The sequence below is a fragment of the Candidatus Clostridium helianthi genome (assembly GCF_045310795.1).
GTDB lineage: Bacteria > Bacillota > Clostridia > Clostridiales > Clostridiaceae > Clostridium > Clostridium helianthi.
Genome location: NZ_JBJIAB010000003.1, coordinates 57,672 through 115,342 on the forward strand (window position 1 = coordinate 57,672; position 57,671 = coordinate 115,342).

49 protein-coding genes and 1 riboswitch (2 of these 50 cut by a window edge) are annotated in these 57,671 nt (G+C 30.3%); of the genes, 8 read left to right on the forward strand and 41 right to left on the reverse strand.

Going from position 1 to position 57,671, the window contains the following annotated elements:
* The 4 genes from ACJDTP_RS03375 to ACJDTP_RS03390 form a co-directional block, all read right to left on the reverse strand.
* Positions 1-2,306 carry the 5' portion of a glycyl radical protein gene (locus tag ACJDTP_RS03375; RefSeq protein ID WP_077845079.1) on the reverse strand. The gene continues 229 nt to the left of window position 1, outside the view, so 2,306 of the gene's 2,535 nt are visible here — the first part of the coding sequence; its start codon is at positions 2,304-2,306; its stop codon lies off the left edge, out of view.
* A 521-nt stretch (positions 2,307-2,827) separates the two neighbouring features.
* Positions 2,828-3,403 (reverse strand): DJ-1/PfpI family protein, encoded by a 576-nt coding sequence (locus ACJDTP_RS03380; protein WP_077845078.1) that lies wholly within the window; start codon positions 3,401-3,403, stop codon positions 2,828-2,830.
* Between the two features lie 72 nt (positions 3,404-3,475).
* Complete coding sequence (locus ACJDTP_RS03385; protein WP_077845077.1) at positions 3,476-3,928, reverse strand: EutP/PduV family microcompartment system protein; 453 nt, start codon at positions 3,926-3,928, stop codon at positions 3,476-3,478.
* Between the two features lie 8 nt (positions 3,929-3,936).
* Complete coding sequence (locus ACJDTP_RS03390) at positions 3,937-4,317, reverse strand: BMC domain-containing protein (RefSeq protein WP_077845076.1); 381 nt, start codon at positions 4,315-4,317, stop codon at positions 3,937-3,939.
* 254 nt (positions 4,318-4,571) lie between these two features.
* Between ACJDTP_RS03390 and ACJDTP_RS03395 the strand changes: the two genes are divergently transcribed.
* Complete coding sequence (locus ACJDTP_RS03395) at positions 4,572-5,024, forward strand: GlcG/HbpS family heme-binding protein (protein WP_406760503.1); 453 nt, start codon at positions 4,572-4,574, stop codon at positions 5,022-5,024.
* 48 nt (positions 5,025-5,072) lie between these two features.
* Positions 5,073-5,696 (forward strand): cytidylate kinase-like family protein, encoded by a 624-nt coding sequence (locus ACJDTP_RS03400; RefSeq protein ID WP_017209051.1) that lies wholly within the window; start codon positions 5,073-5,075, stop codon positions 5,694-5,696.
* Positions 5,697-5,876: 180 nt separating this feature from the next.
* Here the strand turns inward: ACJDTP_RS03400 and ACJDTP_RS03405 are convergent, their stop codons facing one another.
* From ACJDTP_RS03405 to mntR, 3 genes are all read right to left on the reverse strand, one after another.
* Positions 5,877-7,169: an NCS2 family permease gene (locus tag ACJDTP_RS03405; RefSeq protein ID WP_103698590.1), complete on the reverse strand. Its 1,293-nt coding sequence runs from the start codon at positions 7,167-7,169 to the stop codon at positions 5,877-5,879.
* A gap of 222 nt (positions 7,170-7,391) precedes the next feature.
* A riboswitch (purine riboswitch) is annotated at positions 7,392-7,493 on the reverse strand.
* 463 nt (positions 7,494-7,956) lie between these two features.
* A complete protein-coding gene (locus tag ACJDTP_RS03410; RefSeq protein WP_077845073.1) occupies positions 7,957-8,712 on the reverse strand; it encodes an AIM24 family protein in 756 nt (251 codons plus the stop codon).
* Between the two features lie 373 nt (positions 8,713-9,085).
* Positions 9,086-9,556: a transcriptional regulator MntR gene (gene mntR / locus ACJDTP_RS03415; protein WP_077837428.1), complete on the reverse strand. Its 471-nt coding sequence runs from the start codon at positions 9,554-9,556 to the stop codon at positions 9,086-9,088.
* 220 nt (positions 9,557-9,776) lie between these two features.
* Between mntR and ACJDTP_RS03420 the strand changes: the two genes are divergently transcribed.
* Both ACJDTP_RS03420 and ACJDTP_RS03425 read left to right on the forward strand, forming a co-directional pair.
* Positions 9,777-11,075, forward strand: a complete 1,299-nt coding sequence (locus ACJDTP_RS03420; protein ID WP_077845072.1) for an Nramp family divalent metal transporter — start codon at positions 9,777-9,779, stop codon at positions 11,073-11,075.
* A 280-nt stretch (positions 11,076-11,355) separates the two neighbouring features.
* Positions 11,356-11,970, forward strand: coding sequence for an MntP/YtaF family protein (locus ACJDTP_RS03425; protein WP_406760504.1), 615 nt, complete (start codon positions 11,356-11,358; stop codon positions 11,968-11,970).
* Positions 11,971-12,127: 157 nt separating this feature from the next.
* Here the strand turns inward: ACJDTP_RS03425 and ACJDTP_RS03430 are convergent, their stop codons facing one another.
* From ACJDTP_RS03430 to ACJDTP_RS03490, 13 genes are all read right to left on the reverse strand, one after another.
* A complete protein-coding gene (locus ACJDTP_RS03430) occupies positions 12,128-13,078 on the reverse strand; it encodes an L-lactate dehydrogenase (RefSeq protein WP_077837425.1) in 951 nt (316 codons plus the stop codon).
* Positions 13,079-13,168: 90 nt separating this feature from the next.
* On the reverse strand, positions 13,169-13,939 hold the full coding sequence (locus tag ACJDTP_RS03435) for a DUF2087 domain-containing protein (RefSeq protein ID WP_077845070.1): 771 nt from the start codon (positions 13,937-13,939) through the stop codon (positions 13,169-13,171).
* Positions 13,940-14,227: 288 nt separating this feature from the next.
* Positions 14,228-14,434 (reverse strand): hypothetical protein, encoded by a 207-nt coding sequence (locus ACJDTP_RS03440; protein ID WP_241394300.1) that lies wholly within the window; start codon positions 14,432-14,434, stop codon positions 14,228-14,230.
* 479 nt (positions 14,435-14,913) lie between these two features.
* Positions 14,914-15,831, reverse strand: a complete 918-nt coding sequence (rbsK, locus tag ACJDTP_RS03445; RefSeq protein ID WP_406760505.1) for a ribokinase — start codon at positions 15,829-15,831, stop codon at positions 14,914-14,916.
* Positions 15,832-15,996: 165 nt separating this feature from the next.
* Positions 15,997-17,694 carry a methyl-accepting chemotaxis protein gene (locus ACJDTP_RS03450; RefSeq protein WP_406760506.1) on the reverse strand — a complete coding sequence of 566 codons (1,698 nt, stop codon included), beginning with the start codon at positions 17,692-17,694 and terminating at the stop codon, positions 15,997-15,999.
* 82 nt (positions 17,695-17,776) lie between these two features.
* Entirely contained in the window at positions 17,777-19,240 is a 1,464-nt protein-coding gene (locus ACJDTP_RS03455) for a sugar ABC transporter substrate-binding protein (RefSeq protein WP_077837421.1), read from the reverse strand.
* A 587-nt stretch (positions 19,241-19,827) separates the two neighbouring features.
* Positions 19,828-20,385, reverse strand: a complete 558-nt coding sequence (locus ACJDTP_RS03460; protein WP_077837420.1) for a class I SAM-dependent methyltransferase — start codon at positions 20,383-20,385, stop codon at positions 19,828-19,830.
* Between the two features lie 893 nt (positions 20,386-21,278).
* Positions 21,279-21,701, reverse strand: coding sequence for an HIT family protein (locus ACJDTP_RS03465; RefSeq protein ID WP_077837419.1), 423 nt, complete (start codon positions 21,699-21,701; stop codon positions 21,279-21,281).
* Between the two features lie 285 nt (positions 21,702-21,986).
* Positions 21,987-23,492, reverse strand: a complete 1,506-nt coding sequence (locus tag ACJDTP_RS03470; RefSeq protein ID WP_077845066.1) for an MFS transporter — start codon at positions 23,490-23,492, stop codon at positions 21,987-21,989.
* A 38-nt stretch (positions 23,493-23,530) separates the two neighbouring features.
* Positions 23,531-24,943, reverse strand: coding sequence for a glucuronate isomerase (uxaC, locus tag ACJDTP_RS03475; protein ID WP_406760507.1), 1,413 nt, complete (start codon positions 24,941-24,943; stop codon positions 23,531-23,533).
* Between the two features lie 418 nt (positions 24,944-25,361).
* Positions 25,362-26,975: a mannitol dehydrogenase family protein gene (locus ACJDTP_RS03480; protein ID WP_406760508.1), complete on the reverse strand. Its 1,614-nt coding sequence runs from the start codon at positions 26,973-26,975 to the stop codon at positions 25,362-25,364.
* A gap of 98 nt (positions 26,976-27,073) precedes the next feature.
* On the reverse strand, positions 27,074-28,135 hold the full coding sequence (uxuA, locus tag ACJDTP_RS03485) for a mannonate dehydratase (protein WP_406760509.1): 1,062 nt from the start codon (positions 28,133-28,135) through the stop codon (positions 27,074-27,076).
* Between the two features lie 168 nt (positions 28,136-28,303).
* Complete coding sequence (locus tag ACJDTP_RS03490; protein WP_017209065.1) at positions 28,304-28,978, reverse strand: GntR family transcriptional regulator; 675 nt, start codon at positions 28,976-28,978, stop codon at positions 28,304-28,306.
* Between the two features lie 346 nt (positions 28,979-29,324).
* On the opposite strand from ACJDTP_RS03490, the gene ACJDTP_RS03495 reads away from it, so the two are divergent.
* Together ACJDTP_RS03495 and ACJDTP_RS03500 are read left to right on the forward strand one after the other, a co-directional pair.
* A complete protein-coding gene (locus ACJDTP_RS03495; RefSeq protein ID WP_406760510.1) occupies positions 29,325-31,004 on the forward strand; it encodes a methyl-accepting chemotaxis protein in 1,680 nt (559 codons plus the stop codon).
* Between the two features lie 81 nt (positions 31,005-31,085).
* Positions 31,086-32,261: an ABC transporter substrate-binding protein gene (locus ACJDTP_RS03500; RefSeq protein ID WP_406760511.1), complete on the forward strand. Its 1,176-nt coding sequence runs from the start codon at positions 31,086-31,088 to the stop codon at positions 32,259-32,261.
* Between the two features lie 79 nt (positions 32,262-32,340).
* Here the strand turns inward: ACJDTP_RS03500 and ACJDTP_RS03505 are convergent, their stop codons facing one another.
* Entirely contained in the window at positions 32,341-34,203 is a 1,863-nt protein-coding gene (locus ACJDTP_RS03505; RefSeq protein ID WP_406760512.1) for an APC family permease, read from the reverse strand.
* Between the two features lie 568 nt (positions 34,204-34,771).
* Here ACJDTP_RS03505 and ACJDTP_RS03510 point away from each other — a divergent pair.
* Positions 34,772-35,068, forward strand: a complete 297-nt coding sequence (locus ACJDTP_RS03510) for an HNH endonuclease (protein ID WP_077837412.1) — start codon at positions 34,772-34,774, stop codon at positions 35,066-35,068.
* Between the two features lie 137 nt (positions 35,069-35,205).
* Here ACJDTP_RS03510 and ACJDTP_RS03515 read toward each other — a convergent pair whose 3' ends face one another.
* The 19 genes from ACJDTP_RS03515 to ACJDTP_RS03605 form a co-directional block, all read right to left on the reverse strand.
* Complete coding sequence (locus ACJDTP_RS03515; protein WP_406760513.1) at positions 35,206-35,649, reverse strand: GNAT family N-acetyltransferase; 444 nt, start codon at positions 35,647-35,649, stop codon at positions 35,206-35,208.
* 288 nt (positions 35,650-35,937) lie between these two features.
* Positions 35,938-36,093, reverse strand: coding sequence for a hypothetical protein (locus ACJDTP_RS03520; protein WP_406760514.1), 156 nt, complete (start codon positions 36,091-36,093; stop codon positions 35,938-35,940).
* A gap of 152 nt (positions 36,094-36,245) precedes the next feature.
* A complete protein-coding gene (locus ACJDTP_RS03525; RefSeq protein ID WP_406760515.1) occupies positions 36,246-37,307 on the reverse strand; it encodes an iron-containing alcohol dehydrogenase family protein in 1,062 nt (353 codons plus the stop codon).
* Between the two features lie 95 nt (positions 37,308-37,402).
* Complete coding sequence (locus ACJDTP_RS03530; RefSeq protein WP_012060250.1) at positions 37,403-37,714, reverse strand: hypothetical protein; 312 nt, start codon at positions 37,712-37,714, stop codon at positions 37,403-37,405.
* Positions 37,715-37,800: 86 nt separating this feature from the next.
* Entirely contained in the window at positions 37,801-37,989 is a 189-nt protein-coding gene (locus ACJDTP_RS03535) for a PspC domain-containing protein (RefSeq protein WP_077837409.1), read from the reverse strand.
* Between the two features lie 407 nt (positions 37,990-38,396).
* Positions 38,397-40,112, reverse strand: a complete 1,716-nt coding sequence (gene ilvD, locus ACJDTP_RS03540) for a dihydroxy-acid dehydratase (protein WP_406760516.1) — start codon at positions 40,110-40,112, stop codon at positions 38,397-38,399.
* Between the two features lie 231 nt (positions 40,113-40,343).
* Positions 40,344-41,072, reverse strand: a complete 729-nt coding sequence (locus ACJDTP_RS03545; protein ID WP_171772435.1) for a FadR/GntR family transcriptional regulator — start codon at positions 41,070-41,072, stop codon at positions 40,344-40,346.
* A 560-nt stretch (positions 41,073-41,632) separates the two neighbouring features.
* Positions 41,633-43,036 carry an APC family permease gene (locus ACJDTP_RS03550; protein WP_271809224.1) on the reverse strand — a complete coding sequence of 468 codons (1,404 nt, stop codon included), beginning with the start codon at positions 43,034-43,036 and terminating at the stop codon, positions 41,633-41,635.
* Between the two features lie 416 nt (positions 43,037-43,452).
* Entirely contained in the window at positions 43,453-43,932 is a 480-nt protein-coding gene (locus tag ACJDTP_RS03555; RefSeq protein WP_017209077.1) for a MarR family winged helix-turn-helix transcriptional regulator, read from the reverse strand.
* Positions 43,898-45,490, reverse strand: coding sequence for a DHA2 family efflux MFS transporter permease subunit (locus ACJDTP_RS03560; protein ID WP_078114671.1), 1,593 nt, complete (start codon positions 45,488-45,490; stop codon positions 43,898-43,900). Before ACJDTP_RS03560 ends, ACJDTP_RS03555 begins: the two co-directional genes overlap by 35 nt.
* Before the next feature lie 12 nt (positions 45,491-45,502).
* A complete protein-coding gene (locus ACJDTP_RS03565) occupies positions 45,503-46,156 on the reverse strand; it encodes an HlyD family secretion protein (RefSeq protein WP_077837404.1) in 654 nt (217 codons plus the stop codon).
* A 19-nt stretch (positions 46,157-46,175) separates the two neighbouring features.
* On the reverse strand, positions 46,176-47,159 hold the full coding sequence (locus ACJDTP_RS03570; protein ID WP_077837403.1) for an HlyD family secretion protein: 984 nt from the start codon (positions 47,157-47,159) through the stop codon (positions 46,176-46,178).
* Between the two features lie 268 nt (positions 47,160-47,427).
* Complete coding sequence (locus ACJDTP_RS03575) at positions 47,428-48,834, reverse strand: HAMP domain-containing sensor histidine kinase (protein WP_406760517.1); 1,407 nt, start codon at positions 48,832-48,834, stop codon at positions 47,428-47,430.
* Positions 48,821-49,507, reverse strand: a complete 687-nt coding sequence (locus ACJDTP_RS03580; protein ID WP_406760518.1) for a response regulator transcription factor — start codon at positions 49,505-49,507, stop codon at positions 48,821-48,823. The genes ACJDTP_RS03575 and ACJDTP_RS03580 overlap by 14 nt, the downstream gene beginning before the upstream one ends.
* Before the next feature lie 146 nt (positions 49,508-49,653).
* Positions 49,654-51,045 carry a L,D-transpeptidase family protein gene (locus ACJDTP_RS03585; RefSeq protein ID WP_078114668.1) on the reverse strand — a complete coding sequence of 464 codons (1,392 nt, stop codon included), beginning with the start codon at positions 51,043-51,045 and terminating at the stop codon, positions 49,654-49,656.
* Positions 51,046-51,163: 118 nt separating this feature from the next.
* Complete coding sequence (locus ACJDTP_RS03590; protein WP_406760519.1) at positions 51,164-52,897, reverse strand: flavin monoamine oxidase family protein; 1,734 nt, start codon at positions 52,895-52,897, stop codon at positions 51,164-51,166.
* Positions 52,898-53,029: 132 nt separating this feature from the next.
* Complete coding sequence (locus tag ACJDTP_RS03595) at positions 53,030-54,415, reverse strand: L,D-transpeptidase family protein (RefSeq protein ID WP_406760520.1); 1,386 nt, start codon at positions 54,413-54,415, stop codon at positions 53,030-53,032.
* A gap of 205 nt (positions 54,416-54,620) precedes the next feature.
* Entirely contained in the window at positions 54,621-55,094 is a 474-nt protein-coding gene (locus ACJDTP_RS03600) for a metal-dependent transcriptional regulator (protein ID WP_078114665.1), read from the reverse strand.
* A gap of 343 nt (positions 55,095-55,437) precedes the next feature.
* Positions 55,438-55,788, reverse strand: coding sequence for a winged helix-turn-helix transcriptional regulator (locus ACJDTP_RS03605; RefSeq protein ID WP_406760521.1), 351 nt, complete (start codon positions 55,786-55,788; stop codon positions 55,438-55,440).
* 126 nt (positions 55,789-55,914) lie between these two features.
* Here ACJDTP_RS03605 and ACJDTP_RS03610 point away from each other — a divergent pair, with 126 nt between their 5' ends.
* Positions 55,915-56,310, forward strand: a complete 396-nt coding sequence (locus ACJDTP_RS03610) for a pyridoxamine 5'-phosphate oxidase family protein (RefSeq protein ID WP_406760522.1) — start codon at positions 55,915-55,917, stop codon at positions 56,308-56,310.
* Between the two features lie 156 nt (positions 56,311-56,466).
* On the opposite strand, the gene ACJDTP_RS03615 is transcribed toward ACJDTP_RS03610, so the two are convergent.
* Positions 56,467-57,671, reverse strand: the 3' portion of a protein-coding gene (locus ACJDTP_RS03615) for a [FeFe] hydrogenase, group A (protein ID WP_406760523.1). Its footprint extends 499 nt past the window's final position; only the last 1,205 of its 1,704 coding nucleotides appear in the window; its start codon lies beyond the right edge, outside the window — the gene reads right to left on this strand; it ends in the stop codon at positions 56,467-56,469.

Here is a 57,671-nt window from a genome sequence, read left to right on the forward strand (position 1 = left end):
CCAGCAACTGCAGATGGTAAGAATTTTTGATTATAAAGTGTACCATTTGATGCTACAAAGTGATCTAGCTTAGCAACAGAATTTGCTGCTGCAGTTGGACCTGCACAATCTTTACCTGCTCTAGGAGATACACCATCAGCAAGAGGAGTCTTAGCTAATCTACCATCTGGTAATGCCCCAACATCTTTACCAAATAATACATTTGCAGATACTGGGTAAACTCCAGCTTGGAATTGTCCTCCACGTGGGTTAGTATATTTTTCAACTTCGAAGCAGTATATTTGTGCACATTTACGAGCAACCATATCAACTTCATCTATATCATTACCAAAGCAAGGAGTACTTTCAAGAAGTCTTCTTATATTATCAATATCTCCTGAAACTGTTGTTTTAGGTGAAGTAAATTCTGAAGAGATTCTGCTTTGAATTTCAGATATATCAATTGATCCAGAATTACTTAATATTCTCTTAACTGCTTCATATATCTGCATTTCAGTAACATCAGCATTGTTATTGCTTGTACTAACTGCATTAACGCCAGTATGTCCAAAGTTTGCATCTAATGCTGCTTTTAATTGATCCATTGCAATAGTTTTATCTTCAAATACATGTTTTTGAATTGCATATACGGAATCTCCTGTATCTGCTATACCAAAAGCTTGTGGTCCTGTAAAGTTATAAATTGCTCCACCTTCTTGAACTGATTTACCTCTTCCTATACAATCATCAACCATTGCTGATAAGAATGGTAATGGCGCTCTTTCAGCATGAGCATAATCAACACAGTTATCTGCTTCAACAAGATAGTAAACAAAGTATTCCATTTGCTTCTTAAATGCTGCATAGAAATCATCTATATTCTTAAATGTTGTTATATCCCCTGTGATAGGACCTAATTGCTTGTTGCCTACTTTACCATTATTTAATGTAATTTCTAATACCTTAGCTACATTAAAGAATGCTGCATCATGCCAGCCTTCTGTCTTGTTTGGACATTGAGGTTCAACACAGCCGATAATACAATAGTTACGTGCATCTCTAAGAGTAACACCTCTATTAACTAATGCAGGAATTATAACTTCATCATTGTACATAGCAGGTACACCAAGGCCTAATCTTGCGACTTCGCAAGCTCTTAACAAGAATTCATCTGGAGTCCCTTGCCATACACGGATAGAGAATGAAGGTGCTGGTAATTTAACATGAGCTGTTGCTTCCATACACATGTAAGATACTTCATTTGTGGCATCAAGCCCTTCTTCATTTTGTCCACCAACACATAGGTTTTGGAACACAGCATAACCTGCAAAAGCTTGAGCTGAAATTTCATCACGAGTTTTATTAATATCATTTAGTTTAATCCAAATACAATCAACTAACTCTTGAGCAAATTCTTTTGAGATGTTTTTATCTTCTTTAAGGTAAGGATACATATATTGATCAAAACGTCCTGGTGAAATTGAGTGTCCATTAGATTCAATTTGAACCATTATTTGAATGAACCAGAATGATTGGCAAGCTTCATAGAAGTTTGTTGCACCATTTTCAGGTACTCTTTCACAGTTAGCAGCTATTTGTAACAATTCTGCTTTTCTAGTAGGGTTTAATTCTATAGCCGCCATATCTCTAGCTTTTTGAGCATATCTATGTGCAAAATTTATTGCTGCGCTATAAGAAATTACTACAGCATTATAAAATTGTTGTTTCTTTATATAATCAGGGTCCTTCTTGTCCATTTTACTCATTGCTTCAATAACTTCAGCAATAATGCCTTTAAACCCTTTTCTTAAAATCTTTCCGTAATCAACACAAATGTGACCAACTCCACCATAGAAATAATTTCCTACAGTAAATACTCCATTTGCCATACAGTCTTTTGCTTCTTGAGACATGTAAGAATCAGCAAGTGCACTTGTGGTCTTACCTTCCCAATATTTAAATGCTTCACTTAATTCTGCCGCTGTTTCCTTTGGAATTTGGAATGGATCTGCAATTCTTGTTCCCATTGTGTCAAATTCTTTAGCTACCCAATCATAAGAAAATTCTGGACAAATTTCAGTAGAACGTGGATTTTTAGTAATTGCACCAACTACTAATTCATCTTCACGAATAGTAATAGGTAAATTGTTAAATATTTTTTCTACGGCTTTAGCACGTCTTAATATAGGAGATAGACCTTCTGTTTCCTTATATGATTCTGTTACAAGAACCGCTCTTTCTGATTCTACATACGGAATTGCATCCACAATCATTCTTTTTAATCTTTCAACCCTCTCAGTTGGTTTTGAAAACCCTTTAGATATCATTTATAATTCCCTCCTCAAAAAATCGTAAAAATTTATTTCGTGCAAGTTCATTATATATTAGAGGTATGAAATCGTTGTAATACAATTCAAACTAAAATATTGTAAAATTAAAACTATCTCAAAATTCATATAAATAACTAGCATGTAAATTTGACTTATATGATAAATCAAACGAAAGAGAAGGTGCTCTGTTACTCAGTTGCTAGAAAAAATAATTGTAGACATCTACCAGTAAAAGTTGCATTCATCCCCGCATGTTCCCGAGACAATCAAGTATGGAATAACTTTTACTAAAGAAATTCTTGTAATTATTTTTTCAATGCAACACTGCGTAAAAGGCACCTTCTCTTTCTAATGTGGCATATCTATCCTTCAAATCATAAACATTTTTGTAGCCACAAGGGTCATAATATGCAACCTAGCATTTATAACCTTTCAGCAAAATTCTCATAGTTCTGAGAAACAACAATATTTTTAATTTAGATAAGTTGTAACATAATTCTAAATTACATGCTTTTTATCTATAATTGAATTTTTACATTAAGAATATTTAAAAAATCTTTCAAGATAGCCGTATTTCCTGGCCAGGCTGGTGAAGTTATTAAGTTACCATCTACCACTGTTTCATCTGGATTTTTATCTATAAAGATTCCTCTAGCCATAACTACTTCTGGCTTAACAGCAGGATAGCCAGTTAACTTTCTTCCTTTAATTATATCAGCCGCTGTTAATATTTGAATTCCATGGCATATAGCAGCTACTGGTTTTTTTAATTCCATAAAGTATTTTACAATATCAATAACCCGTGTATTAAGTCTAAGGTATTCTGGTGCTCTTCCCCCTGTTATATATAATCCATCATATTCTTCTAATTTTAAATAATCAAAAGACATATTTAATAGAAAGTTATGTCCAAGCTTTTCAGTATAAGTTTGATGTCCTTCAAAATCATGTATTGAAGTCTTTATATATTCCCCGGCATTCTTTTCTGGACAAACTACATTAACTTTAAAACCTAACATTTCCAAGGCTTGATATGGTACCATGACTTCATAATCTTCAGTAAAATCGCCAGCTAACATCAAAATTTTTCTCATATTCGAATCTCTCCTTAAATAAAATTTGCACTTTTTAAACCCTTACATGTAATTTTAAGACCTCTTTCATAGCTACTTTTCCCAAGGCAGTATATCGTCATCTTCTTTTAAATAATCCAAAAGATTGGGTATTCCTTCTCCTGTATATGAACTTATATGAAATATTTTTTTACAACCGGCAAGACTGAGCCATGCTTCTGCTAAATCTGCTCTTGCATTCTTATTATCTATCTGAGTCACAATTCCAACTACTTCTCTAGTCGCTCCTGCTGCAATATTAGGACTATAAAGAGAATATTCTTCAAGTGAACTCATTAAAAGTCCAACTACATCGGCTTCATAGGAGTATAGTATTAACGCTCGTGCTAGTTTTTTATTTTCAGCATATTCGCCAGGAGTATCTATAATAACATCAAAATTATTTACATATTGGGTTTTATGATATGTAATCTCTTTTCCCTTTAAAGCTTGAGTTAAAGTAGTTTTACCACAGCCTGTCCTTCCAACTAATATAATCTTTCTCATAAAACCACCTATGCCTTTGTTAAATTACAAACATTAAATCCTAGTGTATTTTTTGCATAATTTAAGATAGAATCTAAAGCAATTACCACATCTGAAATTGTTCCTGTAATAATCAAAGTTCCGCTAAATCTATCAATAAAACCAATCTCTATTGCTGACGCTTTTATTGCTATATCTGCCGCTATTATAGAAGTTTCACTTGGGGTAACAGTCAGAATACCAATAGCTGCCCTGTTATAATCAATTTTAGGGTCTAATCCTAGCTTCTTATAAATAATAGAGTCTGGGCTCGCAATCACATGAGCCATTGTAATTTGTTTTCCTGGAACGGTTTCTTGAATTATTCTCATTAAATCAGTTTTATTTATCTGCAAATCATTTAACTTCATTCTTTTTCACCTCTCGAAAAAATTGTAATTTTAAATACATTTTTTTGATACCACTCTGTTTATAATCGTAGCATATTTCTAAGGACCATTAGTAATAATTTTGTAACTAAAAATAAGTAAATTTAAGTATAGTCTGAACTTTACTTATTATACAATTGTAAATTACCTGTAGCAAAATTAGTTAAATTATATAATATTATTGGAGTAATTTAACTTAAATACATTATATAAATAATATTTATAGGAGCGATTATATGATAAATGAAGATTTAATAAAAAAGTTATCGAGTGATCTAATTAGTTCTATAAAGACGCCTAAGCTAACACTAAAAATGACAAAAGAAATTCTTGAAAAAGCAGAAAGAAAAGCTGAGTCAATAAATGTTCCAGTAGTTATAGCATTAGTTGATGATGGTGGAAATCTTATCGCCCAGCATAGAATGGATAATTCAATCTTAATAAGTATTAAAGTTTCATTTAATAAAGCATATACTGCACTTGCTTTAAAAATGTCTACTGAAAGACTTAATGATCTAGTACTTCCTGGCAAACCTCTTTATGGCCTAGAAAATACTGGACATGGCGAACTTTGTATTCTAGGTGGAGGAATACCAATAGTTAGTAACGGAAATATCATTGGTGCTATTGGTGTTAGTGGCGGAAGCATTGATGAAGATATTCAGATAGCTCAAGCAGCACTTAAATAATTTAATAAAATGTGGTATAATTTCTATATAGGGAAGGAGTGAGATTATATGGATAAGTTTGTAATTGCAATAACAAGAACTTGTGGAAGCGGTGGGACAACAATAGGAAAAATGTTATCTAAAGATTTGGGTATAAATATGTATGATCGTGAATTATTACGTTTGGCTTCAGATGACAGTGGTATAAATGAAGCTCTATTTGCTAATGCAGATGAAGGTGTAAAAAATAGTTTGCTTTATAAGGTTTCAAAGAAAGTATATAACGGTGAATTAATCCCACCTGAAAGTAATGATTTTACTTCAAATGACAATTTGTTCAATTATCAGGCTAAGGTGTTACGTGAATTAGCCGATAAAGAATCTTATGTTGTGATAGGGCGTTGTGCTGATTATATCTTAAAGGATAAACCAAATATATTTAAAATTTTTATTCATGCATCAGAGGATTACTGTATTAAGCATGAAATGGATATCCTTGGCGCTTCTGAAAAAGAAGCAATTAAGGAAATTAAGAAATTAAATAAATATAGAAGTGACTACTACTATTACCATACTGGCAATAAGTGGGAGGACGTAAAAAACTATGATCTGTCTCTAGATACCAGTAAGCTCGGCTTCGAGAAATGCGTAAAATATATTAAGAAGTATGTAAAGTTACGTATGGAATTATAAATCTTCCGACGTCCTTAAAAACATCTTCAATATAAAATCAAAATTGCCAACTAAATAATAAGTCAAAGCACTATTATCATTATTTTTTAACAAATAACATAGAAAATTAATAGTTAGTAATTAATTTATAAAAGCCCCATGGTGAATTTTCTTACACCATGAGGCTCTTCTTATCTATTATTACATAAGCGCGAATAATCCTACAAATGCTAAGGCAATAAAATACATTGGTACAGGAATATCTTTTGATTTACCTGTAAATAATTTTATTAATACATAAGAAACAAATCCAAATGCTAACCCATCTGTAATTGAATATGTTAAAAGAGTTAATATCAATGTTAAGAATACAGGCATTCCTTCAGTGAAATCTGAGAAATTAACCTTTGATATTGGTTCCATCATTACTGCACCTAAAACTATTAGAACAGGCGCTGTAGCAAAACCTGGTATAGCAGTTAAAATTGGTGAAAAGAATAATGACAAGAAGAATAATCCAGCTATTGTAAGACCAGCAAGTCCTGTTCTTCCGCCTTCAGCAATACCAGCTGCTGACTCAACAAACGCTACAGGTGTAGATGTTCCTAAACATGCACCTACTACAGATCCAATAGCATCAGCTGTTAAAACTTTATCTGCATTTTTAACATTACCTTTTTCGTCTAAGTATCCAGCTTTTGAAGCTAAACCAATTAGAGTTCCTATACTATCGAAAACATCTATAAATAACATAGAAAGAATTGCTGGTATTATACCAATTACCATTGCACTCTTAAAATCAAATTGCATAAATATTGGAGCAACTGATGGTGGCATAGATATTATTCCTGTAGGTACCTTAGCAACTCCAAAAATCATTCCTAATACATATACAGAAAACATTCCAATAATGAATGAACCTTTTACATTTTTATAATATAATATTGATATTATAATAACACCTAGACCAGCTAAAAGTACTGTTGGATCTTTTAAATTTCCTATTCCAACTAATGTAGCTTGATTAGCAACAATCATCTTAGCATCTTGAAGACCTATAAATGTTATAAAGAAACCAATCCCAATACTAATTGCATATTTTAATGTTGGCGGAACACTATCAATAATTACTTGTCTAATTTTAAATATGTTAAGCGCCATAAATATAAATCCTTCGATTAATGAAGCTGCCAAAGCTGTTTGCCAAGAGAACTTCATTCCCAAACAAATTGTGAATGTGAAAAGAGCATTTAACCCCATACCTGGTGCCATACCAAATGGATAATTAGCTATAAGTGCCATAATTACAGTACCAATAAAAGAAGCCAATGCAGTTGCAGTAAATACAGCTGATACATCCATACCTGATTGACTTAAGATACTAGGATTTACTACTAAGATATACGCCATAGTTAAAAAGGTTGTTAACCCCGCTAACATTTCTGTCTTAACAGTTGTTTTATTTTTTGATAAGTGAAATATTTTTTCTAACATACCGTTCTCCTCCGTTGTTTTTACCGATTTTTTTAATACATTGTCCAATATAGATTCCTCCTATTTTTGAGCTACACAAATTAACACTGCTACTCCAAAATAATACATCTGTTAGTAGGATGCACTAACATTGAAAAAAATATAAAAGATAATAACAAGAATTTAAAGATTTCTTGTAAAATATAAGCCCCTTTGTTTTTTTACAAAGGGGCTTATAAGTAACAAGTACCTATAAACACCCATAGTCAGACAATTTACGGTAGTCCGGTAGAAACGCTTGAACCTTATTTTCAAGCATATACGGGTAAAATTTCATTATTTATATATGACATACTAATAAATTACTTTTTGAATTTCCATACAATCATCGAATGTTAAAGCATAGAATAAATAAAATGTAATATATTCAGTGCGTAATATATAGCTCTTTATTTTACATACTTAATGCTACAATACTTTGGACTATAAATCAATAGTAAATTAATTTTTTTATGTATTTTTTTTATTTTTATTTATCTAATGTTCGTGTTTTTATATGTTTTGGGCAAAAAAAATCTAATAATATAGCTATAATTCCTCGTATGTAAAATTATTCCGAATATTAGTTTTTAAGCAATCTTAATATTTATATTTATTATTCTATTAACTTTTTATATTCTCCTGTTTACTATTAATCCCAAATAAACATTATTTTTGACTTACCTTTTAAATTCTTAATAGTAAAAGGATTAGCAATTATAGTATTTATTACCAATCCTTCTACAATTAAATATTCACATCCGTATTTCTATGATATTGGAGCCATAAGTATTTTTCCTGTTCCCCTATATACGTTAACTAATCCCTCTCCTGAGACTGCTGATCCAATTAAACTTTTACTAGACTTTTCAACTCTAAACTCTAAAGAATTAGACCAAGCAATTGCAAAATTTCCATCAATCCGTACCTCATCATTATCTAATATAAATTCTATCAATTCGCTTCTTGGAACAGGACTTTCTAACACGGCTATCCCTTCACCTTTTAGACACAAATTAAATAGGCCTTCATTCCCAAGCATTGCCGAAGAAATGTTTGTCCTCGCAACTATCTTTTGCTGAACCTTAGATTCACACGCTAAGAAAAGTCCATCATCTAAAACTATCCCTCCCCATTCCGAAACTTCCTCAAGCAAAATATGCCTATATGTTGGTTCTAACATTAATAAGCCATTTCCTTGATATTTTGGTTTAATAGCAGACTCTTTTGTTACCTTTGATGATATAGCTTTTCCAAAAAAATCACCAATTCCCTTAATATCAGCAGCCATACTCACAGATCCTGCTGTCCACTGCATTACCCCGGAACTTATTGTGTAAGCATTACCATTCAACTCGATTAAAACCTGTCTTTTTCTAACATTCATCTCTGAAGCAAAATACGCAGACATTGCAGTTGCAGTACTTACACTCAAATCCTTTTTGTATTCAAGAACCTTAACGCCTCCTCTTGATTCTACAACTTCAATATTTTTATTTTCAAAAAGATTCTTACACTTTACCATCACAAACTCTCTCCTTTATTCTTTGACTATATATTTATTATATAGTCTATGTTAATTAATTACATTATTATGTATACAGGTAATAATATAGATTTTTACATAGGCATCAAACAATTAATTAAGCTTCTTCCACTTATAAAACGTAATATTCAAAAATACAGTTTGTAGCTTACTTTTTTGAATATAATGCAATTTCAACAAGCACCTTTATTTAGAAAATACTAAAAACTATATTTACTATTTAATTATATTTACTCAAACTCAAATAAAAGCAACATAAATAAATCAGATAATAAATTAAGCCTTATAATTAAGATTTAACTTGCTATCTGATTTATCTTTATTACTGTTTAAATAAACAATCTCCATTTTTCTATTTTATAGACTCTCTATACTCCTTAAAAGCCTTAGCTATACTAGGGTTACTTTCTATAAATTGTACAAAATCCTGAAAGCATTTTGATGTTTCTTTACTTACAGTATGTTCTATCTTTTCTGTTTCATCTAATATTTCTTTATCAGGAATATCGAGTATCCTTAGAAAATTCTCAATAATATGATGCCTGTTAAGAAGTGCGGCGCCGAGTTTTTTACCACTTTCTTCAAGTATTATAATTCCATATTTTTCATACTTTACAAGTCTTTCCTCAGATAATTTCTGCACCATCCTTGTGGCAGAAGGAGGTTGAACATTAAGTGCATTTGAAAGTTCATTAATTCTTAAATACCCTTTATTCAATGACAATCTATATATCATCTCAAGGTAATCTTCCATGGACGCAGTTAGCTTGCTGTCTTCTTTCTTCATATATTCGTTAAAAGTATAGAAATCATTTTTAGCCATATACTTACTCGCTCCCCGTAATAATCTACTTAATAAATTATATGCTTTGATGGCGAAAAAGTTACTTTACTGTAACATTTAGAATATTATTGCATAACTTATAATATAAAATAATTTAGACTAGGCTAAGAAAGTTAACTGATAATAACTATCTTAATTACATATAAGATTAAAAAAATTAGACACATAAAAAATAAAGTAAGAAAGGTGATGTATTTTCTTGGAGAACGAAAGAGGTTTAAGAAGCACTGATGTATCTGTTACTGGATTTGTTCCATTTAAAAAAGACAGGAGTGCTCGTATTGGTAAGTTTAGTCAATTATTAAAATATTTAGGTCCAGCTTTTATTGTAAGTGTAGCATATATAGATCCTGGCAACTTTGCAACTAATATTAGTGGAGGATCGGAATTTGGTTATGCGTTAATTTGGGTAATTTTATTTAGTAACTTAATGGCTATCTTTTTACAGATAATGTCTGCAAAATTAGGAATAGCTACAGGCCACAACCTTCCAGAAATGTGTGCTAAAGTATTTTCTAAAAAAACCAATTGGGTATTTTGGATTGTTGCAGAAATAGGTGCAATGGCAACTGACTTAGCAGAATTTCTAGGTGGAACTTTGGGATTATATTTATTGTTCCATATACCAATGATATATGCTGGATTTATTACAGGAATAATAACATTCTTCATTTGTTATATGGAAAAGTATGGTCAAAAAACTATAGAAATAATAATATCAGTTCTTGTTGCAATAATCTGTATTGCATATACAATAGAATTATTTCTTGCCAAACCTGATTGGTTTCAAGTAGGCATTCATACAATAATTCCATCACTGCCAAATAGTCAGGCATTATTAATCGCAGTAGGAATGCTTGGTGCAACAGTTATGCCTCACGTAATATACCTCCATTCACATTTGGTTCAGCATAGAGGAACTGATACATCCATTGAAGGAAAACTAAGACATTTAAAAATGGAAAAAATTGATGTAACAATAGCTATGAATATTGCCTTTATAGTGAATGCTGCAATGGTTATTGTATCTGCTGCTGTATTCAATAAAAATGGATTAATTGTTGATACAATGGAGCAAGCCCATACATCATTACAACCTTTACTAGGTTCATTATCTAGCGGAGCTTTTGGGATAGCGTTACTTGCCTCAGGTTTGTCATCATCTGCTGTGGGTACTATGGCAGGTCAAACAATTATGAAGGGTTTTGTTAATTTAAGTATACCAATTAATATTAGAAGACTTATAACTATGATGCCCGCATTGGCTATAATTGCACTTGGAATAAATCCAATGAATGCCCTTGTTTTAAGCCAAGTGGCACTTAGCTTCATATTGCCATTTCCGATAATACAAATGCTAACTATAGCTAGGCGTAAGGATTTAATGGGTATTATGGCAAATCGCAATTGGGTAAGAATTTTAGGTATTATCATCGCGGCTATAATCATATCACTAAATATGGTTCTCTTATATTTAACATTTACTGGCCAAGCTTAATAGTAATATTTTAGGAGTGTTTTGTGATTAAGTCTATTAACATGTTAAAAGATAAAAACTCTTCTTTTCGGTATTCCAGAGCCTTAGAAGAGTTTTCCTCCCACTATTAATTTAATCCACACATTTTTGCATGGACATCTTGTAAAATACAACTTAAATATCTTTATGTATTTAATAGATGTTAGTAATTAAACGTAATTTCGCTTAAAAATTCTTAATCACCACACAAATTCACAACCATATATTAAATATAAGTAATAATTAAGAAGGAATGACATCTATGATATTAATTTTATCTGCTTTATTATTTAGTTTATCTTCTAACTTATATAATTTAGTTATAGGTATTGCATATGGAATAAAAAAAATAAGAATAGACACAACTGCAAATCTTATAGTAGCACTTGTAACTTCTACTGGAACATTTTTATCTATGTTACTTGGAATATATGTATCTAAATTTTTACCAAGCTTTTTATCAAATAGCTTAGGTGCTGGAATTATTATAATTCTAGGATTATACTTTGTAATTCAAAGTATTTTTAAACTTATAAATAATAAAAAAATAAAAGAGCTCGCTTTAAAGAATACTAATGATATGATTGAATATGCAGAAAAATCAGATTTAGATAAGTCAGGAGATATAGATAAAAAAGAAGCCTTTTTGGTAGCTTTTGCATTAACATTTAATAACTTTGGTACAGGAGTTGCTGCAAGCGTGACAGGCGTTAATATAGAACTTACAGTCATATTAACATTTATATTAAGTATTTGTACACTTAAACTTGGCAAAAGAGCTGGAAACCATATCTTAGGCGAATTTTTAGGTAAATTTGCTCCGTTAATTTCAGGACTCTTACTTATAAGCCTCGGAGTCATAGAATTATTTAACTAATAGATTTAGGTTAATATGGTTTACTAAAATCGTAACATAATAAATTGAAGAACAATTATAAATTTTAGGAATGAAAGTATTTCTATAAACAGAAATGCTTTCATTCTCAATTTGTTATATAAAAAATCACTTATAAAAAAATATTAAATATCATATTTTATAATTTAAGTCTTTTATTGTAGTCTTTAATAATTCCAATAGATTTTTTTAATTCTGCCTTTTCACTTTCAATTAAGTGATATTCAACAAGTTCCTTCACTCCTTGATTATTTAAAACCGCTGGAACACCTGCATATGTGTCGCTTTCACCATACTCTCCATTAAGCATAGCCGATACAGGAATAACTTTATTTTCATCACGTAATATTGCTTTTACAATCTGAACAGTAGTTGCTGCAATACCAAAAGTAGTTGCACCTTTAGCATTTACAATACGATATGCTATTTTCTTAATATCTTCCGTTACTGAATTTAAATTAAAGCCTTTTAATCTCATTTTATTGTCATTGATTATATCTAAAAACTTTTTACCCCCAACTGTAATTTGACTCCATGGAATTATCTGCGAATCTCCATGTTCTCCCATGCACAAAGCATGAACACTTTGTGGATCAACACTCATAACATCAGCTAAATGATATTTCAAACGTGCTGAATCTAGAGCTGTTCCTGTTCCAATGACTTTGCTTGCTGGTAAACCTGAAAGTTTATGCACATAGTATGACATAACATCTACAGGATTTGTTATCACAACTATTATGCCTGAAAATCCACTTTTCATGATGTTCGGCACTATATTATTCATTATTCCTGCAGCTTTTTCTAACATATCTAATCTTGTTTGACCTGTAATATAAGGTAACGCAGCTGCAATCACAACTATATCTGCATCAGTACATTCTTCGTACTCCCCATTTTTCACCCTCATCTTACTTCCGCTATATCCAAGAGAATGCTGTAAATCCGTTGCTTCAGCCCATGATTTTTCTTTATTTATATCAATCAATATTAAATCATCACAAGCATGATTCATTACCATGTCAAATGCTACCGCTGCCCCAACAGAACCCGTTCCAACTATTACTACTTTACTTCTTCCAATTGCCATATATATCCCCCTATACTAATTTTGCTATAAATTATTATATCAAAAATCAAGCTCATTATCATCTAACCAATTCCACTTTGGCGTAAAAACTTATTCCTTAATCCAATAGCTGCTTCCATCCTTTTTTCTTTCTATAAATCCATACTCTATTAAAGCTCTTCTTATGGTTACGTAATCCTCATACACCCTCTTTAGAATCCTATTTATCTCTTTTTCAGAATATTGCTTTCCTTTTGAAAAATTTCTTGATATCTCTTCTAATACAATAATCTTTTTCTTTTCTCTAGCTGGATAACTCTTTAAACCACCATTTTCATTCATATAAGTTTCAATCGCACTCTTCTTTTCTTTATCTGTTATATTATACCTATCATCTAAAGTAGTTGCCGTTTTATAAGCATCACATATAGTCTCTTTACCAATTTTATTAATTTTCTTATCTGTAGTTTTTGAAAGCAAATCCATCATAGCTAAAAATAATTTTGCTTGCTTTTCCTTCTCTCTTAATTTATATCGATGATTTCGTATTGTTGATTGCGCAACTTTAAGTTTCTCTGAAATTTCTTTATCAGATAATCCCAGAGCAATCAATTTTATTAATTCTCTTTGAACATCTGATATTCCAGTAAAACCAGAATTCATATTTAATAAATATTCAAGCATTGAACCGTGACTTGTTTTAAGATGCAACTCTGCTGATTTCTTCGCATCATACAACTTTGAATTTATTTCATATATTCTTCCTCTCTGGAATTCTTCTTCGCATATTATACACCTATATCCATCATTTTCTTCGATAACCCCTTCTTTAAGCTCACTTATAGTAGCATTCCAAAATAATTCATTTGATTTTATATCCATTAATCTCATTCCCTTTCAATATAATTACTTTCTATTTAATATATTACAGACTTTTATTTATTTTGTCTATATATAAACAAACATTTATAATTAATGTTTATACATTATAAATATCGACTTTCTAGCTGCATCTCATAAGATTTTTCAAAGTTCTATTTATTTCAAATAAAAATAGGCCAACCATTTCTATTTATTACTCTATGGTTGACCTATTAGTATATTAGATATATCTTAAAACTTACTTGTATTTTCTAATACTTTCAGATTTGAGATTCCATTATTATAACCCTAAAATAAAAGCCTATCTCTTTGCATCTGAATGCTAATCTTATTTCTACATTCCTCATAATCGTTAGATTTTATCTTTTTAAACTCATAGTAATCAAAACTCTCTATAGTATCTTTAGGCGCGAAATTAAAGATTGCTATAATCCAAGCTTTAGCATTCTGTTTTAACTTGACAAATAAGTTTCCTATTCTATTTTTATTCTTCATCTTTATCTTACCTCTACTAATTCAAAATTTCATTCCGTATTTTTTATAATTCCTTTCCTTGAATACTCTCTAAATTCTGTTTCATGATATCCCATTTAACTCACTCCTTCTTTAATATTTTTAAAGTTTTGAAACAGCTTGTTTAATAATAAACTAGCACCACAATAACAGTTTACTCTTACCACAAATTGAATGATATGTAAAAAATGATTATAATTAAACTTTCTTAATTTCAGCTCCTTAATTTAGAATCAACAAAAAACTGCTGAAAATAATTTTTAACGCAATATCCAACTATAATTATTTAGATATTGAGTCATATATTATTTACAACAGTTTCTTTATAGGATATTTGTACCCTGCAAATCCTTTTATATTATAAATATGAACTTTGTTTTTACTTAACCTTGCTTTTTAGCACTCTACGTGCTGATTCTAATTTTTCATTATTTAACTTAAATATAATTTTTCTGATAAATTTATCTATCCCTAATAAATTTATCAACTCTTTCAAATGTTGGCATAGCTTCTTGAGCTCCTAGTGCGGTTGTTGAAATAGCGCCTACTGCATTTCCAAATATTACACATTCTTTAAGTTCTTTTTCTTTTGCTAGGGCAAAAGCAAATCCTGCATTAAAAGAATCTCCCGCTGCTGTTGTATCTATTGCATCAACAGTAAATCCCGGAACTCTAGTACATTTATCTTTCTTAATAATTGCAGCCCCATCACTACCTAACTTTGCAACTATAACTTTTACCCCCTTATCAAATAATGTTTGTGCCGCTTCTGCAAAATTTTCTTCACTATTTATCTTTCTTCCAATTAAAGTCTCCAACTCCGTTTCATTAGGTGTTAAATAATCCACATATTTAAAAATTTCATCAGGAAGATCTACCGCTGGTGCTGGATCAAGTATTACTGTCTTACCTTGTTTTTTTAGTTTTTTCATAGTTGCAATTACTGTTTCTAATGGAATTTCTAATTGAAATAAGAATATATCTGCTCTCTCAATCAAACTCCATTTGCTTTCAATATAATTTATATCAACTTCTGCATTAGCTCCTGGAACAACAATTATATTATTCTCTCCATTATTACTTACTTGTATCACTGCTACTCCAGAGGACATACCTTTTTCAATACTTACTCCATCATACTTAACATTATTATTTCTTAAAACTTCTAAATATCTTGTTCCATATATGTCTCCCCCTATTTTTCCTACCATAAGCACATCTGATCCCAATCTACCTAGTGCTATTGCTTGATTCCCACCTTTTCCTCCTGGAAATGTATTAAATTCTTTCCCCATGATAGTCTGTCCTGCCAAAGGAAAATTTTCTACTGTAGTTACTAAATCCATATTTAAACTTCCAATTACACATAGACTTTTCATGTAATACGCTCCTCTTCCTATATCAAATTAAAACGAAATATATTTCTAATTTAAATCTAGTGTTATTATATCATAATTTCTATTCCTAAAAACTTCACTAACTCAGTACATATTTCAACATTCCAATAATCTTGTATTACTCCTATTAAAATTTCTAAAGTTCGCTTAAACCCTAAACTTAGAAACAACGTTTGATAACTCACTTGAAATGTTAGCCAAAGTAGTAGCAGATGCAAAGAATTCTTCTTGGGTTGCTAGCTGTTCTTCCACTATTGCAGATATATCTGTACTTCCTTCTAGTGATTTATTTGAAATTTCACATATATTCTTAGATATTTTTTCAATTGCACTTATTTCATTAACCATTACTAAAATTTCTCCTGAAATATTTTTTATTTCACCGTCAACATCATTGTTTGACTCCACAATATTCTTAAATGCTCCTTCAACTTCTAAAACTTTCTCCGAGCCACTCATCACCTCATTAACCGCAATGGACATACTTTTAATCAATACATTAATATAATTTTGAATCTGAGTTAAAATTTTAGATATCTCTACAGTAGATGTTGCAGAACTTGTTGCTAGTTTACGAATTTCATCTGATACAACTGCAAATCCTTTTCCATATTCACCTGCTCTAGCTGCCTCAATAGCAGCATTTAGAGCCAACAACTCCGTACTAGCTGTAATTTTAGAAATAGTATCTAGTATCGTTTCTATTTGCGATGAATTTTCTTTTAAAATGCCAGTTACCGATTGAATATTCATAACCTGTTCCTTAATAGTGTTCATTTGATTTAACATGGATCTAACTTTCTCATTTCCACCTTCAGCTATTTTAAGAGATTTGTTGGCCGAAGATAAAACATTATTTGACTTTTCTTTTATTGTGCTATTCATTTTAATAAGTCTATTAACTGCTTCTTCAGTCCTTTTTGCTTCACTAAATTGATACTGCGAACCATCGACAGCATCTTGAGTAGATACTGCAATCTGATTAACTGCCTTGACACTTTCCTTAGCCCTATCCTTGATCATAGTAGAAGATTCATATAAATCTTTACTATTATTGATAATACCTCTAATCATAGTTCTGAGATTTTTTGTCATTTCATTAAAAGAACTTGCCAACAAAGATACTTCATCATTAGAATTTACTTTATATTCTTCTACCTGTAAGTTTCCATTAGCAATATCATCAGCTAATAGTACAATTTTATTCAATGATTTTCCTAACTTTATCGAAAAGAAAATAGCAAAAATTATGCTAAAAAAACCTATGGATACTATGAAGACAATGATTAATACTCCTGTGAAATTAGATTTTTTAGCCAAATCTGCTCTAGCTCTATTTTGTTGATCTAATTCTACTGACATATATTCCTGCATGCTATTTTGAATTAGCTTAGAAAACCTATTCATAAGTTTATTTTTTTCCACCATTTCAGTGGCATTCTTACTTTCAAAAAGCTTTATATTTTCCTCTGAATACGACTCTAACATTCTGCTTACGGCATCAAAAGATTTCAGTGCCTTCTCTCCAGATAGATTGTCTTTAATAAACTCTTGATTTTTATTAATATTTATAAACTTATCATCTATAATTTTTTTATTCTCCGCTGTTGGGTTTAATATATATTTTGATATATCCTGAGGAATTGAGTTTATTAAAATTATTATATCATTCGCCATAACGTTTTTTTCAATCATAATATTTTCTTGTACCAAGTAAGACCTCATAGTCATATAAGATGTCATTCCTACTGTAGATATTAAAAATACTATTAATGAGAAGCTTATAATAAGCTTTGATTTTATTGTTAAGGGAATTCTTCCTGGAACTGAGCCTATTTTTTTCATCTTGAAGTTTCTCCTTCCTCTTATGTCATTGATTCTGTAAAATTTTCAGATCTAATATTAACTTCTAATTAATATCTATATATTATTTAATTGGTGCTCCAAAAGTATATTCATACCATTGATCAGGTGTTTGGGTTTTCAATCCAAATATAGTATCTCCGTCTTTTGTCACCATAGGTATATTAGGTGTAATAATATCATGTGGCATTGAACCATTTTTAGTGATTATATTAAGTAAAGTTCTCATTCCAATATCAGATATTAAAGGCGTGTATGGTGTATTCACTTCAAACAATCCATCTTTTACGGATGTAATTGCCTTTTTAGAATCATCAATTGATAAAAACATCATCTTTTTAGCATCCTTTCTGCTATTTAATCTATTAGCATTCTTTGATGCATCATAAGCAGCAATAGCTTCATGATCACCTGTCCCAAATACAACATCAATAGAAGGATATTCATTTAATGCTAATTGCATATTGGCAAGTGCTTCTGCTGTATTATCATCATCATGATATGATTTTAATATATGAATATCAGGAAAATAACTTAGTACCTTAAGGAAATGACCAGTTCTATTAGCATCAGCAGTGCTTCCCGAAGGCTTTCTAAGAAGAACTACATTTGCATTTAGGCTACCTTCTTTTGCAAGTTTCCAAATTAAATACATACCACATTGAGCACCATTTGCTGGAAAATTCCCAGTAACTCTACTCGTAGTCTCCTCGAGTCCTGTCATTCTATCAACGCTTACAACTGGTATACCTGCCTCAATTGCCCTTTTCACTGGTGCAATAGTTGTTTCTGATTCAACCATAGGCCAAGTTAAAATTCCATCCACTTTCTGCAAAACAAAACTATCAATAATATCTGCCATTCTATCGTTGTCCCATTGAGCATCTTTAACATCAACTTCGACATTTGGATGTCTTTCTGCTTCCCATTGAGCTGCATCAGCTAAACTAACATTCCATGGCTGATCAAATCCATGGATAGCAACACCAATTCTATACTTTTTATTTGAGTCTCCAACTGGTCCTGATTTTAAGGCTACATAATTTGAAAATGGTAATTTCAAATCCAGCTCACTAAATGCTCCTTTTATCTTAGTTCCATCTCCATTTGTCCATTTATAATTTCCGTAAGGCTTTCCCGTAGGATATGTACTCATATAAGTTTCAAATTTTTCATTCTTATATATATCAGTAATCTCCTTATTGGCATCTGAAAGAGGCAAATTAATAAAAAATTCTAATATATCACTATCCGATAATCCTTTGGATTTAAGACTTTCAAAAAAATCCAATGCCTCTTGTCCCTTTAAACTTCTTACCTGCTCGTACAACGGCACCAAATCTACTGATTTCTCATTTGTTACAGTTTGTGTTGGAACTTCTTCGATATAATCTTTTTGCCTATCTTCTTTTGGCTCGTTGTCAATAATTACTTTACCTGCTTGGGAACAAGCTGATAAAATACTTCCAACCAAAATTATTACTACAATGCAACTTAATTTGCGTAACCTAAAATTTAATATTCCCATTTTGACTTTCCTCCTTAGTAGGATCTAATCATATTAATAATTCAATCCTTTTAATACACTACAACTACGTAGATATCATATTTGTTAAATTTATAACAAATATGAGCCCACCTTTCTCAAAAAACGTTTACACGACTTGCATTCCTCCCTCGCAAACTATCTTTTTTAATGCAAACTTATTGTAATGTTATATTCACTATTATATTAAAATGCTCCTATAATTTCTATAATTCTACAATAATTTCAAAAATCCTTTATTTTATACTTCTTAATAAATGTTATTTTTACAGTATAATATTACTTCGGAAATTTAAGGTAAAGTATATATAATAATTATTCTTAAACATCATCTTTAAAAATAAAAAGCTCTCAACATACATTGAGAGCTTCACTTATATTAATTAAATGCTAAAAATTATTATCTTCAAAATATATATATATTTGTATTCTTCTTCAAAACTTAATATAAAATTCTAAATCTCCTACAAAACTTATATTTCTAAATACCAACATTCTAAATTTATAAAATAAACTTACTACTATTATTTTAGCAAGTTCTCACATAACTTAAAATTATGTTGATCATCTTAGGTATTTTGGCATTTTAAGACATATGCTGGTGGTATATTTAACACTACCCTTTCTAGACTTATATCTTCAAAATAACTTCCTATATATCCCTTTTTAAGCAATGTATATTGAAATGTTATGAATAATCCATTCTTTTTTAATATATCTTTTGTTTTTTTCAATATTCTATTTGACATATTCTTTGGCAAACTAGCAAATGGTAATCCTGATACAACATAGTCTACTTCTTTAATATTGTATTCTTTTAAATATTTATCTACATTTTCAGCTGAGTCATTTACTATTATAACATTATTATATTCACCATACTTTTCCTCTAGTTCTCTGCAGAATTCTTCATTATATTCTACGAGCATTAACATCGTATGATCCTTTATTTTTTTCATTAGTCTATCAGTAAACACTCCTGTTCCAGGACCATACTCCACAATACATTTTGCATGGTCAAAATCAATATCATGCGCCATTTTTTCCGCAAGCTTTTTAGAACTAGGCGCTACAGCTCCAACAGTTCTTGGTGACTTAAAATATTCCATTAAGAACTTTATCCACATAATAATACAACCCTCTCTATATTTTCTTAATTAGAATACATATTTTATTGAACTTAAACAAACTAAATAAAATATATATTCTACTATTAACAAAAGAGACTACCTCTCGATTTTTAAAAACTAGAGATAATCTAAAATATTTTATAAATTTCTTTCTAACTATATTTTCTTATTTAATTACAACACTTCTGTGTAGACATCATGCACAGTTTTAAAAGTACGCAATCTGTTAACGAATTTTACATAGCTAAAAATGTTTAGATGATGAATCTCTAACACAGTGTAAAAGTCAAAAAACTATTTTGGAATCCAATTTTTTCAACCTCTAAATTATAACATAATAAGGAAATAAATTCAATGTTTTACATAAACTAATTAGGTAAAAGTTTATTATTTTAATTTTATTAAGCTCTGATAATTTAAAAATTATAAATAATCATGCCTATTCTTTACAAAACAAATATATTGATCATTATTTTCAATCTAATTTCAACTCCAAATGTAATCTTAGTACATTTCTTAGATTATAATATATGTTTAACTTTTTGCTTTATGTCTTCTTAAAAAGGAATATATATCATAAATATCTATAGGGGATAATTCAATATCTATGCCTCCTAAACTTGTCATTGAAGAAACTTTACTAAAACTTTTAATCTAAGTTTCAAATAAATCTATTTTCTTTTCCATATGCTGTAGAATTATCCCCTTGTACTTATATTATAAGTTCCTCTTGATTAGTATAAATAGAAAGTTCTATTCAAAACTTAATATGGATATATAGTTATTAATACATCCAATACAAAATAAATTCATAAATCTGTATTGTAAAATAGCTACCTCAAAACAGATATCTATCCTCTATTTTGAAATAGCTAACACAAAATATATAATTATAAATTTTCTTTTATGAGATTAATCCTCTTCACATATTCTTCATCACTTAAATATTTTTTCTGAGGATTCATTTCAAATACACCACCCCATGAATATCCATCTTTATACTTAGGAACTAAATGAAAGTGAAGATGTGGAAGCGTATCTGAATATGCTCCATAATTTATTTTATCAGGTGAAAAAGTTTTTTTAATCATAGCCGCTACTCTAGTGACATCTTTCATATATAATTCTAATTCCTTATCATCCAATTCAAATAATTCTTTCACATGTTTATCATAAGCAACAATGCATCTTCCTTTATGGCTTTGTTCTTTGAACAAATAAAGAGTTGACACTTCAAGCTTACATATTTCAATCATTAAATTATCAAGTTTTTCATCCTTATCACAATAAAGACAATTATTTTTATTACTCATATTTCGGTCTCCTAACCTAATTTTTTATAGACATATATTAATAACATTTTTATATTTATATAGTACAATTAATTATTTAAGATATACCTTTATATTCTTACATACAATATAGAAGCTATCAAAATAATATTTTAGTACAACTGAAATTAAAATTAGCTGCCTTAAAATAGCAATTTACTTTCTATCTTAAGACAGCTATAATAACTAAATTGAAACGTATCTAGAGATTATGATTATTTTGAGCTATTTTAATATGTTAATATTCTATTAGTCAAAAGAATTAATTTACACTGCTGTTTCTTTCCAAACATTTTCATATTTATATCCAGTAAGATTTTCAACAATTGCCTTTGTTTCTGGAGTTACTTCTTCTTTTGATCCATTGTTTTTTAAACGTTCAACTTCATCTACTAATATACCATGTGTCCTTTTATTAAGTTTGAAAGTTACAGCACAAATTAACGCAATTACAAGTAAAGATATACACCCAACAGCTAAAAGAGTAGCTATAGTTGATACAACTTGTGGTGATTGAGTCGCTTGTCCTTTAACAAACCCACTTTCTTGCAATACAACACCTATAACAAATGTAGCTATTGCCACACTACTTTTTCTAGTAAATGTCATAACTGCCGCAAAAAGACCTTCTCTTCTTTGTCTTGTAACCATTTCATCAACATCAGGAATGAATGGAAATACATTCCATGGAGTAAACTCTAGTAAGCTTCTTCCTACTTGATAAATTGTACCAATTACAAATAGTAGGGCAATATTTGATCCTAAGTTACCTACATAAAGTCCATAAAACGCTAATAAACATATAATCATAATAGAATAAGCCATCTTATATAAGTTACCTGGTCCAACTTTAATCATTAAGAATCCGCCTAATATTGTTACAGGAATACCAATGATGCTAAGTGAAAGTACATTCGCAGCAGTAGTAGATGAAACACCTAAATTAAATACACAGAAATATATAAATACTGAATTAAATAAATCTTTAGCCGTAAATGAACATATATAAATTGCTAAATGTTGTCTAAACGCTCTAATCTTAAATGTAGAAACATAGTCACCAGCAACCTTTACAATAGTCATTAATTGTTCACCAAAACTCTTACTTGTAGAACTATTTAACAACTCTTGTTCCATTTCAGGTGTAAGGTCTCTTTCCCATGTTACTTTATGTGATATAAGTATACATATCGCATATATAATGGCAAAAACTAATCCATTAATGAAATATGCTTGAGGGCTCTTGTCACCAAAGAAAGCTATTAATCTTCCTGGAACAAAAGTAGCTAAAAATGTACCTGTTGCCGAAATAAACATTCTTGATGCCGATAATTTAGTTCTGTCAGTAAAATCTTTTGTCATTTCAGCAGGTAATGTTTCCCATGGAATTAATACCATTGCTGCAATTATTTCAAATAGTAAATAAGTAACTAAATAGAATGCATAACTTCTTCCTGTTACCCATAGTAATACGTAATCTGCCATTAACGGAGCTCCGATTAATAGGAAGAAACGACGTCTACCAAAAAGTTTTCCAAGTTTAGTTTTATAGAAATTATCAGATATACTACCGATAAATAAACTAGCAACTGCATCTACTATACGAGCTATAGCTATAATAGAAGCACCTTCTATCGGTGTTAATCCTGCAAATGTTGTATAGAAAAATAGTAAGAAAGCTCCAATAATGGTGAATGCTCCACCACCCATTAAATCAACTAGTCCATAACCAACACCTCTAGCTATCGTGATTTTTCTATTATTATTTGACATATATTTTTCCTCACTTTCATCAATTAAGTGTTTCCGAATTATTTTTCATCAAATCCAAAATATTCTTTTGCATTGCTATAGCATATACCTTCAACAATTCTTTTAAGTAATTTATCATTTTTAGGTACTTCTCCGTTTTCTACCCATTCTCCAATTAAATTACAAGCAATTCTTCTAAAGTATTCATGCCTAGTATATGATAAGAAACTTCTAGAATCAGTTAACATTCCAACAAAGCGTCCTAACAATCCAAGGTTTCCTAATGCCTTCATTTGTTCAATCATTCCATCCTTATTATCATTGAACCACCAAGCTGCACCGAATTGCATTTTTCCTGGAATTCCATCCCCTTGAAAATTTCCAATCATAGTTCCAAGAACATAGTTATCCTTTGGATTTAATGTATATAAAATTGTTTTTGGAAGAGAATTTTCTTTGTCTACAGAATCTAAAAGCCTAGAAAGCGGATAAGCTATACTTTCATCATTAATTGAATCAAATCCTGTATTAGGTCCTATTTCTTTAAACATTTTTGTATTATTGCTTCTAAGAGCTGCAATATGAAGCTGCATAGTCCACCCTAACTCATGGTAAAGCTTAAATACATGTCTTAACGTATAGGTTTTATATTTTTTCTCTTCATCAGCACTTATAGTCTTTCCATCTAAAACCTTTGCAAATATAGCTGCAGCTTCTTCTTTTGAGGTATCTGCATAAACTACAACACCATCTATACCATGATCAGCTATTCTGCATCCAACTGAATGGAAAAATCTTATTCTTGAATCAAGAGCTTTTAGAAATTCATCATAATTGTCTATAGATATTTCAGACACTTTTTCTAACGCTTTTACCCAAGAAACAAAACCATCTAAATTTATTTCAATTCCTTTATCTGGTCTTAGAGTAGGTAAAACATTTACATTAAAGCTAGTATCTTCTTTAATTTTTATATGATATTCTAATGTATCTATCGGATCATCTGTTGTACATATAGTTTCAACATTTGATTTTATAATTAAATCTCTAACATTAAAACCTTCTCCATTTAATAATTCATTGGTTCTCTTCCAAATTTCAGGAGCAGTATCTTCATCAAGTGGTTCGTATATTCCAAAGAATCTTTGAAGCTCTAAATGAGTCCAATGATAAAGAGGGTTTCCTATAGCCATAGGTATAGTTTGTGACCATGCCAAGAATTTATCATAATCACTTCCATCTCCTGTGATGCATTTTTCATCTATGCCATTACTTCTCATGGCTCTCCATTTATAATGATCACCATAAAGCCATGCTTCAGTTATATTACTGAATTTTTTGTTTTCATATATTTCTTTTGGATCAATATGACAGTGGTAATCAATAATAGGCAAGTTTTTAGCATAATTATGATATAAATCTATAGCTGTTTGATTAGATAGTAAAAAATTCTCATCCATAAAATTTTTCATATTCGTCATCCTACTCTCTCAAATAAATATTTTATATTTGTAAAGCATTGAATATTTGGGTTAATAACACACATTATATAAATCCACGCACATTATTGTAATTTGCATCCACTCAACACTTTACTACAACGTTTTCTTCGCCTTTATATATTAACCTTATTACATTTGAAATTATTTATCTTATTAATCTAGCTAACTTAACCCCCTTACTTAAATGATATCAATAAAACTTTTATTTTTCTTTTGTATACTCCTCTTGATATTTTCGTAAGGTTGTTAATTAGCATTGCTTATGTTATAATGTACTTCATATTAATTTTCTTAAACATTCTTTATCATTCTTTGTTTGTATTATTGGGCAGATAATAAATGAAGAATGATAAAAATGTTTATTTTTATACTCGATTTTCTTATATAATTATTTGCAATTTAAATATTTTTCCAAAGTTGCTCTAACAGCGCCAACACCTGAAATTAATTCATTAAAATAACCTTCAATTTTCTCACCTAAACCTACAGTATAAAGATTTACTCCAAAAATTTCTTCATTTATTAGTATTGGTTTTAAACTATCCTTTGCTGATTCTTTAGTACCTAGTTTTATATCAGATACATATTTTCTTAGTTCATCTAATAAAGGATCTGGACTTAATTCCATAACATTACCATTATCATCTAATCCCATTAGATATCTACACCAACCTGCTATAACTAGAGGAATATATTTAAGTTCTTTAGCGTCTAAATCTTCTCTATTATTATAAGCTTTAATTGTTTCTCCAAATCTTATTCCAACTTTTTGAGATGTATCTGAAGCAATTCTTTGTGGTGTATCAGGTATATATGGATTTGGAAGCCTAACTTCAACTACCTCTTTAATAAAGTCTTCAGGTTTTAATATTCCTGGATTAACAACAACTGGCATTCCTTCTTCGTATCCAATTTTTTCCACTAATTTCTTTAAGGCTGGATCCTTCATCTCGTCTGCAATTAAATTAAATCCAAGTAAGCATCCATAAACTGCTAAAGAAGTATGTAGTGGATTTAAACAAGTAGTTACCTTCATTGTTTCAACCCTTTCAACAGTTTCTCTATTTGTTAAAAATACTCCTGCTTCTTCTAAAGGCATACGTCCATTTGGAAAATTATCTTCTATTACAAGATATTGAGGTCCTTCTGCATTTACGAAAGGTGCAATATAAGTGTTTTTGCTAGTTGTCACAATTTTAGTACTATCAAAACCAACTTCTTCTAATGTATCTTTAACACTTTGTGATGGTCTCGGTGTAATTTTATCTATCATACTCCAAGGGAAAGATACCTTTTTAGTATCGTTGATATATTCTAGAAAACCTTTATCAACTAATCCATTTTCTATCCATTTCTTTATCATTATTTCCATAGCATTGTGAAGTTTTTCACCATTCTTAGAACAATTATCCATACTTACAAAAGCTATTGGAAGTTGTCCATTTTGATATCTTACATATGCTAGGGATGCAACTTTAGCTATAATACTTACAGGATGTTCTAAACCATCTGTTGTATCTTGTTCAGATAAATTCTTCACACTATAACCTTTTTCTGTTATTGTAAAACTTGCTATTTGTAAAGATGGATTTGAAAATATTTCTTTTAACCTATTCCAATCTTTTTCTCTTAAGTAATCACCAGCTAAGCTTTCACCTATACTTCCTACCACTTTTTTCTCTAAGCTACCATCAGGTTTCATAATTACTAGTAAACTCAAATTATCATAAGGAGAATAAATTTCATCTATAATTTCATAGTCATATCCTTCTACAGCAACAATACCAGATTCTACTTTTCCTGTATTTAAAAGTTCCTGTTGTAATATTGCTATAAATCCTCTGAATATGTTTCCTGCTCCAAAATGAATCCATGTAGGATTTTCCTTAGTTGATGCTGACATCTTATCATAATCAAACTTTGGAATCTCAATTCCAGCTTTTTTCCATAAATCAGTATTTTTGATACTTTCCTTACTTAGTACTATTTTGGCGTTATTCATTTTTTTCACCTCTTTAAAACTATTGCTAATAAAGTCAATACTATTAATTATCTTTTGTATCTTAAGATTCTATGAACTAAAATTCTTAGTTATCTCTTTTATTTATTTCTTTCAAGAGAATCCCATATTCCCCATAAATACATAATTCCAAGTGCTCTATCATAAAGTCCATAACCTGGTCTGCATTGTTCATTCCAAATATGTCTTCCATGGTCTGGTCTTACATATCCAGTAAATCCAACTTCGTGATAAGCTTTAACTATATCACATATATCTAATGAACCATCACAAGTTCTATGAGATGTTTCAATAAAATCACCATTTTCATAAATCTTTACATTTCTGATATGTGCAAACGCAATTCTGTTACCAAATTCTCTTATCATAGCTGGAACATTATTATTAGGATCTGAACCTATAGCTCCACTGCAAAGAGTTAAGCAATTATACGGATTATCAACAAGTTTTAATAATCTTGCTAAATCGTCTCTGTTCTTAACGATTCTTGGTAATCCAAATATTGGCCAAGGTGGATCATCCGGATGCACTGCCATCTTAATATCATTAATTTCAGCTACAGGAATAATTTGTTCTAAGAAATATTTTAAATTGTTCCATAAATCTTCTTCTGTTACATTCTTGTATGCTTCGAAAAGCTGTGTTAAATTCTTTAATCTTTCTGGTTCCCAGCCTGGCATTGTAAGATCTGGATTAGATGCAATTTTGTTAACTAATTCCATTGGATCTATATCTTTAATCTTTGCTTTTTCATAAAAAAGAGCTGTTGATCCATCTTCTGCTTTCTTGTATAGATCTGTTCTAAGCCAGTCAAATACAGGCATGAAATTATAGCAGATTACTTTAACTCCAACCTTAGCTAACTTTTCTATTGTCCTTTTATAATTTTCTATATACTTGTCTCTTGTTGGTAAACCTAATTTAATATCCTCATGTACATTAACACTTTCAACAACATCCATATTAAATCCATATTTGTCAGCTGATTTTTTTACTTCAAGAATCTTTTCCATTGGCCATTCTTCACCTGCTGCCATATCATGAAGAGCCCAAACAATTCCCCCTACTCCAGGAATTTGCTTTATTTGTTCAAGTGTTACGGTATCATTACCTTCTCCGTACCATCTAAAACCCATTTTCATAGTAATATCACTCCTGTCCTCTTATTGTCCTTTCTTCCAATATACTGATTGTCGCAGAACAATCATATACCAGGTCCTTTAATTTGTATTTTCTTATATCTATAAGCCTCACCTCCTTAAATTTAAAAATAATTAACATTATATCTTGAGCCTGTTTGATTGCTTCAGTTATTCCTTAAAATAGTTAGGATAAGCTTCTTTTATCTTTTTCTTATCGAATGTAACCATGTTCAAATGTTCCTTCATAAATCCTTCTGCTATATCTATATTTTTATCTTTTATCGCATTGAAAATTTCTTTATGTTGAAGATATATGTTATCCCAGCTAGAATTAGTTACTAATCTAAGCATACGAATTCGTTGAAACTCTGTACTTCCATCATTAATACTATTCCATATTCTTCTTTTGTTACTTCCTTCAAAGATTATCTTGTGAAATTCCTCATCTGCTTCAAATAATTTCTTATAGTCATGATTCTCAATATACATTTTCTGAAGTTTCAAATTCATTTCTAAGGCTAATAAACTTTCTTGTGAAAATTCTTTACAAGCCTCCTTCACCACAGCTCTTTCTAAATGCTCACGTAAAAATCTTCCTTCTTCAACTGCAGATAAATCAATTAAAGAAACAACCGTTCCTTTTTGAGGATAAATATTAACTAGCCCCTCTTGAGCTAACCTAACAAGTGCTTCTCTTACTGGAGTTCTACTCACACTATACTTTTCCGAAAGTTCCTTTTCAGAAATGCTAGTACCAGGCTCAAGATATAAATTAATAATTTCATCTCTAAGTTTATAATATATAGTTTTACTTGTTGTATTTTTATTTACCTCTAAAGCCATTTTTATATTCTCCCTTACTTTCAAGTACTACCATACTTGTATGGTAGATGTGCTTATATTTTATCATAAGTATTTTAAAAAATCTATTATTAATCGATGCTGCCATACTTGTATGGTAGTTATGTTTTAATAATAATCATAACCGTTTACAATGTCAAGATAAATATTTAATTATTTTTTTGAAATGCATTAACTTACAATATAGTTAGCAATAATGAGAAAATAGCAGAAAAATGCAGTATAATTGTACGTATTTCATATATACGCTGATTTTTTAGACCTTGAGTATAATATTGGTTAGATATATTATCAATATGGAAATTATTATGTTTGAAAGGGGAAAATTATGCTGAAAAATATTAAAATTATCAATAGCATTATTTTGATGGTTATCTTATCAACGGTTGTATCGTTATCTATCGCAATAATTGGTTATAATAACATGAAAACGATTAACTCGAATTCATCATCAATGTACACAATTGCATTAACAAGAATTATTAAAACTGAGGAAATTAGACAAACCTTCTTAAATATTCGGTTAAATGTCAATAGGCTTTCTATATCTGAATTTAATGATGATGATGTAGCAGCTATAGATAATGACTACTCTGCCATAAACAAAATGGTAGAAGATTACGAAAACCTATCGCTTAGCACTATAGAGACAAACAATTTATCCGAATTTAAGAAGGACTCCTCAGCTTACTATGAGCAAATTAAGAATCTTGAAAAAGGCAATAAATTATATGGTATAGATTTAGAAAAATTTAATCAATTGGGAGTTGAAATGCAACTTTTTCTTGATAATTTAGTAACTTATAGTTCAAATACTGCTAATACTCTACATAATGACAATATGAATTTATACATTAGAAGCACTAAAATCTTTTTTATCACTTTCTTCATTGGTTTTATTCTTCAGATACTTGTTTCCTCCTCTATAATCTTAGTTATAAGAAAGTCTATAAAAGAAATAACGTCCGATTTGGATAATGTTGCTCGAGGTGACTTTAGTTTCGAAATAAACACTGACTTAAAAAACGAATTTGGCAGAATGAAAAAATCACTCAAAGTAACAATTTCAAACATTTCTTCAATGCTCGAAGAAGTGCGAAATTCAGCAAATGTTGTAAATATACAAGCAACTAATTTATTAGGAGCTTCAGATGAAATGTCTTCTTCTGCACAAGAAATTAATGCCGCTGTTCAAGAAGTCGCTAATGCTGCTACTGAACAATCTAGTGACTTAATGAATGTAAAAACTTCATTGGATAGTTTCGCTGATTCACTAGATCAAATAACCGCGTCAATTAATGATGTAAACTCAAATATACATAATATTAGTTCAATGGCCGAAGATAGTAACTCTAAATTAGAATTTTTATTTAATTCTATTAGAGATGTAAACGAATCTTTTGACACTGTAAGAAATAAAGTTGTTCAATTAGATAACCATGTAGAACAAGTAAACAACATAACTACTATTATAAATTCAATTGCTGATCAAACTGACTTATTAGCATTAAACGCTGCAATTGAGTCTGCTCGTGCAGGAGAAGTAGGGCGTGGATTTTCTGTAGTTGCAGAGGAAATCAGAAAGCTCGCGGAACAATCTAAAGTATCTGCCAGTAATATAAGTGGCTTGATTACCAATATTAATAATGAAGCCCAAATAGCAGTTAAGACCACTGATTTAGGTAAAGATAGCTTAAATAATCAATCAGTCCTTATTGAAGATTCTATAAAATCTTTTGCTTTAATATTTAAGGCTATAAATACTATATTGCCTAGAGTTGATAATATAAATAAATCTATTGAAAATATAAATATTGAAAAAGATCTAATAATCTCAAAAACATTAGATATTTCTGGAGTATCAGAAGAAAATGCAGCTTCATCTGAAGAAATAGCAGCCTCAGTACAACAAATAAATTCATCTTTTAATGATGTAGCAACTTCAGCTCAAACTTTATCAAATTTAACAACCTCTATGATGAACGAAGTAAGTAAATTTAAATTATAATTGTTGTTATAAATAGCTTAAGATGTATTTTGCAATTTTAAACTAGAGAGCATTATATATAAACTAAAATGGAGGATAATTATGAAAAATTTAAAATTTTTAAATGTTGCACTTGTAATAGTTTTTATGACGACTATATTAACAGGCTGCGATTCAAAAAATGTTTCCAAATCAACGCAGCCTATTACTTTAAATATAATAGATGTTTCAGGAAGTATGCAATTAGTCGGAGATTCCATAGATCAATTTAAAGCTGCAAACCCTGATTTAATAGGAGATGTCGTAGTAAAAAAATCCACTGCATTAGAGGTTCCATCTTTATTAAAAGCTCAAATTTTATCTGAAGATATGCAAACAAATTTGATTTTTACTGGAATTGATGGTCTTTCCACATGTATTGATAGAGATGTTATAGAAAATATTATGCCTGCATATAGCAGCAAATTTCCTGATTTAGAAAGTAATTATAGTTCTGGTGCTAAAGCCACTTATGATTTAGTAAAAGGTTATGGTATAACTTATGTGTATTCGCCTAGCGGACCATTTTTCACTTATAACCCGGATGTTGTACAAAATGTGCCTAAAACGCCTGATGAACTTTTAGCTTTTGCCCAAACTAATCCTGGTAAATTCACATATGCAAGGCCTGCTGCTTCAGGACCAGGAAGAATTTTTCTTCAAGGCTTACCATATATTCTTGGAGACAAAGATCCTAAAGACCCCAAAACTTGGGACAAGACTTGGGCTTATCTTAAGGAATTAAACCAATACATAGATTATTATCCTGCAAAGACTGGTACTACATTCACAGAATTGAAGGACGGAAAAAGATCTATTATAGCAAGTCAGTTAGGATGGGATATGAATCAGAGGATCATAGGTGGTATTCCACAGACATATCAAGGATTCGTATTTAACAATACTACACTAGTTTCAGATGCTCAGTATATGGCAATTCCAAAAGGACTTAGCGATGAACAAAAAAATGCAGTTTTAAAACTAATGGCATGGCTTATGACACCAAAAATGCAAGCGATAACATACGATAGCGGTTATTTTTATCCTGGACCTTCTGTAAAAAATGTTTCACTTGATATGGCTCCAAAAGAAAGTCAAGATAAAATAAAGCCAGCTATAAGACAATCTTATGAAGATTCTATTAAGACACTTCCAAGTTCGACACAATTAGATACAACTAAATTCATGGAAGCTTTAAATATGTGGTATCAATTATTTGGAACTAAAGTGAAAAGATAATAATGAAGTTAAGAAACGTGCTATATTGCTGAATCAAACAATATAGCACGTTTTTATATCCTAAATCTATAATTAATAATTACTTACTTTGCTTTATATCCTCATCTAGTAAATGATAAGGATAAGTAGATACAATTATGTTATCGTTCTTCAATAAGGTTTCTCTAATAAAGAAACTTGTATGATTATGTAAGACCTCACCAAATCTTTCATTAGTAACAAATTGAGGTACAACTACTGTTATCTTCTCATCTTTAGCTGTTGAATTTGCAATCAATTCTATATTCTTTAACAAAGGAGTAACCACAGCTCTATATGGCGAATATTTTGCGACAAGTAATATATCTGTATCTAACTCACTCCATCTAGATTTTAATTTTTCCATAGCTTCCTTGTCTGGTGAAATATTAAGAGCAATAACATTATCGCTTACACTTTGAGCATATTGCAACGCACCTATTGTTGCTTTATTTAAGCTAGCAATTGGAACTATCACAATATGAGTATATTTCTTTCTTAAATTCACCTTTTTCAGATTTAATTGACTAATACTTAAACCACAAGCCACTTTATCGTAGTGTTTTTTTATTCTTAGCTGAATTACAATTATGATTGGAATTAAAATTGCAACTATAAATGCACCTTCGCTAAATTTTTCAATTAAAATTATTATCGTTGTTAATAAAGTAACAACGGAACCAATACCGTTGATTATTGCACGTTTTACCCAACCATTACCTTTTTCTTTTCTCCAATGATTCACCATTCCAAATTGCCCTAGAGTAAAAGATATAAATACGCCTATAGCATATAGTGGAATCAACCTATGAGTGTCTGCCTTAAATATAATAACTAAGATACAAGCTATACATGATAATGCAACGATTCCAAAAGAAAAACTAAGTCGTTTACCTCTAATAGTGAATTGTCGTGGTGCAAAACCATCCTTCCCAACTATATACATTAGCATTGGAAATCCTGTATATGCTGTATTGCATGCCATAAGTAAAATTACAGCAGTACTAAATTGAATTATATAGTACATTATGCCATTCCCGAAAATAGCAAATGCTATTTGTGAAACAACTGTAGGACCATTTGCTATTGGTACAGCTGTATAGAATATAGCAAGTACCGAAGTTCCTCCAAATATGAAAAATATTAAAGCTGCTAATAATATCATAACAGTCTTTGCACTTTTTTGGCTCGGTTCCTGAAAATTCGGAACGGAATTACTTACTGCCTCTACTCCAGTTAAGGCAGAACATCCTGATGAAAAAGCTCTTAAAATAAGAAATATCGATACATTTTCTGTAGTATTTGCTGGGATAGAATACATTGGTTCTGGATGAATATTTAATATAAAGTACTTAAACAAACCATAAAGTATCATAAAAGCCATGCTAAAAATAAAAATATACGTAGGTATAGCAAAAATTTTTGAAGATTCACTTATACCTCTTAAATTTAAAACAGTCAAAACTATAATTATTATTAAAACAAACATGACTTTATATTCTGTCAAATTGCTAAATGCAGAAATAATAGCATCTGCACCTGCACTGGCGCTAACTGCGACAGTAAGTATATAACTAATTATTAAACCTGCACCAGCTGCTAAGCCAGATTTTTTCCCTATATTTTCATTGGCTACTTTGTAAGCTCCCCCACCTTGAGGATAAGCCCTGATAATCTGAATATAAGAAATTGTTAATATTATTAATAATCCTATAATCATAAAAGAGGTCCATGTTAACCACTGATATGCTGCTACACCTAGAACTATTAAAACGAAAAGAATCTCTTGAGCAGCGTAGGCTACAGATGATATTGCATCACTTGCCATAATTGCTAATCCAAAAGGAATATTATACTTTTCATGGCTTCCTTGTTCATTTGATAAAGGTTCTCCTAATAAAACATCTAAAAACTTTATAAGCATTTATTTTCCCCCTATATTATCATACGAAAAATATTGTATGTAATAATGAAATCAAAAGCAATATTCTAATTATTGCATATGTTGAAGAAAAATGTAGAAATCGCCACATGAATACGAATACATATATAATTATCACTAATTTCTTCTTTTAATGAATTATTTTCAACTTTATTATTACACCACATTTCAATTTAATTTCTACACATTAGCCTTAATTAAGTATTCGACTTACAATAATTGTAAATATAGCTTTATGATTGCAATATATATTAAGAAATTAAGATTAGTATAATTAAAGTTTTCCTAATTTAACTCAAAATTATTACAAATTTCAAATCTTTGATTTGTATTTTGAAACAGTGATTCTATAAATACCTCAATTCTACTTCATGAAAACTAATAAATTTAAATATGCAAGTTAATCTTACTAGAATGTACTTCTATAATTTTGTAATTTTACGGAATAATTGTTAGTAAAATAATAATGATATTACTTTTAATCTTTTTGCTTTTACTTATTATTTTGATATAATCAAATTGTAAAGCTAATATATAAGAGGAGGATTTTATGGCACAAAACCATATATGTGAATTATGCAGTAGAAATGTTTCTAGCATTACTAAACATCACTTAATTCCCTTAGAAAAAGGCGGAGAAAAATTTAAAACACTCTCTTTATGTTCAACCTGTCATAGACAAATTCATGCTCTTTTTACAAATCGTGAATTAGCAACACACTATCGCAGTCTTGAATCATTAAAGAAAGATATAAAGATAATTAAATTTCTTAAATTTATTGAGAATATTCCTGGTGATTCTTATTTAGACATAAAAAAATCAAGACATGTCCGAAAAAGTTGTTAGGAGAATATCTAAATATTTTATGTGAAAAAATAATGGCAATAATCTTACTAAGATTATTGCCTAAAATTATATAATTTATCAATTCTGAATTTGTATAATAATAAGTTATGCTCCCATTATAATAATTTTATTATATATTAATTTATTCTAAAATACATAGGCTGTAATGCTAATCCACTTTTTTCTGATAAAAATATGTTGCCCTTACACTGAAATCCTGCCTTTTTATAAAAATTAATTGTATCTAATCTTGCATTTAAATATAAACATCTAAATTCAAATTCTTTAGCTTTAATTTTATGTTTTTTTAACATTTCAATGCCAATGCCTTTACCCACATATTTTTCACTAACAACTATATTGGTCATTTTACCATTCATATTATGATTAGTCATTCTCGAATATGCAACCACAATGCCCTCATCTAAAGCTACCAAATGTATGCTATTATAATCCAATTCATCATAGTCGTATTTATGAATTTTATTATAAGGTTTAAAAAGTATTTTAAACCTTAATTCAGATACTTCTTTAAACTCTTTACTTTCACAATTTATAAATTTATATGTAATATTATTCATATTTTTTCCCCAACTTCTATATTATTATAATTATATTATACACTATATTCATGATAATTGAATATTTATTCACAATTTTATTTATTGTTGTATATTTTATTCAATAACTATAGCGCTAGGTCCATGTTGCTTTAGAAATACTAATAAATATATTTTTGTATCTTGAACAAATTTTATTATATTAAATTATAAAAATATAAAACTACCAACTAAGCACTTATCTATTAACCTAGTTAGTAGTTATAAAACAAACCATACTTTTCTATTAATTTTATGTAAAAACAAAGATTACAATCTATCTTCCCATTTTCTTTTTGCCTTCATTACGTTTTCTTCGCTTAGTTTTGTTTCCTCCACTATATCTCCCATTCCGCAACCTTTATCAAGCATCTCTTTTGCTTTTTCCATAGCTTTTTCATGCTCACCTTTTCTTAATTTTTCCATTAAAGTTCCTCCTCTTTTGAATAATACTAACTCTAAATCTAGTATTACCAGTGGACACTTTTTTATTCAGCTTTTATAATAGCTTATTCATAACTCTTTTCATATATCTAACCTTTATTTTATTTCTTTATTTCCATCTTCTCTGAAAAATTTTATATTAATATATAGTTTAGAATTTCATCCTCATCTATAATTTTTTTAGCAAAAATTCTATTTTCCTCTACATGAATGTACGTATATCTATTAGGTTTTATTGATTGAGCAATATCAATAGCTTTTTTATAATCTTTCTTTTTCATTTTTAAAGTTTTTGCATGCTCGAAAAAGTTTGTTTCTTTTAATATCTTCGATATTCTTTCAAATCTATGATCTTGTACTTTCGCCATAATATATGTTGCAATTCCAACCTGTATTCCATGAAGCTGAGGCATTTCTAAAAATTTATCTAATGCATGAGATATTAGATGTTCTGAACCAGAAGCCGGCGAGCTATTACCTGCTATTTCCATAGAAATACCATTCAATATTAATGAATCCACTAATTCCTTCAGGAACAAATCATCCTTAATATTTTTAAACTCAGTTCTTATAAAACTATTGACTGCTTTCTTAGAAATCATAGTAGCAAAATCGTCAATGATTATCCTTCCGTTTTCTTCTTCAAATTTCCAATCATACAACGCGGTGATATTTGATACTAAATCTCCTATCCCCGAATATATAAATTTTTCTGGTGCACTCTTAATGACATCAATATCTACAATTATTCCATAAGGAGTTTTAGCTGGAAGAGACATTCTCCTGCCATTAACTAAAAGAGAAGCACCTGCACTTGAGAAACCATCATTAGAAGTTGAGGTTGGAATACTAATAAAAGGTAATTTTCTCAAAAAACTCATATACTTAACAGCATCTATTGCCTTTCCTCCACCAACTCCGATTAGAGCCTCTACGTCATTTGATATTTCAAATGCTTTTAAACTAATTTTTTCGAAATTTATATCTGATATTGTTTCTATTCTTGAAATACCTATATTAGCTTCTTTTAAAGAATTACGTATGGACTCTCCAAATAATTCTTCTAAACCCTCACCAAAGCATATTAAAACATTTTTAAACATGGCTTTCTTAATCAAGTTACCTACATTATTTATATTTCCTTTTCCTACCTCTAAAATAGAAGGAATAGCTATTCTATGAGTTGACGTCTTCATGCATTTCACTCCTCAAAAGTATTTTCAATTAATTAAAATATCTATTTTTATGTCTTAAAATTAGCTTTCCCTAGGTAGAAAATAAAAAACATTTATTATTTTAAATCATTAACTACTTTGTTTATCTTATCTGCCTTATCCAAAGCCTCTGTCCATAATTCCTTTGAAGGAATTATTTTTTCTACTGTTGTATATGCTTCTCTTATAATTGGTATATTAATAAGATTTGTACTTTGAATAGACATCAATATAAACCAACACACACCTATAAGAGCTGCTATTCTTATGATACCTGCTATTGCTTTAATTAATATATAAAGAGCAATAATGGCAACTATTATTAAAACTATAGTATTTGTTGTTAAATGTATTGGCGTATTTTTTATCAAGCTATTTACTTTATCCATTTGTTTCCTCCCAAGTTAGGTAGTTAATATTATATTAAGCTCGCTCACTAGTATACTTTCTTAAATTTAGATTTTTCTTGTGATGATCATAGCGGTCGCTTTGGTATAATCAATGCACAAATTATATATAAGAGTAATCCTGATCCTGCACAAACAATCAAAATTGCCCACCCAATTCTGACTAATGTTGAATCAAGTCCAAAGTATTCAGCTATCCCACCGCATACCCCTGCTAACTTTTTATCTGTTGCTGATAGATAGAGTCTTTTCTCCATAATAGATTTCCTCCTAAATTGCTATAACATATCATTTGAACATAGTTCTTTTTCAAAATTATATCACTTTAGAATTCTATTTACTATTATTGAGGTATATATTTTTCAGTTCTAATATAAGTTCATACACATCATTACTAACACATGATACTTATATATTTAACAATTCCATATAGGAATCTGATTATTTTTTCAGCTTTCCACCTCCAAAAGGCATTACTTCCTTGTCTTACATAATATATCTTTTAAATCTAGCATAATAAAGGGAAAGAACAATTCACTAACCCATGAACCATTCTTTCCCTTTTAATAGTTAATAATAGAAAGTATAAAATAATCACTTAATAGGGGAAGATTTTAATCTATATACTACATAATAAGTGGTTTATCTTTCCCCTGTTTTTAATCTATTTCATATATCCACCTTTCATTGGTGATACTGCATGTTCTGAAAAAATCTTTAGAATTCCAGATTCGTATTTTGATTTTCGTGGTTTCCAATTCTTTCTACGTTCTTCAAAGACTTTCTCTACTTCTTCTTTACTGCATTTTTTTCCCTTTATACCAACGATCTGTAACACTCTATTAGGAATACTAATTTCAATCAAATCATCTTCTTCAATTAGCGCAATTGGTCCTCCTACTGCAGCCTCTGGTGATACGTGTCCAATTGCCGGTCCTTTAGAAGCTCCTGAGAACCTACCATCTGTTATTAACGCTATACTAGCAGATAATTCCTCATCCGAAGCAATTGCTTCTGTTGTATAGAACATTTCTGGCATTCCGCTACCTTTTGGTCCTTCATATCTTATAATAACCGCATCCCCTGGGCGAATTATTTTTCTTAAGACTGCATCAATAGCTTCCTCTTCACTGTCAAAAGGCTTTGCTTTTAATATAGCCTCATGCATTTCTTTAGGAACTGCAGAATGTTTTACTACCGCACCTTCTGGCGCTATATTTCCCTTTAATATTGATACAGAACCATTAGTACCAATAGCATCATTAAATGGACGGATAACATCTTCTTTTTTTAGTCCCACTTTTTCAAGATACTCATTACACTTCTCATAATATCCATTAGTTTTTAATTCTTCTAAGTTTTCACCTAAAGTCTTACCCGTTACAGTCATAACATCCAAATGAAGCAAGTGCTTTAGCTCTTCCATTATTGCTGGTACACCACCTGCATAATAGAAATATTGCGCAGGCCATTTTCCAGCAGGACGTATGTTTAGTAAATAATGTGCATCTTTGTGTATTCTATCAAAAGTCTCTTCATCGATATACAATCCAAATTCATGAGCTATAGCAGGTAAATGCAACAGTGAGTTAGTAGACCCCGATATAGCTGCATGAACTAATATAGCATTTTCAAAGGACTTAATTGTAACAATATCTTTTGGGCGAAGATTCATTTTAGCTAATTCAACAGCTTGTCTTCCTGCTTTTAACGCTACCTCCTCTAAATCTTCGCATGTTGCTGGCATCAATGAGCTACCTGGAAGCATTAATCCAAGTGATTCTGCCATAACCTGCATTGTAGCTGCTGTTCCCATGAATGAACAAGCTCCGCAGGATGGGCATGCGTTTTCTTTATAAAAAGTTAATTTTTCTTCTGAAATTTCCCCTCTTTGGCACATTGCACTATAGGCACCTATTTGTTCTAGTGTCAATAAATCAGGACCTGCTTCCATTACTCCTCCAGTAACCATAATAGCTGGTATGTTTAGCCTTCCAATTGACATAAGATGTGATGGAACTGCTTTATCACAACTTGAAATAAATACGCCTCCATCGAATGGTGTTGCATTAGCATGGATTTCTATTAAAGACGTTAATGTATCTCTAGACGCTAAAGAGTAATTTATTCCATCATGCCCTTGTGACATTCCATCACAAATATCCGTTGCAAAATACCTAGCACCTTTCCCACCTGATTGTGTAATCCCCTCAACTGCTTTGTCAGCGAATTTCAATAGATGCGCACTTCCTGGATGACTATCTCCAAATGTACTTTCTACTATAATTTGTGGCTTTGATAAATCTTCTGTTGTCCATCCCATTCCTCTTCGAAGTGGATCCATCTCTGGTGCAATTTTTCTTACTTCTTGACTAATCATACTATTTCTCTCCTTAATCTTTATTTGACACCGTTTAAATACATCTGATGTATTTATAATATCACATCTGATGTATTTGTCAATTTTTTTTGAATTTATTGTTACAATTCTTATTTTTCTATAAAAAACAATATAAAACATGTATATTCATCTGATGTATTTAAAATAACAACAAAAAAAATACATCTTTCTCCAAAACAAGAGCAGATGTATTTCATCAAGTCAAAACAATTAATAATTTCTTTCCTTGTCTATAATACTTCCGATATTCCTTCGATTATACACTAAGTGTAAGAGCATCGCATCATGCGCTCCATTAGCATTATGTTCCTTAATTGAATTTAAAATTTCCCTGTGTGTCTCTATTGTTTCATTACGTAATTTTCTATTTGTAATATCGATAAATATAGTAATAGATCTATTAATTATCGGAATTAAATTAACCACAACCAAATTCTTACTGCTCTTAGCTATTGCAGTGTGAAACTCTATATCTTTCTCTAAATATGGTTCATTTTTCAAGATAAGACTCTCTATTTCGTCACACAAGTTAGACATTTGCTCAATTTCTTCATCAGTAGCTTTTGTAGCCGCTATAGATGCTATTGATGGCTCTATCATAAATCTTACTTCCAACAAATCAAGCGCTAACTTATATTTATCTTTTACAAATGTTAATCCTAGAGGATCATCAGCAATTCCACATTTATCAGAAATAAACGTTCCAGCTCCACGTCTAATTTCTAAAACATTTCGTGAAACCAAAGCCTTTATAGCCTCTCTTATTGTACTTCTTCCAACATTAAGGCTACTTGCAAGATCATATTCATTAGGTAACTTATCTCCAGATTTCCAATCATTATCTATAATTAATTGAACAATTCTTTCTGAAGTTTGCTCCCCTAGCGATTTTGTTGAACTATTTGTATCATTAAAACCCAATTCTCTAATATCTGACATATTTCCTCCAAATGCTACTATCTTGCAGCCTAAAAGTTCTTTGAAAAGTATTTTCTAATCCTGCCAACTTAACCCGCTGTATTATTTTAAAAAAAACAAGTTTTATCCCCCAAGTTATACATCCGCTGTTAAGCATAATAAATAATATGGAGGACAATTAAAATGTTAGCATTCACTTATTATAATACTTAAAAATCCAGCGATTTAAAAGACCTTTTAAATATATTTTTAATGCACCAATTTTCCTCTTTAAAATCCTATACGCTTTCCATAATTACTTATAAAGTATTTAAATTCTCTATCTACTATAATTTGTTACTGCTTTAGTATTAAAACTTTTCAAAGATTCTGATTAATTAGTATTCATTTGTAAAAGCTAGCTACGCCGCCCTCCACTTCCGTTTATTTTTATAATCTCATAATCCCCAATGTATACGCAATTATATCACTAAAGACTTATATAATAAGCCATTTAGCATTTAATAAATTCATAGTTTTTTTGTACAATAAAAAATAGCCCTAAGCTATAACACTTAGAGCTAAATATTTTTATTATATAATTAATTATTGTTCTTTCGAGCAAAATATGGCATTATAAATCCTAACCCAAGTAATACAAAAGGAGTTATAATGTTAAGCACTAATTGGAATTTATCAGTTGTATACATACCGCTAATGCATGCAAAAGCAGTAAATACAAAACACCATCCTCCAATTATAATACCAACAGCTCTGTTTTTTACAAATCGATATTCTGGCTTGAATTTTTCTCCTGCTTTTTTCAATGCAATATAAGCAGCAAATACCCATAAATAACGAAGCGGCATACACACGGCATTTAATTTTACTAGCCATTTTACCAGCTCGTCTACGTTTCCAATACCAAAGGCTGGAACTACTATTAAAATTGAAACAATTATTAAAATTAATTTATGGCCATTTTTATATGTTCCATACTTATTTTTTATAAACATCTTTTCAGGAATAAAATTCTTATCCGCACTATCAAGTAACATACGTAAAGGTGCATCAATAGATATAATCAATACCGCAAACTGCCCAATCATGTTAGTAATAGCATAAACGACAACAAATAAATTGCCTAGGTGATAATATTCCCCCAACTTTTGGAAAGCATAGTATGCTCCATTTGTCATTAAGTCTTTAGGTACATTATTTGAATCAAACATCATTCCAAGAGAAATAGTTCCTAAAATTGCACATACAGCTACCATAATAGCTAATGCAATCATACCTTTTGAGAATCCCTTTTCAGGATCATCCATTTCGTTTACATACGGCGAAATCTTTTCACAACCGCCAACTGCAAAAATTAATATAGATAGCCCTGTAAAAAACTTCATATCAAATGCAGGCATAAACGTTTTTATAGACCAATCGATGGAATTTAAATGTGCATTAGTAATAGCAGGTGCAGCTACCATTAAGACAATAAACAAAATTGACATTACAAACATCGATGTTCCTGCAAGTGTAGCTAATTTTTTTAATGGATTTAATCCTTTAGAAGCTATATAAAGTCCAACTAAAAAAATTACTAAGCAGGTTATTTGTAATAACCTTGTATCCATGCTACTAATTCTTTTATCTTGAAATATAGCCCAACTTGTTGCGATCATAAAATTTGATGGCTTTTGTGAAATATAAGGCATGTGAACAATCCAATATGTCCATCCTGCGTAATATGCGACTCTAGGACTTATGGTTTCATTTATCCACGAACTAACACCGCCACCAAACTCTTTAAAAGCCGATCCTAACTCTCCTACCATTAGTGCGTATGGTACAAAATAAATAGCAAAAATCAGGATCCAAGATACTACTGACTTAAGGCCATTATATTCAGAGAAACCATTAATAACGTTGCCAAAGCCCCAAACTGTTGAAAAAGCCATAAATGCTAAGGTATACCAAAGAATTTTTTTGTTGTTTTTTTCAGACATAAACTTTTCTCTCCCACTTATATTATTTTAATTTTTATACTAAAATAATATAATATACTTTTACCTTTGTATACATTTTCGACAAAATTAGCTTTCATTTAATTATATTGCTAACTCAATTAAAATCTATAAATAATTCCACTTTAAATTTATTAAATTAACACATATATTACTTCTTTTTTTAATAAAAAATAACAAGATTTCAGCTACTATATTGAATATCATATTTCCCATTTATCACCTAGACCATTACAGTTCACCTGGACATTGAATTAAACTTAAAAAGATCTCAATCCAAATAAAATAATTATAAAATCAGTCTTACTTTGGCCTTTTATAAATTTCTTTAAAAAAGCACTTCACTCATAAAAACTATCCTAAAATAGTTTTATATGAATAAAGTGCTTTACAATTTTCTAATTATTATTCAGTAATATACTGAATTGTTTTAATCCATAAATTATTTTTTCTACTTCTTCCGGATCTGTATTTTTTATAGAATTTAGTATAAGATTTGATATAAACTCTTTTTTCATTTTGCAAATATCATTGTTTTTCCTAAATTCCGCCGAAATTGACAATCTTACAATTCTACGATTTTCCTTTGGTATTTCTCTTGTCACAACTCCCTGTTTTGCGAGACGATCAACTATTCCTGAAACTGTACTTTTAGTTAATCCTATCTGATCACTTAATTCATTTAGAGTTATCGATGGCATCATATATAAATGAAATATAACATTTAATTGAGGTGCTGTAAATCCGCAATCTTTTGCAATTTTTTCAAACTTACAGCTTAATTCTTTTCTAATATTCCTAAATACACCAATAATCTCATCCGCTTGTTTTTGATATAATTCATTATTCGGCGATGAGGGCCCCTCCTGTAGATTCATTTTTTTCACCTTCTTTATTTTCTTTTTTAGGCTCTTTCTTTCCACCCATAAATAAAGCTAAGAATATAGTCACGAATACTATAACAACAGTTACTACAACTGAATACGACATAGCATCTACATACGCTTGACCTTGAATTATTTTCACTATATAAGATACTGCAGAAGCTCTAGCAGTATTTATATCCATTCCCATTCCCATAAATGCTTTAGTTAATGTACTTATTGTGCTATTAGAAGCTGGATTATATACATTAATTTGTTCTGATAACTTTGCATAATTATAATCATTTCTTCCTTGTATAAGAGTAGACATTAAAGTAACACTAACCGAACCAGCCACCTGTCTTAATGTATTTGAAAGAGCTGATGCTCTACTAATTAAATGTGTCGGAACAACGTTCATCCCGGTAGTACTAATTGGCATCATACTCAATCCTATTCCAATGGACCTTATACAATTAACAAGTATTATATAGTCTTTACTCGAATTCATATTTATAGCTGTTGCAAGTTCATATGAAGCGCCTGCAAGTATTAAAAGTCCAGGTATAACCAGTGCTTTTACGCCAACTTTATTTAATAAATTACCGCTAATAGGCATCATAACTCCCATTACCAGAGCTCCCGGCAACATTATTAATCCGGCTTCCATAGGTGTATATCCCCTTATATTCTGCAAAAATAATGGTAATACGTAAACACCGCCCATCATAGCAAGAGTTAATACACTAGTTATAATTTGGCTAATTGTAAAATCAAATAATTTAAAAACTCTTAAATCTAATAATGGATCCGGATGAGTTAATTCATTTACTATAAATAATACAAGACTTAAACATCCAAGGGTCATCAAAATTGGATTTTCAAGTTTTGACCAATCAATTGATGAGCCTTCACCTAGAACATATAGTATACTTACTAGGCCTACAGTAGAAGATAAGAATCCAATTATATCAAAGGATTTAAAAGGTTTCCTTTCTGTCCCCTTTAATAAAATCAAGGCCAATATTACTCCTACTATCCCGACTGGGACATTAACATTGAAAATAAGTCTCCAGTCCATCTTCTCGATAATATATCCACCCAAAGTAGGTCCTATTGCAGGTGCTGCCATCGCAGCTATTCCCCAAAATCCAAGTGCTAATCCAACCTTTTCTCGAGGAAATATTTGATATATTATTGACATTCCTACTGGCATTATCATTCCTCCTCCAATGGCTTGGAGGACACGAAATGCTATCATACTTGTATTGCTCCAAGAAAGACCACATAACATAGATCCAACTGTAAACATCGCTAAAGCAAATACATATATTCTTTTAGCTCCTAAAATTTCCTGCAAATATCCAGTAAGTGGTATAATCGCACCAAGCGCCAATGTATAAGCTGTTAACACCCACTTTATATCATCTAAAGATACTCCAAAAACAGCCATCATTTTAGGAAGAGCAATATTTACTATACTACTATCAAGTATAGACATGAAAGTACCTATAATAACTACAGCTAACGCTAACCAACTACTTGCTAATGATTCGTTATTGTTCTCTCCCATTATATCACCTCATCATTTAATATGAATCTTAATAACCGCATTAGTTCCTGGAAGAATCTTTTCATCAAAATTATCAAGTTCAATTTTTATAGGTACCCTTTGAACTACTTTAGTAAAGGTTCCACTTGTTGATGCTGGTAATAATGATATAGCAGAATTAGATATTTCCCCTATTGTTTTTACTTTTCCACTAAATTTTTGTGAATCATATTCATCAATAGTAATATCAACCGGTTGTCCAACTTTTACTTTTTCAAGTTTTGTTTCTTCTATGTTAGCAGAAATATAAAGCTTAGTTGGATCTACTAACGTAATTAAAGTTTGACCTGTTGATAAAAGTTCTCCAACAGTTCCCTGCTTCTTTACTACAATTCCATCAATAGGTGCTCTTACTAAAGATTGTTCTACACTTGTGTCTGGAAGATTATTCATTTCTTGACGCGCTAGTATTTCATTTTTTGTTACTTTCTCTCCTTCATCAACATTAAGCTCTAGTAATTTACCAGAAATTTGTGGAGTTACACTAACAAAATCTGCATTAACTCTTGCATCTTCAGTTGAAACATAGTATGCATTTTCATACCAATAGTAGAATCCTATACTACCTAATGCTACCACAATTGCCAACAATATTCCAATAATTAATATTTTACGCTTTCCTTTCATATTCAAGTCACCTCTTCCCTTATTCCTTTAATCCAATTTCAGCAAACATACCAGGCTTTAATTGTGAATTTGGGTCTGATAAACTAACTTTAACCAAAATATTTCTACTTTGTGAATTTAGTTTTGAATTTATTACAGTTATCTTTCCGTCAAATTCAACATTATCTACTTCTGATACTTTAACTACTACATCTTGTCCTTCTTGAAGCTGACCTGCAATATCTAAAGGTGCATATGCATTTACCACTAAAGCATCTGGATTAGATATTGAAACAAGAGTTGCACCTGGAGATGCCATTTCACCTACATTAATGCTTTTAGCATTTACTACACCCGAAATCGGCGCTGTAAGAGTTCCATTATTTAATGTTGTTTGTGCAGTTTTTAAAGCAGCCTCTGCTTGTGCCACTTGGGCTTTATAAACATCTATACTTGTTTGTGTTGCTCCATTATTAAGCATGTTTAATTGTTCTTGTGCAGATTTCTGTTGTGACTCTGCAGTTGTAAGCTGTTGATGTGCAGCTTCAAGCTGCTGCTGAGTATTTGCTCCCGCATCAACTAAAGCTTTAGTACGATCATAGTTCTTCTTAGCAACATCATAAGCTTCATTTGCACTATCTAAAGTTGCTTGAGCTTGGGATATTTGTTCTGGACGTGTAGAATTCATAGCGTTAGTTAACGTTGCATTTGCAGTATCAACCGCTGCCTGTGCTTGATTCACTTGTGCTTGCAAGTCTTGAGTATCTAACTTAACTATAGTATCACCTGCATTTACTTTTGACCCAACATCAACTAGTACTTCTGAAACTCTTGCTGAAATTTTTGAAGCTATATTTGCTTGATCATTTGCTTCTATTTTTCCAGCCATTATGTATTTATTTTTAGCTTGCTCTGCAGTAGTTTCAGCAGTTTTTGAATTATTGCTTGTATTTCCGTTATTAGTCGAACCGCAACCACTTAACATTAGTGCTACAACTAAACAAACTAACATAGTCTTTTTCATATTAACCCTCCATGTACGAATTATTTATATACATATTGTTCGCATACTAACAGTATGTATTATACAATAGATTGTCCTTGTAATCAAGAATATTATTCCATGAATTTATACATTTTTTTCGAAATCGTATACACCTTTCACCAAAATTTCTTAATCTTTTTTCATTTATTTTAAATATAAATATATTTTGAACGCAAAAAGTCATGCATATGTATTTTGCATGACTTTAATATTCTCTTAAATTTGGGATAAGTTTATATTCAATAATCTATTCAGGTATTTCCAAATAGAAAGTCACTCCGTCTTCCATATTTTTTATTTTAGTAATTCCACCATGAAGTTGTGCAATCAATCTCACTAATGACAAGCCTATACCATGACCTCCATACTTTCTCGATCTCGATCTGTCCACTTTATAGCATACATCCCAAAGTTTATCCATTTCTTCCTCACATATATTATCACCAGTATTGAAAACACCTATCTTTATTTTATTTTCTTCTTTCTTGCCTATTATATTAATAATTCTTCTGCCCTTCACATGGTCGATGGCATTCGTAATGAAATTATTTATAGCCTTCTCAAGCAAGTCTCTATCAGCATGTATTTCAAAATCCTTCACGCACTCCAAGGTAAACGTAATATTTTTTTCATCAATTGCTGGTTTAAATCGTTCTACAATTTCGCCTAGAAATTCATTAACATCAAATGATACAATATTTAATTTAATCATTCCACCTTCCATCATAGAATAATGTAAAAGTTCTTTAACCAAGCTATCCATTCTATCGCATTCTTCAACTAATATAGAACAATATTTATCTATTGTTTCCCTATCATTGGCCACTCCAAATTTGATCCCTTCCGCATAACCTTTAATTATCCCAATTGGGGTCTTTAATTCGTGAGACATATTCCTTACAAGTTCTTTCTTACGCTCCACATCTTGCTTAAGTTCATCTATACTTTTATTAAGCTTCTCAGAAATCCTATTTATGCTATTTCCTAGCCTTCCTATTTCATCTTTCGAATCTATATTAACAACCTTATCAAATTTGAGATTAGATATATTTTCAGCAATTTTACTCATTTCTATAATTGGCTTTGTTATTTTATTAGAGAAAATAATAATAAATATGGCACCAATAATCATCACTATAAATCCTGCTAATATGTAAAATTGATTTGCGATTACTACACTCTCATGAATACTCTTAAAAGACTTCTTTAGAATAATAAAATCTCCATTCTCAATTTGTGAAACAAATACTAATTTTGTCCTTTGATCATTGTTTTTCTCATCAATATAGTAAACATACTTTTTCGAAAGTCTTTTTTCATTTCCTATAATAGTTTGTTTAATCTCCTTGGATAGACGTTTTTCTTCATCATTTGATTTAGGACGAATAGAATTATATTTTATATCATAATTATTATCAGCAATTATTGTATTAATGTTATCAACACTTTGTATTGTGTCTGCATATTGATAATTGTCTTTTTCTCCTTCCATATATTCATCCTTAATTTTCTGACTTACTGACACTAAGACTCCCTTATTTTTATAAATATAATATGATTCTAGGAAAACTGAATTCAAAATTATCCCACCTAAAACTAGTGAAATCATGAGAATCATAAATATACAGAATAATTTTGTCTTAATTGTTTTCATATTTTTCTACCTCAAACATGTATCCACTTCCTCTTATAGTTTTTATCAAATCTCCTTGTTCTGAAAGTTTAGCCCTTAAAGTTTTTATATGCGTATCTATAGTTCTTATATCACCATCAAAATTATATCCCCATACCTTATCCAATATCTGCTCTCTGCTTAGAACTGTATTAGCATTTCCAACTAAATACAGTAAAAGATTATATTCTTTTGGATTTAATTTAATTTCTTCATCATCAATCACTACCTTATGAGTTCTTTGATATATCCTTAAGTTTCCTACAGCTATTTCGTCTGAGAATTTCTTCTTTACTTTCTTTACGATGTTATTCAAACGTGCAACGAATATCTCATAACTAAACGGTTTTCCAATGTAATCATCCGCACCTTTTTTAAGCCCTAACACTTCATGTTTTTCATCTCCTAATGCTGTCAGCATAATTATTGGCACTTCAGATTTTTCTCTTATTTCTTTAAGAACCTCCCATCCATCGTACACTGGCATCATTACATCTAATATGACCAAATCAATATCATTATTATTAAAAAACATATTAATAGCTTCTTCCCCATCACACGCTTCTATAGGCATGTACCCTTCTTTTCTTACTATATCACATACTAAATCACGAAATATATTGTCATCTTCAGCTATAAGAATTTTTATATCCATAATATACACCTTCTCTAATGTAAAAATTAAAAGCAGGTTCAAGATTTTTAATCTATAAACCTGCTTTTATATTAGCATAACTTTACTTATTTATACTATTTCAATAGTATTACAATTTTATTAACAAATATAAATTAAATAGTATATTATTCAGTATATACTATAATTGGAGTTCCCGGCTCAATATTTTCAAATATTGTTTTTGCTAAATTATAAGGTGAATTTACGCATCCATGTGAACCGCTTGTTAAATATATCTGTTTACCAAACACTCCATTTCTCCAACTAGCATCATGAATACCTACATTTCCATTAAAAGGCATCCAATAATCAACTGGTGAACTATAATCTTCACCCTTTAATGTCGCATTTTTCTCTTTGTAATTCAGAACATATGTTCCTACTGGTGTGCCTGTATTATTACTTACATTTCCTGTAACAACATCATCATCAACAACTAGAGCTCCATTTTTATAAAACCATACATGCTGCTTAGTAATATTGACTTCTACATAAGTATTCCCTATATCGTTAGTTCCTTTTACAAATGCATTTTGTGCATATTTTGGTTCCTTTGTTACATCTTGTCCATTCTTTATAATTTCTATTAAATCTTTTACTTCTTTAGAGTTATCAACAATCCATCCATAATTACCGCCACTCACTTGTACTGTTTTTTTTGTTGTTGTAACAAAATCTCTTGTGCTACCAAAAGTATTATAAATGCTAGATATTTTATATACATAATTCCGAACTTTATCTTCATTGATTGTAACTTGCATATTGTCATCTACTCCAAGCCAGTTATGTATAGTAGATCCATCCAAAACTTCTTTTTTTCCATTTGAATCATACGTAATTTTTAATCCTATGTATTTATTAAGTGTATCTCTTGCTGCAGTTACTTCCTCTGACTTTGAAGTATATTTAGGATTTTCATAACAATTGCTTGAATCTAAATCTATTGATGTCTTCCCATCAAGAATCGCATTAGCTACATTATCATGTAAAGCATCTTTATTTATCTTATTTCCTAAAACTTCATCTACTATCTCGTATTCTCCATCTTTATAATTTAAGCTAGCATTTTGTGGTTGGGTTATCTTCTTGTTACTAACACAAGAAAGTTTATTTAGTGTTTGGTTTAATTGTTCTTCATCATACATAATTATCTGGGATGCTTCAGAATTATTTTTCTTAAAAAATGTACTAGGCCAAGCAAATGAACTTTGGTTATTCTTTAATTCTTTGATCTTATCAGAATTATATTTTAATCCAATATCACTAGCTTTAATTTGTTCTTTTACATCTCCTCTTTCGTCTAATTCCAATGCATATGATTGCATTTGGGCAGCTAGCTTTTCTTCTGCTCCCTCAACGGTCTGCCCACCAACATTAACCCCATCAATTACGGTTCCAAAGTGAAAATGATTAATAGAATATAATGACATACCTAAATATATAGCACCCAAAGTACAGAGAGAAATTATAACCCCTGGCATAACCTTGTTACTACTTTTATTTCTTCTTTTTCTCATTATATCTACTCCCTTCGCTACTATTATACTAAAAAATCTAAATTATTAATATATAATTTTTCACCAAAAAAAGCCACCATAAATAGAAAATGCATTTCTATTTAAAGGTAGCTCACTCTCACATACTTTTACAGTACTCTGCTAATTTATTTGCAGCTTTCATTGCAGTACTTACAGAACCCTCTATCCATCCATGCGTTAAAGAAACATGTTCTCCTGCAAAATATACTCTATCATTATATTCTGGCTTTGCCATCGCATTAGAAAAAAGTTTTTGTTGCCGAGGCATAAAGTAGCAAAATGCTCCATAAAATCCTTTTTCTCTATCCCAGTCAACAGTTTTATAATCTTCGACTACATAATCAAGATATCCTCGCGGAAGACCATGGACATCCTCAACTTGCCTTTTAATCAATTCAAATCGTGCATTATCGTCTAAGCTTCCTACGCGTATTCCGTCTAAACCTAAATTATATGACGCTAGCAGAACTCCTTGATTATCCTTAGCACTTCTTTTTCTTCCAACAGAAACATTCATATTATTTTCCGTTTTGCCACCATATCCGGTAATAATATTATGACTAGGATACCATATGGTTTGAATTGGCAAATCAGTATTAGATCCTCCACCGATTATCTTCTCATTATCATTTCCTTTTTCCCAAAAACGTTCATTACACATAAAAAGAGTTTTTTGAGATGATGTATAAAAAACTTCTCTTATTGACTGCATTTTTTCATTGCTAAACATAGGAAATACATTCACATCCCTAAGACTTGAAAAAGGTATTGCACAAACAACGAAGTCGAAAGTTTGACTATAAAGCTTAGATGACTTCTCTTCCTCGTATTCTAACACTACTTTCTCCTCTATATCATTAATTTTATATATGCTTTTTACTGTCTTTCCACTTTCCCAAGATACTTTCCCCAAATCTTCATCTCTAATATTATTATATTCCTTTGGTTTTTTAGACATTAACGAATCATAAAACGCTAGTGGTAAATTTACTGCTCCACCAACAATTTCGTACCTATATGCATAATCTACAGTATATTCCTCAATTAAATTTTCAGAGTAACTATTGTAATAGAATGAACCAAGAAAAGGCGCAACTCCCGAAATTAGCTCTATTGCTGCTTCACTTACACCCATCTTTTCAAGTACTTCCCTTATTCCAAGACTACCAACATATTTAATTATATCTGAATAATTTTCTTTTACCTCTAATAATTCCTTTCTTATAGAAGGAGGTATTTTTAATAAATTACTTGACAATGCATCTCCAATTATTTTCTGCCATGGAGTATTTCTTTCCCTCTCAGTCAAGTTAAATTCCGGGTATATGTTTTCCATTACACTTTTACCCTGAGGATCATTCCTTGCGCGTTTATGTCGTATATAAAATAATGCATTTTTATTATTTTGAATAAATGGTCTTGTTTTTATACCAAAAGTATTAATATAATGCCATGTTGTTTCATGACCTACTGGTGTACGCATAGCACCAAATTCACCATAAAGTCTTTTCTCCTCATCAAAATAATAGGTATAGATTCGCCCTCCAATCCGCTTCTCTTCTGTTTCAAAAATAGTAATATCAAAACCTAGTTTTCTAAGTTCAAAGGCTGAGGCTAAACCTGCAATACCGCCTCCTATTATCCCAACCTTAATGCCTGAACAACTTCCAGGAGGTAAAATTGTTGTAATATCTTTTGGTGGACTTAATAATTCAACTATATTATTAAAATCTTCAATACGATTCGCTTCCTCTAAAGTCATCCTTAACATTTCATGCCTTTCTTCATCAGTTGGATTATCTGGTTGAATAAAATTTGTTTCTCTAGGCAAATAAAGCCACTCCTTTAAACAAAATCACTATAATTAAATATATTATTCTAGCAACTACAAAAGACCAGCTAAAAGCTGGTCTAATTTTTAATCTTATTTTATTAAGCTCTAAATTGATGTTTTTATGGAGATTTAATAATAACAAACAACTGGAGTTCCCTCATTAATATTATTGAATATAGTATTAGCCAGATAATATGGAGAATTTACGCATCCATGAGAACCATTTGTCAAATAAATTCTTCCTCCAAATACTGATCTCCAACTTGCATCATGAATTCCTATTCCTCCATTAAAGGGCATCCAAAAATTAACTGGACTGCTATATCCTTGACCTTTTAAAGTAGCATCTCTTTGCTTGTATTTCAATGAATATACTCCAGTAGGTGTTGAAGTATTATTGCTTACATTTCCTGTAACCACATCACCCTCTACTACTAGAGAACCATTCTTATAAAACCATACGTGCTGCTTGCTCATATTTACTTCTACATAAGTATTCCCAATATCATTACTTCCAGGAGACATTGCTGATTGCGTATATTTAGGTTCTTTTGTTACAGATTGTCCATCTTTTATACTTGAAATTAATTCTTTTTCTTCATCATTATTATTAATTAACCAACCGTAATCTCCTCCGCTAACTTGTACATTAGTGCCTAGCGATGTAACAAACTTTCTTGTCTTGCCAACTGTATTGTAATTATCTAATATGCTATTTAGATATTCTTTGATTTTCGGTTCATCAAGTGTAATTTCTAAATTATTATTTACATTAATCCATTTGTTTATTATAGATCCATCTATCACTTCGGTCTTATCACCAAAATTATAGGTTATTTTGGAGGATATATATTTATTAAGGGTATCTTTAGTATTAATAACCTCCTGAGATTTTGAAGTATATTGAGGCTTTTCATAGCAATCCTCCGAATCCAAATCTAATGTTGTTTTCCCGTTAAGAATTGCATTCACAATACTATCATGTAGTGCCATCTTATCAATTTTATTACCATATACTTCATTAATAATTTTATATCCATCATCTGTATATTCAAAACTAGGGTTTTGTGGTTCATTTACGTTATTACTATTAAAACACGAAAGATTATCAATGCTTTTTTTTAGTAACTCATCATCATAAGTAACTACATTTGTTATCGCAGAATTATTTGTTCCTAACAATGATATAATCCATTTAAATGGATTTTGCTTATCTTTTAGTTCCTGAACTTTTCCATCTGAATTATACTTAAGATTTATCTCATTTCCTTTAACTTGTTCTTCATTATTTCCTCTTTCTTTTAATTTCAAAGTATAATTTGCAATTTCATTTGGCATTTCTTCATCTACTTCTTGTACAGTCTTACCTGAAACATTAACACAACTAACCGTAGAACCGAAATAAAAGTGGTTCATAAAATAGATTGCCAGCCCCAAATATATGGCAAGTAAAGTAAAACATGAAACTATAATGCCTATTAAAAGCTTTTTGTGTTTATTTTTCTGTATTTCCATAATAACGTCTCACCCCGTTATCATTATACAAATGTATGGAATAAATAATGTATGCTTTATTTACCCATTTATTTTTCAACAATATCATTTTTTTACAAAACATCCCATATTATCTTACTAGGTACTACTTAATAATCAATGCGCATAAATTTATTTACAAATTATCTCATACTTTATGAGACATCAAAAAGTTATATTTACTACTCTATTCTTTCTTTCTCTTTTTAAAATTTCTGTATCTCTCTAACACATCTATGTTCTCAGCAAAGAACATATTGAGCATATCTATATTATTAATAGTTTCGCTACTAATAATATGTTCAATCAATTCTGTTTCCTCTAAAATATCCTGTTCACACTCTAAATATTCCAAAAACTTTTTTACAATATTGTGCCTTTCAAGCAAGTATCTTCCTATGTTTATCCCTTCCTCTGTGAGAATTATTACTCCATACCTTTCATATTTTATAAGAGATAATTCTCCAAATTTTTTCATCATTTTAGATGCCGATGAATCGCGAACATTCAGCATTTGTGCTATTTTATTTAGCCGAACTACATTTTCCTCCATGCTACATCTATAGATCATTTCTAAATAATCTTCCATAGAAGGGGTGAGCAATTTTCTTGTTAAATTTATATTTTCGTATCCTCTTGCAGTATGAAAATTCTTTTCCATATTCTTCACCATCCAATTTCACTATATTTGGGGGATTTATATGTTTCCAACAGTTATATCTAAATTATTCTATATATGTTAGCCTAAAAAAATTTTTCTCTAAACTTGAACTTACTAATAATATACAAGAAGTCAAATTAATATGAATATTAATTTTGTTACCATTTAATTAGATTTATAGTTTTTGCTCTTTAGGTTGACATTAATGTTAATAAAACCACAACATTTAATATGATCTAAATATTTAAGACACATATTCCAGGCTACATAGCTAACCTCAAAAAAATTAGGAATGTTATAATTTAAAATATTAAATTATAACATTCCTAATATATAATTATATTTAACTTTCTGAAACTTCAGCCGATTTTATATGATCGATATATTTTTCTCCCCAAATAGATATGCTATCCAAAACCAATTTAAATTCTTTTCCTATATCAGTTAATGAATACTCAACTTTTGGCGGTACCTGGGGAAAAACCTTACGATTTACCAACCCATACTCCTCTAAACTACGGAGCTGTTTTGTTAATGTAGCTTGCTTTAGTTCAGGCAATAATCTTTGTAATTCTCCAAAACGAAGCGTTTTTGTACTTAAATTATGTAAAATTACTATTGTCCATTTACCTGCAATAATTTTTTGTGCTGTTACAAACGGACATTTGCCAAATAAATTATATTCTTCCTCCATCATGTACCCCCTTAGTATATTTATGATACTATATATTTAAAATAATCCTACTTGAAAAAATTACGGTAATAACCTATATTATGTACAAAGAGATTATAACATATTAAAATTTAAGGAGCAATTAAGATGAATGAAGTATTAGAATTTTTGCTTAATAACCCTACCTTCTATATTGCAACTATGGATGGTGATCAACCAAGGGTAAGACCTTTTGGTGCAGTAATGAAATATAAAGATAAATTATATTTCACAACAAACAACACCAAATCTGTTTTTGAACAATTAGTTGCAAACCCTAAAGTTGAAATATCCACAACTTCACCTAAAGGTGAATGGATCCGTTTGACTGGAAAAGCAGTTTTTGATTCCAGCACGGAAGCAAAATCAGCTATGTTAGAATCAGTTCCATCCTTGAAAAAAATGTATAGCTTAGATGGTAACATCTTTGAAGTGTTTTATCTAGAAGATGCCGTTGTAACATTTAATTCTTTTTCTAGCGGACCTAAAACAATTAAACTATAATAATTATTTGTAATAGTCTAAAAAAGCTATACTCTTATTTGATGTATAGCTTTCAATTTTATGATTGCCAAAAGACCTAACTAATCTCAATATCCTCTAATTATATTTCACAAATATACATTGATATTTCTATTAATCATTCTGCCAATTCATATTTTAATGTTCACTTTTATCATAATGAACATGTAGTAATTCTTTAGTTCTATTCTTTAGCACACCTTCATATAAAGATTTAACTACCAGATTTTCTTCACTTCTTTTAATTTGCGTAACCTTATCAATCTTATATAGTCCTTTTGCCCTTTCATTTTTCTCTTCCATTAATCCAAAAGGTTGCCCCGCTCCAGCTATACATCCTCCAGGACATGCCATAACTTCTATAAAGTCAAAATGTTCTTCTCCACTCTTAATTTTTTCAATTAGATCTTCTGCATTTCTAAGTCCACTAACAATGCCTATTCTAATGGATTCATCTTTAACTTGAAGTTCACATATTTTTACTCCTTTCATACCTCGAACACCTATAAATTCTATATCCTTTAATACTCTTGAAGATTTATCTTTAACAACTTCACGAATAACAGCTTCCGTTACTCCTCCCGTAACGCCAAATATTACTCCTGCCCCTGAGTAAAGAGATAGCGGTATATCTGATGCTTCTGCCTCAATTTCATCAAACTGTATACCGATTTCTTTTATCATTGCACATAGTTCTGCTGTAGTAATTACATAATCAACATCCGGAATATTATCACTTATAAATTCTTCTCTAGCTGCTTCTGCTTTTTTAGCTGTGCATGGCATAACTGCTACAGATATTGTTTCTCTATCCTCTAAAGAATCTTTTTCTTTGAAATATGCCTTAACAACAGCACCAAACATCTCCATTGGTGATTTACAACTAGATACATATGGCAGTAATTCAGGATATTTATTTTCTACATATCTTATCCATGCTGGACAACAGGAAGTAAATAGTGGAAACTTATTGTCATCAGATTCTAACTTCTTTAAGAATTCTTTTGATTCTTCAATTACCGTTAAATCAGCACTTAGAGAAGTATCATAAATATTTTCAAAGCCCAATCTTCTCATGGCTGCAACAATTTTCCCCATAACATTCTCACCAGGTTTTATACCGAATTCTTCACCTAAAGCAACTCGTACTGCAGGAGCAACTTGTGCTACAACTCTCTGCTTAGGGTTATATATTGCTTTCCAAACATTTTTAATATCACTCTTAACAACTATTGCTCCTGTCGGACATACAGTTGCACATTGTCCACAATTCACACAATCTGTCTCTGCAAGGCTTTTCCCAAACGCTGGACTTACTACCATATTTGAACCTCTATTAGCAA

Bases quoted from the DNA above. Each gene is read 5' to 3' on its own strand.
- ACJDTP_RS03510 (WP_077837412.1), top strand. From the start codon at position 34,772: ATGGCACAAAACCATATATGTGAATTATGCAGTAGAAATGTTTCTAGC.
- ACJDTP_RS03515 (WP_406760513.1), bottom strand. From the start codon at position 35,649: ATGAATAATATTACATATAAATTTATAAATTGTGAAAGTAAAGAGTTT.
- ACJDTP_RS03400 (WP_017209051.1), top strand. From the start codon at position 5,073: ATGGATAAGTTTGTAATTGCAATAACAAGAACTTGTGGAAGCGGTGGG.
- ACJDTP_RS03530 (WP_012060250.1), bottom strand. From the start codon at position 37,714: ATGGATAAAGTAAATAGCTTGATAAAAAATACGCCAATACATTTAACA.
- mntR (WP_077837428.1), bottom strand. From the start codon at position 9,556: ATGGCTAAAAATGATTTCTATACTTTTAACGAATATATGAAGAAAGAA.
- uxuA (WP_406760509.1), bottom strand. From the start codon at position 28,135: ATGAAAATGGGTTTTAGATGGTACGGAGAAGGTAATGATACCGTAACA.
- ACJDTP_RS03595 (WP_406760520.1), bottom strand. From the start codon at position 54,415: ATGGAAATACAGAAAAATAAACACAAAAAGCTTTTAATAGGCATTATA.
- ACJDTP_RS03390 (WP_077845076.1), bottom strand. From the start codon at position 4,317: ATGAAGTTAAATGATTTGCAGATAAATAAAACTGATTTAATGAGAATA.
- ACJDTP_RS03455 (WP_077837421.1), bottom strand. From the start codon at position 19,240: ATGGGAATATTAAATTTTAGGTTACGCAAATTAAGTTGCATTGTAGTA.
- ACJDTP_RS03435 (WP_077845070.1), bottom strand. From the start codon at position 13,939: ATGGATATAAAATCAAATGAATTATTTTGGAATGCTACTATAAGTGAG.
- ACJDTP_RS03380 (WP_077845078.1), bottom strand. From the start codon at position 3,403: ATGAGAAAAATTTTGATGTTAGCTGGCGATTTTACTGAAGATTATGAA.
- ACJDTP_RS03480 (WP_406760508.1), bottom strand. From the start codon at position 26,975: ATGAATAACGCCAAAATAGTACTAAGTAAGGAAAGTATCAAAAATACT.
- ACJDTP_RS03430 (WP_077837425.1), bottom strand. From the start codon at position 13,078: ATGGCAATTGGAAGAAGTAAAGTAGTAATAGTTGGAACGGGTTCTGTT.
- ACJDTP_RS03555 (WP_017209077.1), bottom strand. From the start codon at position 43,932: ATGAATCTACAGGAGGGGCCCTCATCGCCGAATAATGAATTATATCAA.
- ACJDTP_RS03450 (WP_406760506.1), bottom strand. From the start codon at position 17,694: ATGAAAAAAATAGGCTCAGTTCCAGGAAGAATTCCCTTAACAATAAAA.
- ACJDTP_RS03570 (WP_077837403.1), bottom strand. From the start codon at position 47,159: ATGAAAAAGACTATGTTAGTTTGTTTAGTTGTAGCACTAATGTTAAGT.
- ACJDTP_RS03545 (WP_171772435.1), bottom strand. From the start codon at position 41,072: ATGTCAGATATTAGAGAATTGGGTTTTAATGATACAAATAGTTCAACA.
- ACJDTP_RS03550 (WP_271809224.1), bottom strand. From the start codon at position 43,036: ATGTCTGAAAAAAACAACAAAAAAATTCTTTGGTATACCTTAGCATTT.
- ACJDTP_RS03405 (WP_103698590.1), bottom strand. From the start codon at position 7,169: ATGTTAGAAAAAATATTTCACTTATCAAAAAATAAAACAACTGTTAAG.
- uxaC (WP_406760507.1), bottom strand. From the start codon at position 24,943: ATGAAAAATTTTATGGATGAGAATTTTTTACTATCTAATCAAACAGCT.
- ACJDTP_RS03605 (WP_406760521.1), bottom strand. From the start codon at position 55,788: ATGGAGGAAGAATATAATTTATTTGGCAAATGTCCGTTTGTAACAGCA.
- ACJDTP_RS03410 (WP_077845073.1), bottom strand. From the start codon at position 8,712: ATGGTAAAGTGTAAGAATCTTTTTGAAAATAAAAATATTGAAGTTGTA.
- ACJDTP_RS03565 (WP_077837404.1), bottom strand. From the start codon at position 46,156: ATGAAAGGAAAGCGTAAAATATTAATTATTGGAATATTGTTGGCAATT.
- ACJDTP_RS03505 (WP_406760512.1), bottom strand. From the start codon at position 34,203: ATGCTTATAAAGTTTTTAGATGTTTTATTAGGAGAACCTTTATCAAAT.
- ACJDTP_RS03500 (WP_406760511.1), top strand. From the start codon at position 31,086: ATGAAAAATTTAAAATTTTTAAATGTTGCACTTGTAATAGTTTTTATG.
- rbsK (WP_406760505.1), bottom strand. From the start codon at position 15,831: ATGAAAAGTCTATGTGTAATTGGAAGTTTAAATATGGATTTAGTAACT.
- ACJDTP_RS03575 (WP_406760517.1), bottom strand. From the start codon at position 48,834: ATGAAAACAATTAAGACAAAATTATTCTGTATATTTATGATTCTCATG.
- ACJDTP_RS03535 (WP_077837409.1), bottom strand. From the start codon at position 37,989: ATGGAGAAAAGACTCTATCTATCAGCAACAGATAAAAAGTTAGCAGGG.
- ACJDTP_RS03465 (WP_077837419.1), bottom strand. From the start codon at position 21,701: ATGAGTAATAAAAATAATTGTCTTTATTGTGATAAGGATGAAAAACTT.
- ACJDTP_RS03520 (WP_406760514.1), bottom strand. From the start codon at position 36,093: ATGGAAAAATTAAGAAAAGGTGAGCATGAAAAAGCTATGGAAAAAGCA.
- ilvD (WP_406760516.1), bottom strand. From the start codon at position 40,112: ATGATTAGTCAAGAAGTAAGAAAAATTGCACCAGAGATGGATCCACTT.
- ACJDTP_RS03395 (WP_406760503.1), top strand. From the start codon at position 4,572: ATGATAAATGAAGATTTAATAAAAAAGTTATCGAGTGATCTAATTAGT.
- ACJDTP_RS03495 (WP_406760510.1), top strand. From the start codon at position 29,325: ATGCTGAAAAATATTAAAATTATCAATAGCATTATTTTGATGGTTATC.
- ACJDTP_RS03580 (WP_406760518.1), bottom strand. From the start codon at position 49,507: ATGGATATAAAAATTCTTATAGCTGAAGATGACAATATATTTCGTGAT.
- ACJDTP_RS03560 (WP_078114671.1), bottom strand. From the start codon at position 45,490: ATGGGAGAGAACAATAACGAATCATTAGCAAGTAGTTGGTTAGCGTTA.
- ACJDTP_RS03385 (WP_077845077.1), bottom strand. From the start codon at position 3,928: ATGAGAAAGATTATATTAGTTGGAAGGACAGGCTGTGGTAAAACTACT.
- ACJDTP_RS03440 (WP_241394300.1), bottom strand. From the start codon at position 14,434: ATGAAGAATAAAAATAGAATAGGAAACTTATTTGTCAAGTTAAAACAG.
- ACJDTP_RS03600 (WP_078114665.1), bottom strand. From the start codon at position 55,094: ATGGAAAAGAATTTTCATACTGCAAGAGGATACGAAAATATAAATTTA.
- ACJDTP_RS03585 (WP_078114668.1), bottom strand. From the start codon at position 51,045: ATGAGAAAAAGAAGAAATAAAAGTAGTAACAAGGTTATGCCAGGGGTT.
- ACJDTP_RS03425 (WP_406760504.1), top strand. From the start codon at position 11,356: ATGATATTAATTTTATCTGCTTTATTATTTAGTTTATCTTCTAACTTA.
- ACJDTP_RS03460 (WP_077837420.1), bottom strand. From the start codon at position 20,385: ATGTGGATAAAGTTCTTAATGGAATATTTTAAGTCACCAAGAACTGTT.
- ACJDTP_RS03525 (WP_406760515.1), bottom strand. From the start codon at position 37,307: ATGAAGACGTCAACTCATAGAATAGCTATTCCTTCTATTTTAGAGGTA.
- ACJDTP_RS03470 (WP_077845066.1), bottom strand. From the start codon at position 23,492: ATGTCAAATAATAATAGAAAAATCACGATAGCTAGAGGTGTTGGTTAT.
- ACJDTP_RS03490 (WP_017209065.1), bottom strand. From the start codon at position 28,978: ATGGCTTTAGAGGTAAATAAAAATACAACAAGTAAAACTATATATTAT.
- ACJDTP_RS03610 (WP_406760522.1), top strand. From the start codon at position 55,915: ATGAATGAAGTATTAGAATTTTTGCTTAATAACCCTACCTTCTATATT.